A 57,671-nucleotide genomic window follows, 5' to 3' on the forward strand; every position below is an offset into this window, starting at 1 on the left:
GCGGCCCACCCCCCCCGCGGGGCCCGCCCCGCCGCCCCCGGCGGTGGGGGGCCGGGGGCCCGCCGGGCCGCGGCGGCGGGGTGATGCGGAGATGGGGGACGGCCGCCCCGGGCCCTTCTGGCCGGACCGGCCGGACGGGCCCGTCCGAGGTAGTCCGGCCGGGGGCTGCCCGTCCAGGACCGCCGACCGAAGGCGGATGACTCGGCGGAAACAGTGCGGCAACGACGACGCGGGGCGGCGGTCGGGACGGCCCCGGTCGCGCCAGGGATGAGGGCCGGCGGCACGCTCGGTGGACGGGCCGGGGTACGGCGCCGTGTGACCGGGGCGAGATGAGGGAGACCAGATGGCGATCGTGCTCGGACCGAACCAGTTCGGTAAGGCGGAGGTACGCCTCGTACGGATCGACCGTTCCCGTACGGTGCACCACATCACCGACCTGAACGTCTCGACCGCCCTCCGTGGCGATTTTGACGATGCGCACCTGCTCGGCGACAATTCCCACATCCTCACGACCGACGCTCAGAAGAACACGGTGTACGCGTTCGCCCGGGAGTACGGGACAGGGCAGATCGAGGATTTCGCCCTACGCCTGGGGCGGCATTTCGTCGGTTCCTTCCCCTGGATCCACGGGGCGCGCGTCGAGATCGAGCAGTTCGCCTGGGAACGCATTGTCGTGGACGGCTCCCCGCACGACCACGCATTCAGCCAGCCGGGCGGCGAGCGGCGGACCACGGTGGTCACCGTCGACGGACCGTCGGTCAGCGTCGTTTCCGGACTCGCCGGGCTGGTCATGCTGAAGTCCACCGGTTCGGAGTTCCACGGATTTCCGCGTGACCGGTACACCACACTCGCCGAGACAACAGACCGCGTTCTGGCCACCGAGGTAACCGCCCAGTGGCGTTATGTGACGACCGATCTGGACTTCGGGCCGCTTTTCGGCCGGGTCCGCGACGCGTTGGTGACCACCTTCGCCCAGGTGCACAGTCTCGCCCTGCAGCAGACCCTTCACCGGATGGGCGAGGCGGCCCTCACCGCCGTCGAGCAGGTGGCCGAGATTCGCATCTCGATGCCGAACAAGCACCATTTCCTGGTGGACCTGTCCCCGTTTGGTCTGGACAACCCGGACATCGTCTATCAGGTGCCGGACCGTCCGTACGGTCTGATCGAGGCCACCGTCCTGCGCGACGACGCCCCCACCGTCTCCGACCGGCCGCAGGCCCGGCCGGACACCACGTCCGCACCGTGACGCGGCGTCGTCGACAGCTGGGAACCCACGCCAGATCCATGCGACGCCGTGCGACGCCGGCGAGGCCCAGGGGGTCCTGGGTGGCCCTCGACGGCTTCTCGCGGATCGCGAGAGACGACCTAAAGGTCCGGGGGGTCCAGCGGACGCAGCGCGAGGCGGTCGCCGGGCACCAGTGCCAGCCGGCTGGCCGCGTCGCCGTCCCGGACGGCGATCGCCACCATCGCGGCGGCATCCACGTACACCAGCACCTCACCCGACGGGACGGACCCGAAGGTCGTCCCCACCGCGACCAGGCGTCCAGCCTCGGACAGGCGCTGACCGGAGGTGGACGGCGCGGGGCCGGTCCGCGGGGTACGTCCGGCCGGCAGCCGCCGCAGCAGCGCACGGGTGCCGGGAACGAGACCCGCCTCGGCGAGGCAGCCGCCCTCGGCGGCGAGCTGGACGTTGCCGAACCCGTCGACCAGCACGACCTCCGCGTCGAGCCCACCCGCCGGCCCCAGCCGCGCGTACGCGGGCGGGAGGCGCACCAGGATGGCGGGGTCACATGGTTCACCGAGGTCGGGCAGGGCGCGCCCGCCCAGCAGCGCGGCGGCGGCCGGCGCGAAGACGTCCCGGCCATGGAAGGTCGCGGGAACGTCGGGCGCCACCGGCAGCACCACCGCCGCGACGATTCCCCCGAGCCGGTCGGCCGCCGCGATCAGCAGCCCGTTGTCCGGCCCGACGAGCCACCCGTGCGCCGCCCGCAGCGCCAGTGCCCGGCGCGCCGTGCCCACCCCGGGGTCGACGACGGCGAGATGCACCGCCGCCGGTGGCAGTGCCGGCACCGTCTGCGCCAGCACGGTCGCGGCCCGCCGCACGTCCCCGGCCGGCACGAGATGGGTGATGTCGAGGATCCTCGCCGTCGGGACCGCCCGAAGGATCACACCGTGGCAGGCGGCCACGAATCCGTCGGCCAGCCCGTAGTCGGTGGTGAAACTGACAAGCCCACCGGCGGCGCCCCCGGCGCCGCCAGGGTCCCTGTCGGGACTGGCGTCGTCGCTCACACCGTGCCCTCGCTCACACCGTGCCCTCGCTCACACCGTGCCCTGGTGGACTCCCGCGTCGCCCGTCGTATCCGGCCCGGCGGCCCGGGAACCGTCCTCGGCCTGGCCCGTGGCCTGGGTGCCGCCGGTGGACGGGCCGGTATGGACCCAGCCGGCCTCGTCCACCCAGCCGTCGCTGTCGACGACCTGATGGGCGGACGCCTCGATCGCCGCCGGGGCCTCCTGCGCCGCCCGCACCGGATCGTAGGTCACCGGCGTGCCACGTTCGGGCGCCGGGCCGCCGTTGGCGACCACCACCGCGACCCAGGGCAGGATCACGGCGACTCCGACCAGCAGGTAACGCGGCCAGCCGTGGAACACCAGCACGGCGAGCAGGAAGCACACCACCCGAAAGCCCATCGACGCCAGATACCGCAGCTCACGACGGTGGATCTCCCACTGTCGTGACTGCCCGGCGGACGTGATGAGCACCGACCGCTCCTGCCTGAACCTCACCCGCGCACCTCGCCGCCTTCTCCCCGCCCGCCGTCGCCGCCGTCGGCTCCGCTGTCACCACCGCGCAGCTTGCACCACCGGCGCAGCTGGCACCGCTGTGACAGCACCCGACGGGACGCCCTGATGCAACCCGAGCTCGGACCCGGCGGTCACGTCCCGTCCCAATATCCTCTCTGTCGCCCGCACAGGAGAACCATGCCCAGGTGGAACACGCCACGCCCATCGGCGGGGGGCACCAAGCTGTGCCGGAACGTTCATGTGGCGGTCGGCTGTGCGTCCGCGGAACAGCGTCAGGCACTGTCACGGTGCTCGTGTGCGCGTAGCCGTGATCACCGAGTCGTTTCTCCCGCACGTCGACGGGGTGACGAACACGGTGTGCCGAGTCCTGGAACATCTGCGTGACCACGGGCATGAGGCGATGGTGATCGCACCGGCTCCAGCGCCGGCGAGGCGGCGCACCGCGGCCCGGTCGCACGCGGACGCGCCGGTGGTGTGGGCACCGTCGGCACCGTTGCCGGGCTACCCGGCGTTCCGGTTCGCGCTGCCGTGGCCGGCGATGCCGGCGGCGCTGCGCGAGTTCGAACCGGACGTCGTCCACGTCGCGGCGCCCGCGGGGCTGGGCGCGCAGGCGGTGCTCGCCGCGCGTCGGCTCGGGGTGCCCAGTGTCGCCGTCTACCAGACCGATATCGCGGCGTTCGCCGCCCGCTACGGGCTGCGTGCCGCCGAACGCACGATCTGGCACTGGCTCGCCACGGTGCACCGGCACGCGGCGCGCACCCTGGCGCCGTCCTGGGACGCGGTGGACGCGCTGCTGCGTCAGGGGGTGCAGCGGGTGGCCCGGTGGAGTCGAGGGGTGGATCTGGAGCGGTTCGACCCGGGGCACCGCGACGAGCGGCTGCGCGCGGAGCTCGCGCCGAACGGGGAGCTGCTCATCGGCTATGTCGGCCGGCTCGCCCGGGAGAAGCGGGTGGACCTGCTCGCCTCGGTCGCCGATCTGCCCGGTACCCGGCTGGTGGTCGTCGGCGAGGGGCCGTCCCGCCCGGCCCTGGAGCGGCAGCTGCCGCACGCGGCGTTTCTGGGATTTCGCAGCGGGAACGCGCTCTCGGCGGCGGTGGCGAGCCTGGACGTGTTCGTCCACACGGGCATGCACGAGACGTTCTGCCAGGCGGCGCAGGAGGCCAAGGCGTCCGGTGTGCCGGTGGTCGCGCCCGCGGCCGGCGGCCTGTTGGACGTCGTCGAGCACGGCCGCACCGGTCTGCACTACACCCCGGGGGACCCGGCGGCGCTGCGCGGCCAGGTGGCACTGCTCGCGGGTGATCCCGCGCGGCGCGCGGTGATGGCGCGGGCCGCCCAGGAGTCGGTGGCCGGCTGCGGGTGGGGCGCGATCGGGGACGAGCTGCTCGGTCACTACCGCGACGTCCTGGGCTGAACGGGCGACGCCGACGAGTGGACGGGCCAGGGGCGGCCGGGTCGGGAACCCGGACGGTTCCTCGGCGCGGACGACGGAGCACGTGGGCCGCAGCGGATGGACGGGACCCGTCCGGATCGGGCCGGGCGTGCGAGGAGAAAGAGGTGGTCGGCGTGCGGATAGTGCAGGCGGCGAACTTCGTCGCACCGGCATCCGGCGGTATCCGGACGACTCTGCGTCAGCTCGCGGCGGGTTACACCGCCGCCGGGCATGAGGTCATCCAGATCCTGCCCGGCGAGCGGGACAGCGTCGAGGAGCTCGCGCACGCGCGGGTGGTGCGCGTGCGGGCGCCCCGGCTGGGCTCGACCGGCTACCGGGTGATCAGTCAGCCCTGGCGGGTGGCGGCGCTGCTGGAGGCCGAGGCACCCGACCGGCTGGAGGTGCACGACCGGGCGACGCTGGCCGGGCTCGGCCGGTGGGCGCGGCGCAACGGGGTGCGCTCGCTGGTGGTCAGCCACGAGCGGCTCGACCGGCTGCTCGGCACCTGGACTCCCCGCTCGCTGCGCGGCATGCTGCCGACCACCGCGGCGGCGGACCGGGCGAACACCGCGCTGGCCGCGCACTTCGACGCGGTGGTGACGACGACGGCGTGGGCGGCCGCCGAGTTCGTCCGCATCCACGCGCCGAACCTGCGCCACATCCCGCTCGGCGTCGAACTGGACGCCTTCCACCCGGACCGTTGCGATCGGACGCTGCGCCGCGCGTTCGCCCGCGACCAGGAGGCGCTGCTGGTGGTCGCGAGCCGGCTCTCGCCGGAGAAGCGGGTCGATCTCGCCCTGGACGCGGTCGCCGAACTGGTCCGTCGGCGGGTTCCGGTGCGGCTGGTGATCGCCGGCGACGGATCGGCCCGCGCCCGCCTCGAACGCCACGCCGCGGGCCTGCCCGTGACGTTCCTCGGTTTCGTGGCCGACCGTTCCCGCCTGGCCGGCCTGCTGGCCAGCGCCGACGTGGCGCTGGCCCCCGGACCGGTGGAGACCTTCGGTCTGGCCGCCCTCGAGGCGCTGGCCAGCGGCACACCGATCGTGGCGCACCATGCCAGTGCCGTCGCCGAACTGGTGGCCCCCGGCGTCGGTCTGGTCGCCGCCGGCAGCGGCTTCACCTTCGCCGACGCCGTCCGCGACCTGCTCGCCGCCCCCGCCCCGCCGGCCCGCCGCAATGCCGCCCGTGCCCGCGCCGAGCAGTTCACCTGGGCCGCGACGATCGCCGGTTTCCTCGCCTGCCACGCCGGCACCCCCCACGCCACCGCTGCCGGTGCCGGTGCCGCTGCCGGTGCCGGTGCCGCACCGCCACCCCCGACGCCCGCGCCACCCGCACCGCCGCTGGCAGCCTGAGGGCCCAGCGGTGGACGTCAGGGTGGCCGCGGCACGGTTCGTCGCGCTGGGTGACAGCATCACCGTCGGCCTCGGGGACGGGGTGACCATGGGCCGCGAGCATCGCGGGACCGCGCCACCACGTGGTTTCGCCGCCCGGTTCGTCGACCTGCTCGGCCCGCCGGGCACGATCGACTACGCCAACCTGGCCACCACCGGTGCCACCGCCCGGGACGTGCGGCTGCGCCAGCTACCGGCCGCGCTCGAGTGCGCACCGCAGTTGGCGACCGTCGTCGCCGGCATGAACGACGTGCTCAAGCCCTCGTTCGACGCCCTGCGGCTACGCCAGGACCTGGTCTGGACGGTCAGCCGGCTGCGCGCCGAGGGTGCCACCGTGCTGACGGCGACGATGCCCGACCCGGGGCGGCTGCTGCGCCTGCCCGCGCCCCTGGCCCGGCTGCTCACCGAACGGGTCGGGCGGCTCAACGCCGCGGTGTGGGCCACCGCCCGTCACGATCCCGGGGTGCTCGTCGTCGACCTCGGCCATCATCCGGCGGTGCGCCGGCGGTCCACCTTCGACGTCGACCGGGTCCACCCCGGCCCCCACGGACATCAGCTCATCGCCGAGGCCTTCACCCACCGGCTCAGCCAGGCCACCGCGTCGCCGGCCGCGGGCCCGTTCACGGTCGGGAGGCCGCCTGCCGGGGTACCCCGCATCGAGGGGCACGGTGAAACGGGCCGATCCGCCCGCGCGCACGGCGCCGGTTCGCCCCTCGGCGTCGGCCTCGCCGGAGCACCGGAGGCGGCCCCGGCCGCTCCCGGCACGCTGCGGCACGGATTGTGGCTGGTGCAGGTCGGGATGCCGTGGCTGCTCGGGCGATGCCTGGCCGGCGGACGACGGCCATCGGACGACGCGCCGCACGCCGCGGGGGCACCCGGACATCCATCGGTGAAACCGGCCGGTAATGGGCTGATCGGGCCGTGGGAGGCACTCCGGCACGAAAATCTGGCGCTCAGCCACCCTCGGCGCGCCTGAGCGGCCCACGATTGCCTACCGTAGTGCGTGTGCTTCCCGCCCTGTCAGCCTCGCCCCGGTCCGGCGTCCTCACCGGTTGGGGTAACGCGTGGCTTGCTGGGCTGGTCGGACTGGACGATGTGATCACCCAGGTGCACTGCGCGTTCGGTGGTGAGGCGGCCCCGCACACCCTCGGCGACGAGCCGCTGGTGCTCGGCCTCGGTGCGCTGCGCGCGGCCGGTGCCGAGCGGCTCCGGCTCGTCCTGCCCGCGCCGGGCGACGCCAGCGGCCTGCCCGGCCCCCCCGAGGTCAACCGGGACGCGATCACCGCCGGTGAGGCCATCCTCGTCCTCGGGCCGAACCCGCCGCTGCTACTGGTGCCCGGCGTGGTCGTCCACGGGCCGGCGCTGGAGGGTCGGCTGGAGTCGGTGCACTGGCGGGTGCTGCGGGCCGCCCGGGTCCCCCCGGCGGGTGCGGGGCTGCGCGCCGCCGAACACGAACTGTCCGACGCGATCCGTTCGACGACGGCGGCGTTGCTGTCCCTGGACATCGCCAGCGCCCGCCCGGAGGTTCTCGCGCTGTTGCGTGACCGCGGCGAGGAGGAACCCGGCCCGGGTCTGGGCCCCGGCCATCCGCCGGCCGCCCACGCCCTGCTGGCCCGCGCGGAGCGGCTCTCCACCCTGCTCGATCTCGCCGCCCGCGACGACGGCGCCGCCGTCACCGCCAGCGAGATCGCCCGCCGCACGGCGGCGCTGCGTTCGCTGTCCGCCGCCGTGCGCCGCGCCTATGAGGCGGCCTACGACGCGTTCGACCCCGCCTACCCGCCCGCCCGACGTCCCCGCTGAGCGCCCACGCCCGCTCGGGCCGCGCGGTGACAGCCCGGCGGCGACGCTCGCAGCGTCAGTTCAGCCGGGGGCAGAAGTGGCCACCGGGGTCGTCGGGGCGGCCGCAGAGCACACACGGCGGACGGCCGGCGGCGACGATCGTGCGGGCCCGTTCGATGAAGGCGCGGGCCTGACGAATCGACAGACCCACCCGAAGCGAGTCGAGTTCGTCCTCGTTGTCGGGCAGCCGCGGCTCCCCGCCGGACAGCCCGGCGGCCTCCACGAACACACGCTGACCGTCCCAGGAGACGGTGAGCTGGCCGAGGTGGAAGTCCTCCTGGAACGGAGCGTCCAACGGGGCCAGGTCGATCTCGACGTCCGCGGCGGCGGGCAGGGAGATGCCCTGGGTCTGGCCGACCTGGCCGAGCAGCGTGTTCAGCCCCTCGGCGAGCGCCGTGACCTCGGTCTTCTCCAGGCCGACCGTGACGATCTGGCCGCGGCCGGCGGCCTGTAGGAAGAAGTTGCGGTCGCCGGGCTGCCCCACCGTTCCCACCACGAACCGCTCCGGGGATTCGAACACGAAACGCTGCATATCTCCGATCGCTCCGTTACCGTTGTCCCTGCCCTCGTCCGGTGCGCAGGGGCCGTGTGTCGTCGGCCGGCGTCGCCGGACTGGTTGCATCGTCACCGATCAGTATCGCCGGTTCCGGCCGCCCGCCAACCTGTTCACCCGCACTCGCTCCCGGTCGGGTACGCGACGCGGGCTGGCAGCATCCAGGCGGGCACACATCCGGCCAGGGGCCGAACGCGCTCAGTGAACGCTGTGGGGCGCGCGGATCCGCCCGCTCGGCCAGCAGTTCGCCCACCATCGCCACGAACCGTCGGTCGGTCCCCACCGTACTCGCCCTGGTCACGGCCAGACCATGGTCACGGGCCCGGCCGGTGGCGACCACATCCAGGTCGTGAATGACCTCCATGTGATCACTGACGAACCCGAGTGGCACCATCACCGCCCCCGCGGCGCCCTGCCCGGCGAGCTCGACCAGCCGATCACCGACGTCCGGCTCGAGCCAGGGCACCGAGGGCGGACCGCTGCGGCTGCAGTAGACGATCTCGAACGGATGGCGGACACCCGTGCGCCGCTCGACACCCGCGACGACGAGTTCGGCGACCGTGCGCAGCTGCCGCGGATAGGCATGGCCGTGCGGGCCGCTGGCACGAGCCTGCGACAACGGCAGCGAATGCGCGGTGAACAGCAAAGGCGCGTCGGCCCGGGCCGGCTCCGGCAGCTGCGCGATCGCCGCCACACTGTGGTCGACCATCGGCTCGACGAATCCCGGATGGTCGAAGAACAGCCGCAACGGCACCAGTTCCGGCACCGGCACATCCGCCGGCAGCGCCGCCAACGCCCCGGCGAGATCCTCACGGTACTGACGACATCCTGAAGAGGACGGGAACGCCGACGTCACGAAACACGCGACCCGCCGCACCCCGGCCGCGGCCAGTTCGGCGACGGTGTCCGTCAGGTACGGCGCCCAGTTTCGGTTTCCCCAGTGGACGGGCAGGTCCGGCAACTGCTCGCGCAGCGCCGCGACGAGCGCCCGGTTCTGGTCGTTGAGCGGACTACGGCCGCCGAACATCCGATACTGCTCGGCGACGACAGCCAGACGTGCCTCGGGGACGTTGCGCCCCGCCGTCACGTTCCGCAGGAACGGCCACACATCCGCCGGCCCCTCCGGCCCGCCGAAGGAGACCACCAGCAACGCGTCGAACTCACCGGCCGGCACCCGCCCGCCCGGACGCCCCGCGCCCAGCACCGGACAGCCAGCACCGACGGCGCTCCCGCGATCGGCGGTGGCCTCGCTCACCCGCGGGGTCATCGCGGCGCGCGATCGGCGATGTCGGCCAGGTAGGTGGGGAAGTACCGGCCTATCACGGACAGCTCGAACGACGGCAGAATCGACCCCGCCGGTTCGCGGGCGAGCAGATACTCGAACGAGACCCGCACCAACGCCAACAAGGCCGGTTCATCATCGGCCGCGGTACCGGTCGCGGCGAGCACCGCGTCATCAGCCCGCACCCGATAGGTGAAGGACAACCCGCTCACCCCGGGCGGGGTCTCCTCCGCGACCGTCACGTCGAAATCACGGCCGCCGCGCGGTTCCACCCGAATCACGCTCATCGGACCCACTTCCTCGTGGCTGCGCCGGGCCTGCACCCCCACGATATCGGCCCGGGCCGCGACGCACCCGTCCACAGATCCCGCGACGGCCCGGACGGGTGCCACACACCCGCCACCACGTCGACCAGCGGGCCCGCCACACCTCGCGACCCACCCCACGCGACCCACCCCACGCCACCCCGCGTCCCAACCCCACGCCTCATCCCCCGGGCCTGCCCCAGGCTCCGCCCTCCACACCGAGACCCGCCCCACGTTCCACCCCGGACCCCACCCACTCACCGGGCCCCGCTCCCACCCCGGACCCCGGGGAGCGGGCAGCCCCACCACAGACCCACTGATACACCTAGCGCTACCATCTTGGGACACAGAGTGTCGTCAATGGCCTGATGGATGCCCCGCGCTCCATCCAGCCCCTCCGCCCCGGGCCGCGGCCACACGCCGAGGGTTACTCGGCCACATGCCGAGGGATGTTCGGTCCACGGAGGCCTCAGTCCTTGAACAACCCTCGGCATGCCATGATCACGACCTCGCTCCGGAGGCGTCGGAGCGCTCGCCAAGCGGCCGCCGCCCACGCCCTGCCGCCTATATCACCTTGTATCGGCATATAACGGACGGCCGCGTAGCCATGACCCGACCTTGCCGAGGCCCGAGCGGCCAGCATCACCCGGACGCGGTCAGTGGCCCATGCTGAGGCCGCCGTCGACCGGGATGAGAGCGCCGTTGATGTAGGCGGCGGCCGGGGAGGCGAGGAAGGCGACCAGGGCGGCGACGTCCTGCGGGTCGCCCATGCGCTTACCGGGGACCGCGGCGGTCAGGGCTGCACGCTGGTCCTCGGTGAGGGCGTCGGTCATGTCGGTGCGGATGGGGCCGGGAGCGACGACGTTGGCGGTGATGTTGCGGGGGGCGAGCTCCCGGGCCAGTGAGCGGGCGAAGCCGATGAGGCCGGCCTTGGACGCCGCGTAGTTGGCCTGGCCCGGGCCACCGATCGACGCGACGACGGACGAGATGAAGATCAGACGCCCGCGACGCAGCCGCATCATCGGGCGGGTGGCTCGCTTGGCGACCCGGTAGGCGCCGACCAGGTTCGTGTCGATCACGTCGTGGAACGCGTCCTCGCTCATCGTGGCGAGCAGGGTGTCGCGCACGATGCCGGCGTTGGAGACCACGATCTCCACCGGGCCGAGCTCGGCCTCGATCTTGCCGAAGGCCTTGTCGACGCTGTCGGCATCGGCCACGTCCATGGTGACCCCGAGCATCCCCTCGGGGGCCGAGCCACCGCGGCTGGCCACGGCGACCCGTTCACCGGCGGCGGCGAGCGCGGCGGCGCAGGCGGCACCGATGCCGCGGTTACCACCTGTTACCAGAGCGACGCGACCTTCGTTTTCGACCATGACCGGTGATAGTAGCCGCCCGGGCGGCCTGGCCCGGACCGTCCACGCTCGCACCCGGGACGCGGCGCGGGCCGGCCGGCGACGCCGCATCCCACTGCGGATGCTGAAATGGTGCGTAACACCGCACGGTGGACGCGGCTGTCCGCATCCGGCGGGACACCCAGCGGCGAGACCAGTCCGGCGGGCAACCTCCGGCCCGCGTCGCACGTCCGGACATGGGGAGGGCTGCGCCGTGGGACGAAGGCCGAACATTCGCAGACCGGAACCTCGAGGATTCGAGTCGGCGCATGCCTACCCGGAGCTGATCCTGGCCACCGATGGCGACGGTCCGCCCGCCCAGGCCGCCCTGGGCGAACCCGACGACTCCACCACCGGGCCCGCCAGCACCACCCCGGCAGCCGACCGCCGCGCCCCGAACCCGGCCAGCACCGCCCCCGCGGTCGCCGGCCCGGAACCGGAACCCGCCGGCCCGGAACCGGGGCCTGCCAGTCTCGACCCGGAGCCCAGGGGTCCGGGATCGGGGACCGACCGTGAGAACGAGGACGAGATGGCGACATCGGCACTCACCCCACGTGACGTCTCCCAGCCCGCCAACGGTTCCCCGCTCCACCCCGGCGGCGGATCCTCCACTCCGGTCGAGCCGCCACCGCCCGCGCCCGTCCCCGGTCCGCCGGACGGCATCCTCGATCTGGCCGCCCTGGCCACGTTGGACGGGCGACTCCGCAGCCGGGCCGCCGCCCTCATCGAGGCCGGGGTGCGGGCGGGGCTTCGTTCACCGGGAGACGCCCGGCGGGACCGGGCCGCGGTGGCGTCGGCGTCCAGCGTGGCCACCGTGCTGTGGTTCGACGCGCTGCGCGCCGAGGACCGGGTGAGCGTCACCCCGCACACCGCGCCCCTGCTGCTGGCGGTGCACGAAGCACTCGGCGAGACGCAGCCACCGTCACCGGACGCGCTGGCCGTGGCACCGCCGGCCGCCACGGCGACCCGACCGTCGGCGACGGCCATGGGAGCGACGGCCACGGGGGCGCTGCCGTGGGAGACGCAGACAGCGGCGGTCGCTGGTCCGGGGCGTCCGCTGCGCCGGCTCGGCAACGGCAATGTCGGACCCAGCGGCACGGTCTGGGCGGCGCTGGCGCACCGCTTCGCCGGCAGCCGGTTCGACCACACCCCCGGCGGACGACAGATCTGCCTGATCGATTTCACCGAGCTGCGGGACCCGTCCGTCTGGGAGTCGATCACCGACGAGCGGGTCGCGCATCTGGGCGAGCTGTTCTGGGTCGTGCTGGTCTCCGGCACCGGAATCTCGGACGGCTGGCAGCCCGGCGCGACCGGTGCGGCCCGGGAGGCCGGCGGCGTCGGCGGGCCGGGTCGGGCGGCGCGCATGTTCGAGGCGGCCGGCTGGCAGGTGCTCACCGTCCGGCATGGTCGACGGCTCGGTGCGCTCTCCCGCGCGCCCGGCGGTCCCGCGCTGATGGCTCGGCTCGACCAGCTCACCCCGGCGCAGTATCAGGAGCTGCTGCACACCCGGGGTGCGGAGCTGCGCCGCCGGCTGGCCGGCCCGGGCGCCGCGGGCGTCGGCATCAGCCGACTGCTCGACACGCTGCCCGACGAGGAGATCCTCGCCTGCCTGCGTGATCTCGGTGGGCACGACATTCCGCTGCTCATCGACGCCTTCGACGAGGTCGCCGGCGACCGGCCCACCGTCCTGTTCGCCTACACCGACAACCGGCTCACCCCGGACGACGCACCCCCCACCAGCCCGGATGACCTCGACGACCCCGACCGCCCCGCGTCCCTGGACCGTCCCCCGTCCCTGGACCGTCCCCCGTCCCTGGACCGTCCCGACGATGTGGACCGCCCCGACGATGTGGTCACCGAGCTGGACCGGCCCGGCGACCAGGCCCGGCCCGACCACCCGGCCCACGCCGCCGACATCGAACCGGCCGCAGCCGTGGCGGGCGGGAGGAACCAGGAGGGACGGCCGGCGGCCGGGCCGCTGCTGGCGCCCGTGCCGTGGACGCCGGGGGCGCGCCGGCTGGCCCGTCATGTCGGCACCTACCTGGACCGCGCGCCGATCGCCCCCCACCCGGCCGCACCGGTGCCGGGGCACGCCGATCGGCGTGCCGACGGCGCGAGCTCCACCCAGGAGGCCCTCGGCCAGCTGCTGCGCGATCTGCCCGCGCTCGCCCCGCAGGCCGCGACGGCGGTGGTCACCATCAGCACCCGCGCCGCGGATCCGATCCTCGCCAGCTGGCTGGCCGCGGCCGGACGGCATGTGGCCGGCGGGCTGTCGGCGCCGGCGTTCGGCGGGGTGCTGGCGTCCCTGGGAGTGGCGTGGAGCCGGCAGGGACTTCCGCTGCTGCCGATCGGGGTCGCCGACGAACTGGCCGCGGGCCAGGTACTGCCGGGGTGGCTCGCGGCCGGCAGCGGGGACGCGCGCAGCATGCTCGCCGTCGCCGACACCGGTCTTGACCCGGCGTCCCGGGCGTTGGCCTTCGGCGGTGGCGACGGGGTGCCCGAGCGGGTGGCGGCGGTGTGGACGCCGGCGTTCGCCCAGGATCTCGCCTGGTGCCTGCTCGCGGGCCTGGGTCAGCTGGGCCGACCGGGTGGGGTGTCCAGCCTGCTGCGGCTGAGCGCACGTCCGATCGACCAGCGACTGGCCGCGCTGCCGGGCGACCCGGTCGCCCTGCGCCAGCGCCGCGCCCTGGCTCTCGCCGGCGGCTACCGGCTCTACGAGGGAGGCCCGGACGCGGTGCTCACCCTGGTCGGTGTCGGGGCGGTGCTGCCGGAGGTGCTGGGTGCGGCGGCCCGGCTGTGCGCGGGCCTGCGCCGCGAGGTGAGCGTCGTGTGCCTCACCTCGCCGAACGCGGTGTTCGCCGCGCTGCAGGCCCGGCGTGGACTCCAGGACGGCTCCGACGCGTTGCTGGGCGAGATCCTGCCGGCACGGCGACGCACCCCGCTGGTCACCGTCGTCGACGGCGATCCGCGCTCGCTGGCCTTCCTGGCCGGTGTGCACGGCGATCCGATCGCCACGCTCGGATCGGCCGCGCCGGCCCCGGGTACCGAACCGCCGGGGCCCGGGGACGCCCCCGTCCCCCTGGAGACGATCATCGGGGCAGCCCTGGACCTCCTGGACGAGACCAGCGGGCGCTGACGTCCGCTCTCAGACGCCGACCGCGTGGACTCCCCCGTCCACGTGGACGATCTCGCCGGTCGTCGCCGGGAACCAGTCGGAGAGCAGGGCGACGCAGGCCTGGGCGGCCGGGGTGGTGTCGTGGACGCTCCAGCCGAGGGGGGCACGGCCGTCCCAGACGTCCTCGAACTGGCTGAAACCGGGGATGGACTTGGCCGCCATGGTGCGCAGCGGGCCGGCCGCGACGAGGTTGACCCGCACGCCACGCGGCCCGAGGTCGCGGGCCAGGTAGCGGGCGGCGGAGGCCAGCCCCGCCTTGGCGACGCCCATCCAGTCGTAGGACGGCCAGGCGACCGAGGCGTCGAAGTCGAGGCCGACGACGGAGGCCCGCTCGCCGAACAGCGGCAGGGTCGCGCGGGTCAGCGAGGCCAACGACCAGGTGGACACCTGCAACGCGGTGCCGACCTCGGACCAGGCCGCCTCGACGAACGGTTTGCCGCCGAGGACCGACTCGGGGGCGAAACCGATCGCGTGCATCACGCCGTCCAGGCCGTCGACGTGCTCACGGAGCCGCTCGGCGAGGCTGCCGAGCTGCTCCTCGTCGGTGACGTCCAGTTCGACGACGGGAGCCTCGGTGGGCAGCCGGCGGGCGATGCGTCGGGTCAGGGACAGGCCCCGACCGAAGCCGGAGAGGACCACCCGGGCGCCCTGTTCCTGGGCGATGCGGGCGACGCTGAAGGCGATCGACGCCTCGGTGAGGACGCCGGTGACGAGAATGCGTTTACCTTCGAGAAGACCGCTCATGGGCCGCATCCTGTCAAACATCGCCGCGGTGGTGAGCGGTCCCCGCCGCGGAGCGTCGCCGCCGGGGCCAGGGGCGGCGGGCGAGGGCGGCTCAGGTACGCGCGAGCAGGCGTTTGCGGGCGGCGCGGGTGACCGGTTCGACGAACCGGGCGGCCAGCGGGCCGATGATCGCCATCAGCAGCACATAGCAGGCGGCCAGCGGGCCCAGTTTCGGTTCGATGCCGGCGGCGACGGCGAGGCCCGCGATGACGATCGAGAACTCACCGCGGGCGACCAGGGCCGCGCCGGCGCGGAAGCGGCCCATCGTGGCGATCCCGGCGCGTCGCGCCGCCCACCAGCCTGTGATCATCTTCGTGGTGACGCCGGCGACGGCCAGCAGCGAACCGGCCAGCAGCGCCGACGGGATCGACTCGGGGTCGGTCTGCATCCCGAAGAACACGAAGAACACCGCCGCGAACAGGTCCCGCAGCGGGCTGAGCACCTCCGCCGCGCCCTCGGCGATCGGGCCGGACAGCGCGATACCGACCAGGAACGCGCCCACCGCGGTGGAGACCTGCATCCTCTGCGCCAGTCCGGCGACCAGCAGGGCCAGGCCGAGCACTCGCAGCAGCAGGATCTCGTCGTTGCGGTCGGCCTTCGGGTCGAAGACCAGCCGGGTCACCTTGTCGCTGTGGCGCACCGCCAGGTACAGCACGGCGACCAGCAGGCCGAGCGCGATCGCGACGGTCAGCGAGCCGCGGGCGAACGTCTGATGGGCCAGCAGCGCGGTGAGCACCGGCAGGTAGACGGCCATCGCCAGGTCCTCGAGTACCAGGACCGACAGGACCACCGGCGTCTCCCGGTTGCCGAGTCGGCCCAGGTCGCCGAGGACCTTCGCGATGATCCCGGACGACGAGATCGCGGTGACGCCGCCCATCACGACCGCGGCGGTCGGCCCCCAGCCCAGGATGAACGCCGCGACGACGCCGGGCAGCGCGTTGAGGACCAGGTCCAGCACTCCGGCGGGAGCCGCCTGGCGCAGCCCGGAGATCAGCTCACTGGCGGTGTACTCGAGTCCGAGGGTGAGCAGCAGCAGCACGACGCCGATCTCGGCGCCGATCTGGATGAACTCCTCGCTCGCCCCGAGCGAGATGACCCCACCATGCCCGACGGTGAGCCCGCCGAGCAGGTAGAGGGGGATCGGTGAGATGCCGACCCGGATGGCCAGATGTCCCAGGACGCCCAGGGAGAACAGAACTGCCCCGAGCTCGATGAAGATCGTGGTTGTCGCGTGCACTCGCGGCGGCCGTCCGCCGTCAACCGGTTCGGAGCAACGTCGCGACGGACGCGGTGTTCTCCGGCGTCCCGACGACCACGACGATGTCCCCGGCCTCGAACTGGAAGTCCGGTCGCGGTGACGCCTGCACGATGTGGTCACGCACCACGGCGACGATGGACGCGCCGGTGCGGGTACGGGCCTGGGTGTCACCGAGCAGCCGGCCGGCGAACGGCGAACCCGGGGTGATGGTGATCTGTTCGCCGACCAGCCCGGCGAACACCTTGCTGATGTCGGCCAGTTTCTCGACGAAGCGCGGAGCCCCGAGCAGCTCGGACAGGATGTCGCTTTCCTCCGCGGTCAGTGTGACGCACTCGCCCACGGCGTCGCTGTCCTGCGCGTCGTAGAGAACGATGTCGCGGCGGCCATGATGATGATGGGAGACCACACCCACCCGCCGGCCGCCCCGAGTCTGGAAGTCGTGGCGCAGCCCGATACCAGGCAACGCCGTCTCCTCAATGTCCACAGCAACCCTCTCGCGCGTTCTCGCCCACTCCGCCGTGGGAGTTCTGGTGACTGGATGACCCGGCTGTGCCCCGACCGGTCGCGTTCCGAACCGGGGCGCGTGTGGCGTCCCGGTCGGGCACGGCCCCAGCCCGGCTGTGACCCTAGCCAACGACCGGAGCACGCACATAGTTCGCGCGGATCGTCCGGCGCTGTCCCCCATGTGGCATCGGAGGCTGCCCCCCTGACCCGACAGCGGTGCGGACGGCCCAGGTCAGCGCGGTGCGGTGCGACGAGATCAGTGCCACGATTGCGGGCCGTCCTGCGTTGGTAGGTCCAGGACGGGCCGTCCGGTCCGCCGTCCGACAGGGAGTCACCCGAGGTGTTTTCCGGAAGTGCCCGGCTGCTGCGCCGGATCGCCGTGACCGTGCTGGGTGTGGCCGTGCTCGGCGTGGGCATCGCGATGCTCGTGCTGCCCGGGCCGGGGTTCCTCGTGGTCGCGCTGGGGTTCTTCATCCTCAGCCTGGAGTACGAGTGGGCGCGCAGCCGCTTCGAGCAGGCACGCACCAAGGCCGCCGACCTCGCCGATCAGGCCGCCGGGCGGCCGCTGTACTCGGTGTTCACGATCCTGTTCGGCCTCGGGATGGTCGCCGCGGGCCTCTGGTGGGCCCTCGACGACGGCCTGCCCGCGTCCGGGCCGTGGACGGGCGGCAGCATCATCTTCAGCGGCCTGGTCGTGCTCGCCACGATGGTCGTCAGCCTGTGGCAGGCCCACCAGGCCCGCGAACACGGTCAGCCCACACCGGCCGAGCTCCTCGAACGCCGCGAGCACACCGGGCAACAGGAGCAGGACGGGCATCAGGAGCGGGCCGGTGGGGCGGCTACTGCCCCTGGGTCTCCTGGTTCACACCCCTGACACCGGGCTGGCGGTAGATGCAGGCGTAGAGGCTGGCCCGGTCCTCGGTGGTGGCCTCGCTGACGTTGTAGCGCAGCGGGTAGACGCGGCTGGTCGCGAGGTTGTTGCGGTCCGGCGGCTCCTGGCGGGCCTTGCCGACGGTGGGGCAGGCGGCGCGCACGGCGTCCTTCTGCGCCTTCGTCGCGTCGGTGTCGAAGTACACCACCGCCTCCTGCAACGGCGGCGGGCCACTCACCGACGCGTACACCCCGAACGCGATCAGGCCGATGGCGGCGAGGGCCACGCCCACCGCGGCCAGGCGACGCTGCGGGTCCCACACGTACTGCCAGGCACGCCCGACGGCGCTCGGCGACGATACGGCCACGATGTGATTCCTGTCACGCGGGGGAAAGAAATGTGGTCCGGATGACGACCGGACCACGCTGAAATCCAGACCCCCAACGTAGCCGCCCGGCGCTCTTCGTATGGTGAACGCCTTTGTGCAGCCACCCACACCGTCGATCATGCCCCACCGATCGCGCCCACATGAGCGAGGAACCGGCCGTGCCATCCCTGATCGAGGACTACGCGCTGATAGGCGACACCCATTCGGCCGCGCTGGTGTCGCGCAATGGTTCGATCGACTGGCTGTGCCTGCCACGGTTCGACTCGCCGGCCTGCTTCTCGGCGCTGCTGGGCGACCCTGACCACGGGCACTGGCAGATCGCGCCGGTCGAACCGGTGCTGGGGGTCAGCCGCCGCTACCGGGGCGACACCCTGGTGCTGGAGACCGACCTGACGACGGCGTCCGGCACGGTGCGCATCGTGGACGCGATGTTCCCGCACGCCGGCAGCCACACCGTGCTGCGTCTGGTGGAGTGCCTCGAGGGTTCGGTGCGGATGCGCTCGGAGACCCGGTTCCGCTTCGACTATGGCTCGATCGTGCCGTGGGTACGCCGGGTGGACGAGCACACGATCGCCGCGGTCGCCGGGCCCGACGCCATCACGCTGCGCACCACCGCCCCGATGGAGGGGCACGACATGGCCACCTACGCCGAGTTCGGCGTGGCCGCCGGTCAGTCGGTGCCGTTCTCGCTGACCTGGACCCCCTCGCATCAGGCCACCCCGCCGGCGCAGGACGTCCGCCGCATGATCACCCTCACCGAGGCGTGGTGGTCGGACTGGATGGCCGGCTGCACCTACGACGGCCAGTGGCAGCCCGCGGTGCGCCGCTCGCTGATCACGCTGAAGGCACTGACGTACGCGCCGACCGGTGGCATCGTCGCCGCCGTCACCACCTCGCTGCCCGAGCACATCGGCGGGGTGCGCAACTGGGACTACCGCTACTGCTGGCTGCGCGACGCCACGATCACCCTGCTCGCCCTGCTCGACGCCGGGTTCACCAGCGAGGCGACCGCGTGGCGGGAGTGGCTGCTGCGCGCGGTCGCCGGCGACCCGTCCCGGGTGCAGATCATGTACGGCGTCGCCGGTGAGCGCCGACTGCCCGAGTACGAGGTGCCGTGGCTGCCCGGCTACGAGCAGTCCTCGCCGGTGCGGGTCGGCAACGCCGCCGTCGACCAGTTCCAGCTCGACGTCTACGGCGAGGTCCTCGACGCGCTGCACGTCGCCCGGGTGGCCGTCGCCGGACGCCGTCCCGGCGTCAGCGGCCTGGTCAGCGTCGACGGTGCGCCGCTGTCGGGTCTCGGCGGCGCCCCCGCCCACGGCGACGACTCCTGGCCGTTGCAGACCAAGCTGATGGACTTCCTCGAGACCGGCTGGCGCAAGACCGACGAGGGCATCTGGGAGGTCCGCGGGCCGCGGCGGCACTTCGTGCACTCCAAGGTGATGGCCTGGGTCGCCGCCGACCGGGCGGTGCGGGGCATCGTCGAGTCGGGGCTGCCCGGCCCGGTCGAACGCTGGTCGGCGCTGCGCGACGAGATCCACACCGAGGTGTGCGCCCGCGGTTTCGACCACGACCGCGGCACGTTCACCCAGTTCTACGGCTCCCGGGAACTGGACGCGGCGCTGCTCTACATGCCGCTGGTCGGCTTCCTGCCGGCGACCGACCCGCGGGTGGTCGGCACGGTCGCCTCGATCGAACGCGAACTGATGGAGGACGGGTTCGTGCTGCGCTACCCGACCGCCGAGGACGGTGCCGTCGACGGTCTGCCCGCCGGCGAGGGCGCGTTCCTCGCCTGTACGTTCTGGCTCGCCGACAACTACGCGTTGTCGGGCCGTGTGGAGGAGGCGCAGGAGCTGTTCGAACGGCTGCTGTCGCTGCGCAACGACGTGGGTCTGCTCGCCGAGGAGTACGACCCGCGGCTGGGTCGGATGACCGGCAACTTCCCGCAGGCGTTCAGCCATGTGCCGCTGGTCAACACCGCGCGCACCCTCACCGACGCGCTGCGCGGTGTGCCGCGTTCGCGCACCGACCGGGCCGACCCGCCCGGCCACTTCTTCGGCTGACGGTCACGGTAGCGTCGGCGCGTCGGGTGTGGGTGAGGTGAGGGTGAGGGGACAGGCGTGACGCGGCGTATCGCGGTGATCGGTGGCGGCATTCTGGGGCTCGCGGTCGCCCGGCGACTCGGGCAGGTCGAGCCCGAGGCCACGGTGACCGTGTTCGAGAAGGAGCCGGATGTCGCCCGCCACCAGACCGGGCGCAACAGCGGTGTCGTGCACGCCGGGCTGTACTACGTCCCCGGTTCGCTGAAGGCGACGCTGTGCCGGCGTGGTGTCGGTCTGCTGCGGGAGTTCTGCGCGGCGCACGACGTCCGTTACTCCGAGTGCGGAAAGATCGTCGTCGCGGTGGACGACGGCGAACTCGAACGGCTCGCCGAGATCGAGCGGCGCGCGGCGGCCAACGGTGTGCCGGGCACCCGGATGCTGGACGCCGCCGGCCTGCGCGCGATCGAACCGCACGCCCGCGGCGTCGCCGCCCTGCACTCCCCCACCACCGCGATCGTCGACTACGTCGGGGTCGCGCGGGCGCTGCGCACCGAGATCGTCGCCGCGGGCGGGGCGGTGCGCACCGGCGCCGAGGTGGTCGGCGTCGACGAGCGGCCCGACGGCGTGCACCTGACCCTCACGGTGCGGGCCTCGGCCCGGTCCCGGCCCAACGGCACCCGGGCGACCGCCGCGCACGACAGCGGACGGGTGTCGCAGGCCACCGAGCGGATCGGCCCGTTCGACCTGCTTGTCACCTGCGCGGGCCTGCAGTCCGATCTGGTCGCGACGCTGACCGGCGAGGACCCGTCGCCGCAGATCGTCCCGTTTCGCGGCGACTACTGGCTGCTGCGCCCGCAGCGCCGCGACCTGGTCCGCGGCCTGATCTACCCGGTGCCGGACCCGCGCTACCCGTTCCTGGGCATCCACCTGACCAAGCGCATCGACGGTGAGGTCCTCGTCGGCCCGAACGCGGTGCTCGCCACCGCCCGCGAGGGCTACACCGTGGCCACGCTCAACGCCGCCGACCTGCGTCGCACCCTGGGCTGGCCCGGCTTCCACAAGATGGCCCGCACCCACTGGAAGACCGGGGCGAAGGAGGTCCTGCACACCGTCAGCAAGCGGGCGTTCGTCGCCGAGGCCCGCCGCTACGTCCCCGATCTGCGCAGCGACGACGTCGTGCGCGGCCCGGCCGGGGTGCGGGCCCAGGCGGTCGCCCGCGACGGCAGCCTCGTCGACGACTTCGTGCTCGCCCACACCGACCGGGTCGTCCATGTGCGCAACGCCCCGTCGCCCGGTGCCACCGCCTCCCTGGCGATCGCCGAACACATCGTCGCCAAGGTCGTCCCGGACCACGCCAGCTGACCGGCGGCACGCGGTGATCGGCGGCACGCGGTGATCGGCGGCACGCGGTGATCGGCGGCACGCGGTGACCGGCGGACAGGTCGTCCATCTGGATGCGGCCGGGGCGGCGCGGATGAGCCCGGCGAGCGTCGCCGCGCAGACGGCGTTTCTGGCCGAGGAGGGCCGGCTGGGGGCGTACACCGCGCAGGCCGCGGCCGGGGACGTCCTGCGGACCGCCCGGGCGACCCTCGCCGACCTGCTCGGTCCCGGCCCGCGGGCCGAGGATGTGGTGTTCGGGCACAGTGCCAGCGGCGCGTTCGCCACGCTGCTGCACGCCTGGCCGTTGCGCGCCGGCGCGCGGATCGGGGTGGTGCCCAGCGAGTACGGCTCCAACCAGCTGCTGCTGGCCTCGCTCGCCGCCCGGATCGGCGCCACCCTGCACGACCTGCCGGTGGACGCGGACGGCGTCATCGACCTCGACGCCCTCGACCGTGACGGCCTGCCCGCCGCCACCGCGGGCGGGCGCGGCGTCGGTGACGGCGGTGGTGGTGGTGGCGGGCTTGAGCATCTCGACCTGGTCGTCTTCCCGCAGGTACCCAGCCAGCGGGGAATCGTGCAGCCGGCCGCCGCGCTGGGCCGGCGGTGCGCCGCGGCCGGGGTGGGGCTCGTCGTCGACGTCGCCCAGTCCGCCGGTCAGCTCGACACCACCGGCATCGGCGCCGACGCGTATGTCGGGACGTCCCGTAAATGGCTGCGCGGCCCGCGGGGAGCCGGTTTCATCGCGCTGCGCCCGGGGTTGGCCGACCGGCTCGGTATCGGCGTGCCCAGCCTGTACAGCGCCGAGAGCGTGGCCGACACGGCACCACGTCCGCTGCCCGGCATCGCGCGGATCAGCGTCGGCGAGGCGTCGGTGACGGCCCACATCGGCCTCGCGGCGGCGCTCGCCGACCTCGTCGACGCCGGACCGCACCAGGTGTTCGCGCGGGTGGCGGCGCTGGCCGCGCAGGGTCGGCGGATTCTGGCCGGCGCCGGCGGCTTCCAGGTCCGTGAGCCGGCCGACACCGCCAGCGCCATCATCACGTTGCGGCCACCGCCGGGCCTGGACCCGTTCGCCGTGCGCGACCGGCTGTTGCGCGAACACGGCGTGCTCACCAGCGCCATTCCCACGGTCCGCGCGCGTGAGCTGCGGGGCCCACTGCTGCGTGCCAGCGCCCACAGCTACAACACCGCGAGCGACTTCGAGCGTCTGGCCGAGGCCCTGGCCGCCCTCGTCGCCTGAGTTCCCGCCGAACGCGCCGCGGGGCGGCCCGAGGTTCGATCCCGTTACGCAAACGCGTACCGACAGGTGACGTCCGGTAGGGATCTGCTGAAATAGTGGGCGTTGCACGGATGGGCCCCGACCGTCCGCGCAACGCGGGAGCGCCCCCACGTTCCCACCCTGCGGGCACAGACGCCCAAAGCTGCCGGTGGCGGGTCCGCCGTCCGGTCGCTCGGCCGGGATGATCGACTGGATCAGCATGAGCTCAGAGGACGGCACGCCAGTTGCTGACACCATCACCATTGCCGCGGTAGACGACCACCCGATCGTGCTGCACGGACTCGCCGATCTGCTCCAGGGTGTCGAGGGACTCGACCTCGTCGGCACGGCCCCGTCCATCAACGCCCTGCTGGACGGGCCGGGCGCGCGGGCCCAGGTCATCCTGCTCGACCTTGATCTGGGTGATGGCACCCGGCCTCCGGACAACATCCGCCGGCTGCTGACCGGCGAGCGTGCGGTCATCGTGTTCAGCGCCGCGGCCACCGCGGCGACCGTGCGCTCGGCGATGCACGCGGGTGCCTGCGGCTATGTCCCGAAGACCGATGACGTCCAGGGGCTGGCCACGGCGATCCGGGCCGCGGCCTCGGGCAGCGGATGGGTCTCCCCGCAGCTGGCGTTCCTGCTGCTCACCGACGACTCACCGGACCGCCCGACGCTGTCGCCCAAGGAGGCCGAGGCGCTGCGGCTGTACGCGACCGGTATGCCGCTCAAGACCGTCGCCCGCCGGATGGGGGTCTCCGCGGAGACCGCCAAGCAGTACATCGACCGGGTGCGCCAGAAGTACCGCCGCGTGGGCCGAGACGCCGGAACCAAGATCGACCTTCGCAAACGCGCCATCGAGGACGGCCACCTCGACCAGGACTGACCGCCGCCCCGGCCGGCCGTCGCCCGGCAGGGCGACAGAAAGTCGAATGGGCGCTGGCACCCCCATGCCAGCGCCCATCGGCTGACGCATACCGGATCCCCGTGCCCGGTACACGCCCGCGCGCCACCTCCCGCAGAACGGGAGGGCGCGTGTTGGGGTCAAAGGCTGAACGAACCCGGCGTGTCCCCCGACCGCGCCTGGCCGTTCCCCCCGTGCGCCCTTGACCTCGTTTATCGTGCCTGATGGTCATGGTTGCTGTCATGACCCCACATTCCCACTACCGGGCGTCCCCCTGATGGGGGTCTTCTCCGGTACGCGCGGGGCTTGACGATACCCGCGGCGGACACCAGCAGCCCACAGACCAGCACCAGCCATATCCCGGGCCCGACGGTGACACTCGCGTCCAACCCGGAGCCCTCGAACGGACCGGACCCGCCCAACCGGGTCAGGTCGATGATCGCCGTGACGGCCACCATCAGCCCCGCCACACTGGCCAGCAGCCGACCCCACTGCGCGCGGCGGCCGGTGAGCAGCAGCCCCGCGAGCACGGCGAGAATCCCGAGAACGACGGTCAGCCGCCCATGCTGGCCCGGATCGGTGCCCCGCAGCGAGAACTCGATGAACCCGTAGGCCCGCACCGTCGCCCAGCTCATCCCGGACGCGACGATCACCCCCAGACCGGCCCCCATCGCCACCGGACCAGCCAGCAGGCCCCGACGGCGCGCGGCCGGCCGGGTCTCGCCAAGCCGTTCGGTGGCCGCCGGCGCCGCGTCGGAGCCATCCTCCCCGGTGGTGGGCAGCTCCCAGGGGGCCGCGACCAGCGGAGTCGCCACGTTCTCCCAGTCGGGCCCTCGTGTCTCGGCCGCGCCGTCACGCGCCCAGACCGGATTGGCGGTCGCCGCGGCCCTGGCTCGCCATGCGCGTAGGTCCGCCGCCACCTGGGCGGCGCGATCCCCACCACCCTCGGGTGTATCGGCCACCGACGGTGGACGCCCGGGCTCGTCGATGTGCGCGGACGCCGTGGGGCGCTCCCAGGGGCTACGCGGCTGATCGGTCACCACCCACCACCGTCCGACGACGCCGACGGGGAGCCTCGCGACCACCCCTGACGGTAGTACCACGCCGCACCGACGATCACACCGGCACGGGCCGGCTCGTCACGAACGGACGGACCTCCCGCCGTCCGCCCCGGTCCGTCCCGGGGGATGAACCTGCAGCGCCGCGCTACCGGCCAGCGCCAGGACCCCCGACACCAGGGCGAGCGTGAGGCCGCTGTGCGGGGCGATGATGATCGCATCGGCCGAGATCGCCCGGAAGGACGCCAGCGTCGGCGGCCCGTACATCCGGTCCAGGCCGGTCAGCACCACGATCGCCACCGCGCTCAGCCGGACGAACACGATGTCGACCCGGCCAGCGCCGAACGGCCGGTAGGCCAGCCGGGAGAGCGCCACCGCGGCCAGTCCCACGGCCAGCATCAGCACGACCCGGCCGTCGCCCACCTCGACCCCGCTGAACTGGCGGACCTGCTCACCGTCGGACATCGAACTCCACGGCATCACGCTGCCGGCGCCCGCACCGATCGCCCCCACCAGCACCGCCAACGCCGCCACCGGCCGAACCCGCACCGGCGTCGACACCGCCGACGCGGGCTCCGCGGCGGTCGCCACCGGCTCGGGCGCCGTGGCCGGAACCGACTTCGCCGCCGGCTCGGGCACCGTCGCCGTCGCTGTCGCCGTCGAGCCGGCGGGCCGCGGCGCGCGCGCCCCGTCTCGGTCGCGAGCCCCGTCTCGGTCGCGAGCCGCGTCCTGGTCGCGAGCTGCCTCCCGGTGGTCCCGAGGCGAACTGGATGGTCGCCACCCCTCGGCGGGATCCGCGCCGCCGGCGGGCTGCGCGGTGTCCGAGCGAGGCTCGCGGGCGACCACCCGAGCCGCTTCCCGGGCCGGGCTCCGGGGATCGGCCACAGGCGAGGCCAGGGTGGTCTCCACTGACCGGACGGGCTCCGCGGATCGCAGCGCCGACGTCGAAGGGGCGTCCACGGCCGGCGCCGGCTCCCGGCGTAGCGCCACCTGCATGGTCGGCGGGTCCAACGACGGCTGTTCGGTCCGCCGGTGGCTGACCGTCTGCTGGTCGGCGACCTCGGGGCCGCTCGGGGCGCCCTGGGGGGCCTCCTCCGGGCGCGCGCCGAACCAGTCGACCTGTGACTGCTCGCCACCGGAGCGCTGCCCTGGCGACGCGGACCCGGCCAGCGCACTGGCCGGCGTGGTACCGGGCAACGAGACGTCATGATCGAACCAGACGGGCCGTGCCCGGCTCCGCTCGTCCACCCTGGTGTTGACGGCCCGCGTCCCCGTGGCGGCTGACGTCCCCGTGGCGGCTGACGTCCCCGTGGCAGCCGACGCCGACCCGGTATCCGGCCGCGCGGTACCGGGTGCGACAGGAGCATCCCGACCGGGAACCGCCCGCCCCCCCGGCGACGCCGGACTGGCCGACCTCCCCTGCGGCCCCGGCTGCACCGCCTCCCCGGGCTGCACCGCCTCCCCGGGCTGCACCGCCTCCCCGGGGTGCACCGACGACGCGGGGTGCACCGACGACGCGGGATGTCCCGACAACGCGAGGGGCGGTTCCGCGGAACCGGGTGTCCCCGGGACGGAGCGACCCGTCGGCGGCACCGGACTCGGTGAACCACCAGCCGACGCCGGCGTCACGGGCGAGACGGACCCGGCCAACGCCGACGCGAAGCCGGACGGTGTGGCCCGCGCGGCAGGCGCGCCTGACGAAGCGGATCTGCCCGCGGAGCCCGGCATCGCCGGTGCGGCCGGTGCGGCCGGGCGGTTGGCGGAAGCGGGTGGCGGCGCAGAGGCGGGGCTTCCAGGCGTGGCCCGCGCCGAGGGCGACACCGGTGAGGCCGCCTGCCCGGGGGCGGCCGCGGCCGGACGGATGCGCAGCGACGGGGTTCCGGAGCCCGCGGAGGCCGCACCACCAGCGGGCTGCGAGCGGATCGGCATACCGCGCTGTTCTATGGAGCGGGAGTCTCCCGCGCTCGCCCGCGGCGGTGTCGAGTTCGCGGCGGCCGAGGATGGCGCCGCTGATGGGGATGATGCTGACGCCGACGAGGGCGCTGGCGCCGAAGATGTTGCCGGTGCGGGGGGTGCTGCTGGCGGCGGGGATGCCGCGGACGGGATGGGTGCCGCGGACGATGCCGCTGACCGGACAGGTCCTACCGGTCCGGCAGGCGCCGCTGACCGAGCCGGCGGCGCTGCGCGGGACGATGCCGCTGCGGGAGGCGGTGCTGCCGCTGGACCCGCCGACGCCCGCTGGCGCGGATCGGCTGATCCCGGCGTTCCCCGGTGGGGCGTCCCGGCGGCGGCCGCCCCCGCGGCGCGTGCCGTCCCAGGCGTCCCGGTCGGTGCCGGTGTGGATGCCGCGGGCGTGGGCGACAACCTGGTCGGCGACGGCGGAGCGGGAGCAGGCGGTGGGGTCGAGCGTGGCGCCGCGACGCGGGGCGGTACGCCCCGGGACCGCGGCGGCTCGCCCGATCGTGGCTGAACCGGCTGGGAGCGGACCGGCTGGGAGCGGACCGGCTGTGGTTGGGCCGGCGGTGACCGGTCCGGCTGCCGTTGCGCCTGCCGTGGCTCGGCGGGTCGCGACTCGGGCGGTCCTGCCGGGGTCGGTCGCGCGTCCTGGCCGGAGCGGGGGCTGGGCGATCCGCCACCCCCGCTGCCACCCGCGGCCGGTGTCGACCGCTCGGTCGACTGCTGAGCGTCCGGTTCCGACCCCTGTGCCACCATCCGACCACTCCCTGATGTCCACCTGGCGTGTGGCGTCCCCTCCCAACGGGGGACGCCACCAATCCCCGCGGGGCACGATCCGCCGTGGGCGGAACACCGGCTCAGGCAGCGGATGCGACAGGTCACATCATGACAGCCGCCCGACGGGGGACGGAACGGGTGTATCGGGTCAGGGCACCCGTCAGATCACCTCACCGATCCGGTGCACGCGCATCGTGTTGGTCATCCCGGCCACGCCCGGCGGGGTGCCGGCGACGACGACGACGAGCTCACCCGGCCGGCAGCGGCCGATCTGGAGCAGCGCGGTGTCCACCTGACGGACCATCTCGTCGGTGTTCTCGGCGAACGGAACCACGAAGGTCTCCACTCCCCAGAACAGCGCCATCTGGTTGCGCACGGCGGGGATGGGGGTGAAGGCGAGGACCGGGACCTCGCTGCGGTAGCGGGCGAGCCGGCGGGCGGTGTCCCCCGACAGGGTGTGCGCGACGAGGTACCGCGCGCCGACGGCGTTGCCGACGGACGCGGCCGCCTGGGCGAGCGCCCCGCCGAGCGTGCGCGGCTCGGTGCGCAGCAGCGGGATGCGCCCCAGGTCCGCCTCGGCGGTCTCGATGATCCGCGCCATCGTGGCGACCGACTCGATCGGGTAGGCCCCGACGCTGGTCTCCGCGGACAGCATGATCGCGTCGGCGCCGTCGAGGACGGCGTTGGCGCAGTCACTGGCCTCGGCACGGGTCGGCCGCGGCGCGCTGACCATCGACTCGAGCACCTGGGTGGCGACGATGACGGGCTTGGCCCGCTCCCGCGCCTGGCTGACGGCCCGCTTCTGCACCAGCGGGACGTCCTCGAGGGGCAGTTCGACGCCGAGGTCACCACGGGCGATCATCAGGCCGTCGAAGGCCTCGATGATGCCGTCGAGGGCCTCGACGGCCTGCGGCTTCTCGATCTTGGCGTGGACGGGCAGGCGGATACCGACCTCGTCCATGATCGCATGGACGGACTTGATGTCGGCGGCGCTGCGCACGAACGACAGCGCGATCATGTCGACCCCGAGCTGGAGGGCGAACCGCAGGTCCTCGCCGTCCTTGTCGCTCATCGCGGGCACCGTCAGAGCGGCGCCGGGGATGTTCATCCCCTTGTGGTTGCTGACCGGGCCACCGATGATCACGATGGTGTGGACGTCGGTCTCGGTGACGCCCTCGATCTGCAGGACGAGCCGGCCGTCATCCACGAGGATGCGGTCACCGGCGGAGACGTCCGCCGGTAGGTCGGAGTAGGTCGTGCCGACCTGCTCGGCGTCGCCGGGCACGTCGCGCACGGTGATGGTGAACCGCTGACCGGGGGTGAGGGTGACCTTGCCGTCGGCGAAGGTGCCCAACCGGATCTTCGGGCCCTGGAGGTCGGCGAGGATGCCGACGTTGCGCCCGGCGGCCTCCGCCGCCTCGCGCACCCGGGCGTAGACCGCGGCGTGCTGTTCGTGCGTTCCGTGGGAGAAGTTCAGGCGGGCGATGTCCATTCCCGCGTCGATGAGGGCCCGGACGTTCTCCGGCGAGCTGGTTGCCGGGCCGAGGGTACAGACAATCTTGGCTCTACGAGGCACACACAAAGCCTAAGTAATGATCGTCGGTCATTGCGCGCGGGGGCCGTCGGAGGCGGCAGGTGGCGCACCAAGCAGTAGTCACATCAGGTCAATCAGGTACAGGCTGCGTGTGGCCGCCCAAGGGCGTACCGTCCGTATCGTCGCCCAAGCGACGCGTGTCCGGTGACGCACCATACAGGACACATCTTCGAGACGCCGTCGAGCACCCGGAGTCCGGCATGAATCGAAATCCCGCAATTCACCGCCAGCCCTCCGGCGACATCGACATCGCGCTCACCGAGCCCGACCCGGGCTCCGCGGGCGCGGCCACGACACTCAGCGCCGCCACCGGCCCCGGTACGCCCGGCAGCCCGGCCACGACCGGTGCCTCGGTCACCGCGGGCGCCCTCGCGGACGGTGTCGTGGCCAGCGGCCACGGCGGGGCGTAGCCGGACCACGGTCCGCTCACCAGGGGGTCTCACCGCGTCGCACGACCACGAAACACCGTGCGACGCGGATCGCCACCTTCGCACCACCCCACCTCGCCGGCGAGCATGGCTGGGGTCACATCCGGCCATGCCGGCCGGGGGTCCCCGGCGTCGCCTCCATGCTTCTCCCACGGCCCACGCGGAGACGCCGGTCACGCCGTGACCAGGTACGGGGCGGGCCCGACCCGGCGTCAACACCGGTCCGAGACCTTGCTCACGGCGCCCCGCGCAGCGACACGGCCGTGCCAGGTCGGCCCGGAAGCGCACCGTGCGGCCGCACGCCGTCCGGCGGGTTCGGGGGCGCCAAAGCCCTACACCACCGTGGTGGCGAACACGTTGCCCAGACCAGACCAGGCGAAGAAGATGCGGCCATACCCGGCCGACGAAACACCAATGTCACGTACCCACCCCGCTCGACGGTGAAAAATCCCCTCTTCTCACCTGGGAGACCCACCGCCGCGTCAGGAACACGTCCGGACAGGCGAAGTACGCGGTCATTGTGCGGGTGCATCCGCCCGTTCAGCACGACAACGCGTGGATGAACGTGCGTGAACGCCGACCGGACCACCAGGACACACTGGTATTACGGCCGAGGTCCGACGACCCGCGGGTCGTCGCTCAGCCGGCGGCGAGGTCGTCCGACGCGCTCAGCAGACGCTGCCAGGCCTGGAGTTCCGGGCCGAGGGATCGATTCACCGTGACCGACCCGCGGGGCCGCAGCAGCGCCTTGGTTTCGGCCGCGGTCTCAGGTGGGACGGCGAGCAGCGCCGCTTCGACGGCGGCCAGTTCCGCGTCGAGACGCGGCGCGGGCACCACTCGTTGGGCCAGCCCGATCCGCAGGGCCTCCGCGGCACCGAGAGGACGTCCGGTCAGACTCAGGTCGAGTGCCACGGCAGGGCCCGTCAGACGGGCGAGATCGGTCAGAGCTCCGGCGGCGGGAAGGAGCCCCCACCGGGTCGCCCATTCCAGGCGCAGGCCCGCCTGGGTGGTGAGGATTCGCAGGTCGCAGGATGCTGCCAGGGAAGCGCCCACATCCCCGGTCCAACCGGAGAGGGCGGCGACGCTGATCAGATCGGGAGCGCTCGCGAGCCGCTCCAACGCCCGTCGCCACCCGAGCAGACCGTCCAACCCGAGCTGATCGGCTGGCGGCTGATCGGACGTCGACTGTGTGGGCGTCGACTGGGTGGACGTCCGATGCCCGGGTGTGGGGGCTTCGGACGCCGCGGCGACGGCCGCGGCTGGTGCGTCGATCACTACGACGGCGATGCGGATGTCACCCGTCAACCGTCGTAAGGCCTCACTCAGAGTGAAGCCGGCAACTCCCAGCTGGTCGGGGTCGGCCCGGCCCTGGAGCCGGATCCGGATGGCCGGGCCGAGTACGTCGACCCGAAGCCCGGCCGCCGCCGGTGCGGCGGCGGCCGGCACCGTCATGGTCAGGGAGTTTTCTTCTTGGTGCCCCGGGTCGCACCGCCACGGCCCCGCAGGGTGGTACCGGACTCCGAAAGAATCCGGTGGACAAACCCGTACGAACGGCCAGAGGACTCGGCAAGCAGACGGATGCTCTGCCCTCCTTCGTACTTCTTCCGAAGCTCGGCAGCCAGCTTGTCACGCTCGGCGCCGGTGATCCGGGTTCCTTTCCTAAGCTCGGCCAACGTGGCCCCCTCCGTGCTCGATGATCTGCGAACCGATCTTCACTCAGCTCGAGCAAACGCGCCACTCGAAGCAGATGTGATCCATCACACGCGCCGCTTCGCAGCGTGACCGCCCCGAAGCACCGCTTCCTCCACTTGTTCCCCGCCGGCCATAGCTCAGGGCATACCCACCCATGCACGTGCCGGCACACCGCCGACGAGCACGGGACCATGCACGGGGACCAGTGTCCCCAATCCCCCGCGCCCGACCTAACAGCGGCAACGGCGCGTCGCACGAACATCGCCACGGGACTCGGAGCGATCTTCCAACGACGCGATTCCGCAGGTACAGCCAACAGTCGATCACTGTACCGAGCCGATCCGGAAACGGCGAACGGGCCAGATCAAACCGACTGATTCCTCACATCACCGCTCAGAGCACGCAACCATAGAGACATCCCGCAACGCCGACATCCACTCCCACTCACACCCCGGCGCAGCACTACACCCGACGGTGGGCTCCCACCGGGACGCGTCGTTGACGCATGGTTCATCCTCGTCTGCCACGTCGCACCCACTCCCCCACCTCCGGCTACCGATCCGCCTGCCCACCGATCAGACGTCGACCCCGGGCCAGTCCCGCCGCCGGACTCGTTACGGTGCAGATGTGGTCCGTGCGGCGGTGGCGACTCCTCGAAGGACAACCCAGGCATGCCCGATCACCACCGCTCTCGCCGCGGGCCCGGCGCCGCAGGTGCCCAGGGAAGCCTGGTGAGCCTCACCGAGGACACCAACGGATCACCCGGACATCCACCCGCCGAGCCAGCCAGCCGCGCGCCGGAGCAGCCGGCCTCCCCCGGCGACACCCCACCAGCCGCCCCACCGCCGGTGAGCCCACCGCCGGTGAGCCCACCGCCGGTGGCCTCGGCGGCTGGCATCGGGTCGTCCGAAGCGGGGTCGTCCGAAGCGGGGTCGTCCGAAGCGGGGTCGTCCCGGGCCAGGTCGACGATGCGGGCCGAATGGGCCGAGGCCGGGATCTGGCTGCTGCTGGTGGCCTTCGGCCTGGTCGGCACCGCCGTTCTCGCGCGTTCCCACGTCGCGCTGGGTCTGCGCGAGCCGCCGTGGCATGACGGCTGGCAGGCCCGGTTCGACGCGCTGATCGTGGTGCCCGTGACCGTCGCCGCGATCATCCTCGCGGTGGTGGGACGATGGGCGTCCGCCTCGTCGGGGACGGTGGCCGTGTTCCGGCTGCCCTGGCCGCTGGTGCTCGTGATGGGCTACGCCGGGTCACTGCTGTGGACCCTCGCACTCGCCTTGATCACTCCCGGTGGCGTCCGGGCTGGCCTGCGCGCACCGACGGACCTGGTCACGGCCGCGGCGGCGATCGGCCGCAACCCGCTCGACATGGTCGCCGCCTACACCGACCGTGTGCCCCCCGCGACCGCGGGCTCGGTGGACGTCCTGCCCGCCCATCCGCCGGGCCCGTTGCTGGCCGCCTGGGCTCTCGCCCGGCTCGGACTGTCCGGCGCCGTGCCCCTGGGTATCGCCTTCACCCTGGTCGGCGCGCTGACCGTCCCGGTGGTGTGCGTGGCGGTGCGCTCACTGTGCCACGAGACCGCGGCCCGCCGGCTGGTGCCGATCCTGGTGCTCGCCCCGTGGAGTGGCTGGATGACCGCCTCGCCCGACGCGGTGACGGCGCTGCTGGCGGCGCTCGCGGTCGCGGTCGGGGTGGTTGGTTGCGAACCGGGGCGCCGCGACCGCACCTGGTGGGCGCTGGCCAGCGGTGTGCTGCTCGGGCTCGCCGCGCTGTTCGGCTACGCGCCGGTCTGGCTCGGCGTGGCCGTCGCCGCCGCCTACTTCGTCCGGCGCCGTCCGCTGCTCAACGCGGTGACCGGGCTCGGCGCGCTGCTGCCCCTGTTCCTGTTCGCGGCCTGGGGCTTCTCCTGGCCGGACGGACTCGCCCTGGCCCGGGTCCCCCACCGTCCCCTGACGGCGACGCTGGCCTGGGTGTTCCTCGACCTCACCGTCGCCCTGCTGGGTGCCGGGCCGGTCGCTGTGCGCGCGGCGCGCCGGCTGCGGCACACTCCCGGCTGGCCGTTCCTGGTCGGAGCCGCGGCGACGGCCCTGTTCGCGGCGCTGGCCCGGCTGGCCGAAGGTGGGACCCAACGCACCTGGCTGCCGCTGTTCCCCTGGCTGCTGGTCGCCGCGGTCGCCCCTCATCCCCGACCCGCCGCCCCCGGCGACCGGGTGCGCGCCGGCACACTGCCCGTCATCCTGATCTCACTCGGCGCCGCTGGTGCGATCACTCTGCGCCTGTTCATGGCCGGCCCGTCCTGACCGACCGCTCGCTCAGACCGCGGGCGCGCCGGCCGCGCTCGCCCCGGTCCCGGCGACGGGCGGGACGACGGACCCGGACGCCTCGGCGTCCCGGGGCACATCGGGTTCGAGGAAGATGCGCAGCTGGGTCGGCACCGCGGCACGCAGGGCCGCCTCGGCGCCGTCGATGGTCGCGGCCACCTCGCGCATCGTCACCGACGGTGGCAGCCCGATCTTGGCGGCGACGAGGAGTTCGTCCGGGCCAAGGTGCAGGGTCCGCAGGTGGACGATGCCGCTGACCCCGGGCGCGGCGGCGAGCGTGGTGCGGATGGTCGAGACCGTGGCCGGGGTGGCCGCCTCACCGACCAGCATCCCGTAGGCCTCGATGGCGACCAGGATGGCGACGACGAGCAGCAGGATGCCGATGGCCAGGGTGCCCACGCCGTCCCAGATGGGGTCGTCGAGCAGCAGGGTGAGGCCCACACCGCCGAGGGCGAACAGCAGGCCCAGTTCGGCGGCCAGGTCCTCGAGCAGGACGATCGGCAGTTCGGGCGCCCGAGCCTCCCGGATGAACTGCCACCAGGAGCGGTCCCCGCGGGTGTGGTTGGACTCGCGGATGGCGGTGGCGAACGAGAAGCTCTCCATGCCGACGGCGAGCACGAGCACCACGATGGCGATCAGCCCGCTCTCCAGCTCGTGCGGATGCCGGACCTTCTCGATGCCCTCGTAGACGGAGAACAGGCCGCCGACGCTGAACAGCACGATCCCGACCAGGAACGCCGCGATGTAACGGGCCCGTCCGAAGCCGAAGGGATGCTCCTCGTCGGCCGGGCGGGCGGACTGGCGCTGGCCGAGCAGCAGCAGACCCTGGTTCCCGGAGTCTGCGAGCGAGTGGATGGACTCGGCGAGCATCGACGACGACTGGGTGAACAGGAACGCCACGAACTTCGTGACCGCGATGCCGAGGTTCGCGGCCAACGCCGCGAGAACCGCCTTCGTGCCGCCCTGCGTGCTCACAGACCGCTCTCCCGTGTCGTCCGACGAGGTGCTGTTCCCGGGATCATGCCAGGGTGATGAGTTCCATCAGATCCGGGGACCAGTTGTCCTCGACGCCGTCGGGAAGCATGAGCACCTTCTGCGGGTCAAGCGCTTCGACCGCACCCGGGTCGTGGCTGACGAGCACCACCGCTCCCTTGTACGTGGTGAGCGCGGCGAGCACCTCGTCGCGCGACGCCGGGTCGAGGTTGTTGGTGGGCTCGTCGAGCAGCAGCACGTTCGCCGAGCTGCAGACCAGCCCGGCGAGTGCGAGGCGGGTCTTCTCACCGCCCGAGAGCGTCTTCGCCCGCTGCTCCACCACGTCCCCGCTGAACAGGAACGCGCCGAGGATGCGGCGCAGCTCCACATCGGAGGTGTTCGGCGCCGCGGCCCGCATGTTGTCGATCACCGAACGGTCGGCGTCCAGCGTCTCGTGTTCCTGGGCGTAGTAGCCCAGCCGCAGGCCGTGGCCGGGCTCGACCTGCCCGGTGTCGGGCTGTTCCTGCCCGGCGAGCATCCGCAGCAGCGTCGTCTTGCCGGCGCCGTTGAGGCCGAGGATGACGACCCGCGACCCGCGGTCGATCGCGAGGTCGACGTCGGTGAACACCTCCAGCGACCCGTACGACTTCGACAGGCCACTGGCGGTCAGCGGGGTGCGCCCGCACGGCGCCGGATCGGGGAAACGCAGCTTCGCGACCCGGTCGGAGACGCGGATATCGGCGAGCCCGGCGGCGAGCCGCTCGGCCCGGCGGTCCATCTGGTGGGCGGCCCGGGCCTTGGTCGCCTTAGCCCGCATCTTGTCGGCCTGGACCTTGAGCGCGTCGATCTTCTTCTCGGCGTTGGCCCGCTCCCGCTTACGGCGCCGCTCATCCTGCTCACGCTGGGTGAGATAGGTCTTCCAGTTGACGTTGTAGACGTCGAGGGCAGCCCGGTTGGCGTCCAGGTGGAAGACCTTGTTGATGCACCGGTCGAGCAGGTCGACGTCGTGGCTGACCACGATCAGACCACCGACGTGGGCGCGCAGGTAGTCGCGCAGCCAGACGATCGAGTCGGCGTCGAGGTGGTTGGTCGGCTCGTCGAGCAGCAGGGTGGCATCGGCGTTGCCGGCCCCGGCGAACAGGATGCGGGCGAGTTCCACCCGTCGACGCTGCCCACCGGACAACGTCCCGAGCCGCTGGCTGAGAACCCGGTCGGCCAGCCCCAGCGACGAGCAGATCCGGGCCGCCTCGGCCTCCGCGGAGTAGCCGCCGAGCGTGCCGAACCGGTCCTCCAGGTTGCCGTAGCGGCGGATCGCCGCGTCCCGCTCCCGGCCGTCGACCAGCTCCGCCATCTCGACCTGCAGCTTCTCCATGTCGCGCAGGATCACGTCCAGCCCGCGGGCGGACAGCACCCGGTCACGGGCGGAGTCGGTCGGGTCGCCGGCACGTGGGTCCTGCGGCAGGTAACCAAGCTCACCGCGGACGTCCACGGAGCCCGCGAACGGGATGCCCTCGCGGGCCAGCACCTTCAGCAGTGTCGTCTTGCCGGCGCCGTTACGCCCGACCAGACCGATCCGGTCCCCACCCTGAACCCGGAAGGAGACGGGCTCGATCAGGGTGCGGGCTCCGGCACGCAGTTCGAGCTCGGACACGATGATCATCCAGGCCTCTTTCGGGCTTGCGAACTTTGGGCTGACGGGCCGGCGGTCGACGCGTCCGGCGACGCGTCCAGCGGCCCGTCCGGACCGCGCGCGTCCTCACGATGCCGCGACGCACATGGCCTCCAGCCTACGGGGCGGCGCCGTCCGGCATACGGGGCAGGGCGGCCGGGCCGACCACAGACGCCACCGCCCGGCCGGCCACCGGGCCTCCCGCATGGGCGACCACCGGGGCCATCGCGGCGCCCACACCGACGTCGAGGTAGCCGGAATCACTGTCCACCGGTGCGCGGACGCCGCCCACCGCGGGCATCCGCACGGCCAGTACCAGCGCGTGGATCGCGAGGAGCGTGAACAGCAGCAGACCGGCGCCGACGTAGCAGTTCCCGGCGACCAGCTGCCAGCCGTGATGGGTGAACTCGACGTCGCCGGTGCTGGGCACCCACCAGATCGGGGCGAGCGTGAACAGCGCGCCGCCGACGATGGCACCACATCGGCCCCAGGCCGGACGGTCGGGATGGCAGCCGAGATACAGGAGCACGGGTACCAGCCACACCCAGTGATGACTCCAGGAGATCGGGGACACGAGCAGACCGGTCAGCGCGCAGGTCAGGTCGGCGAGCAGGCGACGCCCACCGTGATGGAGCAGACCGCAGACCACCAGACCGATCAGCATCACGGCGCCGGCCAGTGGCAGGTACAGCGGCCGCGCCCGATCCGCTCCGGACATCAGTCGGGAAAGGAACCCGAGCAGGGACTGGTTTCCCACGAAGGGAACGCCGCCGACGTGGTCCACGTCCAGGACGGTGCTTCCCCAGTAGATCGACGAGGAGCGAAAACTGACGGCGAACCCGGCGGCGATGGTACCGAGGAAGGCCACGGCCGCCCACCCGGCGCTGCGCCATCGGCGGGTGACCAGCAGGTACGGCAGGAAGATCAGCGGCGTCAGTTTGACACCGGCCGCCACACCGATCAGGACTCCGCGCGGTAACCGGGAGCGGCGGCCAAAAAGATCGACGGCGATGAGCAGGGCCAGGACAATGTTGATCTGACCCAGTTCGACGTTCCTTCTGATCGGCTCCAGCAGCAGAGCGGCGCCGGCGATCGACCCGTACGCCACCAGCCGACCGCTGTTCACCGAACCACGAACGGCCGAACCACGAACGGCCGAACCACGAACGGCGCTGCAGGAGACAGCGCAGAACAGGTACAGCGCCACCGCCACAAGGACCGCCCAGGAACCCTGGGAGAGCCGCCAGGGCAGGATCGACACCGGAACGAACAGCACCGCGGCGAACGGCGTGTAGGTGAAAGGCAGATCCGACTTCGGGTCAACGGCGGAATAAAGGTCTCCACCATGCCGGATCGCACTACCGCCTATCCGGTACACCTGGATATCCGTCTGTCTACTGAGCATCGAGACGACGACGAAGGCGATAATCACCAGAACTCCCAGCAGTGCGAGGCCCGCCTGAAATCCAGCCGACCCGACCACCTTCGGGTTCATCCGCACACTCAGACTCCCCGGCAGAGAAGAAGCGGTCGGACGGCGAACCGCTCCGCATCGACCGCGGCACAACCCCTGGGATACCGTGGGAACCCGCGATCCACCCAAGAACGAATGATCATTGTTTTTCAGCATACTACGGACAGCTTCCTTGCTGGAAAGCATCCGTTCTGCGCCGCCCGCCACCGAGCGGACCTGTACTTTTCTGAAACGTTCGGCCGGACGTCGCTACGCCCGACGCAGGGCGTGGCCCACAGCACGGCAGGGTCCGCCTCCCGCCGCGAACGCCGGGCCACACCGGACCCGGCGGCGACCACCGCCGGCCCGGGCCACCCGACCGCGGTCTTCCGACGCCCGCGACGTCGGCCGAAACATCGCCCCAACGACCACGGAACGCGCCCCGGCCACACAGAAAGTCCACAGGAAGGGCACAGCCCGAGCATTTCCCTGGAGATTTCTTAAAGAAGATTCCAGGACCATCAACCTGCGCTCAGCATTCCCACAGGTTGCACCACGAGTATCGGCCCCATGACGCAGCCGCCGGATCCGACCGGCCTCACCGTGCCCTTCGGCGCCCCGTTGGCGGCCACCGGCGACGCACCGACGAAGGATCCATGGTGGGTACGGCCCGGGCTGGTCGGACTGCTCGGCGGCACGGCACTGCTTTACCTGTGGGACCTGAGTGCCTCGGGCTACGGCAACAGCTTCTACGCCGCCGCCGTCCAGGCCGCGACCAGAAGCTGGAAGGCCCTGCTGTTCGGGTCGCTGGACCAGGGCAACTTCATCACCGTCGACAAGCCGCCGGCGTCGCTGTGGCTGATGGGGCTGTCCGGGCGGATCTTCGGGTTCTCCAGCTGGAGCATGCTCGTTCCCGACGCCCTGTGCGGGGTGGGTGCGGTCGCCCTGATGTACGCGCTGACGCGCCGCTGGTTCGGCCCGGCGGCAGGGCTGCTCGCCGGTGCGGTCCTGGCCCTCACCCCGGTGGCCGCCCTGATGTTCCGCTATGACAATCCGGACGGCGTGCTGACGTTCGTGCTGGTCGTGGCCGCCTACTGTCTGGTGCGCGCGCTGGACCGGGCGTCGGTGTGGTGGCTGGTCGGGGCCGGCGCGGCGCTGGGCCTGGCGTTCCTGACGAAGATGCTGCAGGGTTTCGTCGTCCTGCCGGCGTTCGCGCTGGTCTACCTGGTCGCGGCGCCGACCGGGCTGTGGCGGCGAAGCTGGCAGACGCTGGTCGGGGGCGCGGCCGTGGTGGTCGCCGCCGGCTGGTGGGTGGCGACGGTGCAGCTGTGGCCGCAGGGTTCCCGTCCGTACGTCGGCGGATCGACCGACAACAGTGTGCTCAACCTCGCGTTCGGCTACAACGGCCTGGGCCGGGTCTTCGGCGGCAGCGGCAACCGCGGCGGCGGAGGGGGATTCACGGCAGGCAGAGGAGGAGGAGGCGGCGGCGGAGGCGGGTTCGGCGGCGACCGGCCGGGCTGGCTGCGACTGTTCGGCGACCAGATCGGCGGGCAGGTCAGCTGGCTGCTTCCGGGCTGCCTGGTGCTGCTGGTGGCCGGCCTGTGGCTGACCCGCCGCGCACCGCGCGTCGACCGTTCCCGCGCCGCCCTGGTGCTCTGGGGAGCCTGGACGGTCATCACCTCCGTCACCCTCAGCCTGGCCAGGGGGACGTTCCATCCGTACTACACGGCGTCGATCGCCCCCGGGATCGCGGGCCTTGCCGCCGCCGGCACCGCCGTGCTGTGGCGGGAATGGGTCGCCGTCCAGGCGCGGGCGGCCCGGGTCGCCCGGGGCGCACTGGCCGTGGCGGTCACGATCAGCGGGGTCTGGGCGTTCGTGCTGCTGGGCCGCACGTCGGACTGGTATCCGTGGCTGCGGGTGGTGGTGCTCGTCGCCGCGCTCGGCGCCGGACTGGCCGCTCTCACCCGCCGTGCCCTGACCGGACGCGGCGCGACCGTGCTCGTCGGCGCCGGGCTCCTGGCCGTGCTCGGCGGCCCGGCCGCCTACACCGCCGCCACCGTGACCACAGCCCAGAGCGGCGGTCAGCCCACGGCGGGCCCGTCCACCCGCGGCGGGGGACGCGGCACCTTCCGCCTCGCCGCCGGCCGCGGGACGGGCGGTTTCGCTGGACCGGGCGGAGGCGGTCTCGGCGGCGGGGCCCTCACGAGCGGCCAGCTCACCGCGCTGTTGCGGGGCAGCCGAGGTTACCGCTGGTCCGCCGCGGTCGCGGGATCGTCGACGGCGGCGGGGCTGGAGCTCGCCACGAACACGTCCGTGATGGCCATGGGCGGTTTCACCGGCCGCGACCCGGCCCCCACCCTGACCCGCTTCGAGCAGTACGTCCGTTCCGACCAGGTGCACTACTACCTCGCCGGCGGCCAGGGCGGCACCACCACCGGGCGTGGTGGATTCGGGCGCGGCGGCGGGTCGACGTCCGCGATTTCCAGCTGGGTGGAGCAGCACTTCACGCCGCTGACGGTCGGCGGTCAGACCCTCTACGACCTGACCAGACCGCTCCCCGCCACCTCACCGACCGCCCGGCGGTCCGCCGCGGCGGCCGCGGCCCCGGCAGGCCGCGAAAAGCTGACCCGGGTTCAGGCGAGACGGGTGACGTTGACGGTGACACCGAGGGAGGTGGAGGCGCCGCCTGAGTAGACGCCGCGCATGGGGGGGACGTCGTTGTAGTCGCGGCCGCGGGCGACGACGACATGCTGCTCACCGGCGGGCACGGCGTTGGTCGGGTCGAAGCCCCACCATTCGCCGATCCAGCCCTCCACCCAGGCGTGTGACTGGCCGGCCACCGTCTCGCCGACGGCGGCGGAGGCGGACGGGTGCTGGTAGCCGGAGACGTAACGGGCGGGCATCCCGGCGGCGCGCATCAGCACCAGGGCGAGGTGGGCGAAGTCCTGGCAGACGCCCTCGCCCTGGTGCCAGGCCTCGACCGCGGCGGTGTGCACACCGGTGGTGCCGGGACGGTAGGTGAGCCGTTCCCGGACCCAGTCGCCCACCGCGGGGATGAACTCGGACGGGCTGTGCCGGGCGGCGAGTTCCCGGGCGGCCTCGACGAGCGCCGGGTCGTCCCCGGTGGAGGCGGAGGGGCGCAGGTACTCGACGAACTCGTCGGCGACCGGATCGGAGGCGAGCTGGGCCCAGGTGGGCGTGTCCGTCGGACGGACCGGCGCGGTGGCGGTCTGCACGATGGACCGGCCGGTGACGACCAGTTCGGTGTGCGGGGTGTGCAGGTCGAACGCGGTGACCTGGGTGCCCCAGTAGTCCCAGTAACGGTAGGTGGTCGCCGCGGGTTCGGTGCGGACCGTGGCCTCGAGGGTGAGCTGGGCGTCGGCGGTCTGCGGGATGATCCGCACCTCGTTGTACGAGGACAGCACCGGACTCGCGTACCGGTAGCCGGTGGAGTGCTCGATCCGGATCTGCCAGCTCACCGGGCACCTCCCCGGGTGGATCGGCTCGGCCGGGTCGGGCTGACCGACCAGCGGGTGCTCACCGGGCCGCCGCGCCGGGTCGCGGGTACGGCCCGGCGCCGCCAGATCCCGGTGCCGGCGCCTCGCCGGGGTGGCCGGGCGATACGGGTCGGGCTGGCCGGCCGCGTCAGGCGGTTCGACCGCGACGGTCGGTTCACGCCGGCACCTCCATCGCCCACGAACGGGGCGCCTCACGGGCGAAGTAGCGGGCGGTCACCTCGGCGCTGACCGTCGAACAGGTGCTCTGCAACGAGGCAAGCAGATCAGGCATGTCGGCCACCAGGTCGTCGACGCTGTGGAACTCGAGTTCGGTGCGGGTCCGCCCGACCAGACGTCGGGCGGTGTCGTCGACGGTGGAACGCGGGCTGCCTCGGCCGCGTCCGCCGTCCAGTTCGGCGAGGATCTGCTCGGCCAGCGCCAGCGACCAGTAGACCGAGCGCGGGAAGAGCCGGTCGAGCAGCAGGAACTCTGCGACCCGGGAGGCGTCCACCGCCCGGCGGTAGGTCCGCAGGTAGGCCTCGTGGGCACCGCAGGAACGCAGCAGGCTGATCCAGCTCTGCGAATGCGGATGGTCACTGATGCTGGACGACAGCAGCCGCGAGGTCATGTCGACCCGTTCGAGGCTGCGGCCGAGCACCAGGAAGCGCCAGCCGTCGTCCCGGGCGAGGGTCGCGTCGACCAGACCGGCGAGCATCGCGGTGCGCTCCCGGACGTAGCGGAAGAACACGTGCGGGCCCATCCGGCGGGCCAGCTCCTCGGTGTGCGGCAGGTCGTTCCAGGTGACGTTGAGGCACTCCCAGACGTCGCTGGAGACGACCACCCGGGCGGCCCGGGCGTTCTCCCGGGCCGCGCAGAGCGCCCCGGTGATGCTGAACGGACGGTCGGGGTCGTAGGCGAGGGTCTCGGTGACCCGCCGCGAGTCCACCGACAGGGCGAAATCGGCCGGCTGACCCATCGCGGCGAGCAGTTCACGCCCGGCGGACGCCCCGTCCAGCCACGGATCCTCGAGCACCCGGTGCACGTGGACGTCGAGGATGCGCGCCGTCGACTCGGCCCGTTCGACATACCGGCCGATCCAGAACAGTGACTCGGCGATCCGGCTCAGCATGGCGCGTCCCCGCTCTCCTGAGCGACCAGGTTCCGCCGCACCGCCTGGTGCCGGTGTGACTGGTGCTGGTGTGCCTGGTTCTGTTGTGCCTGGTTCTGTTGTGCCTGGTTCTGTTGTTGCTGCTGTTGCTGGTCGGACGAGTCGACCGGGCCGAGGTCCGGGCCGGCCGCGGGGCGGACGTTGCCCACGGGGATGCGTCCGGGCGGGGCCTGCGGCACGCCACGGCCGGGTTCGCCGGCGAGCACCCAGGTGTCCTTCGACCCGCCGCCCTGACTGGAGTTGACCACCAGGCTGCCCCGGGGCAGCGCGACCCGGGTCAGGCCCCCGGGCAGCACCCACACCCGGTTGCCGTCGTTGACCGCGAACGGCCGCAGGTCGACGTGGCGGGGGCCGAGCCGCTCGTCCGCCAGCGTCGGGGACGTGGACAGCCGCACCACCCGCTGGGCGATCCAGCCACGCGGGTCCTCACTCACCCGTTCCCGCAGTGCCGCCAGCTCCTCGTCGCTGGCCTGCGGGCCGATGACGATGCCCTTGCCACCCGAGCCGTCCACCGGTTTGACCACGAGGGAGTCGAGATGATCCAACACGTGGGCGCGCTGGTCGGGGTCCTCCAGGCGGTAGGTGTCGACGTTGGCGAGGATCGGCTCCTCACCCAGGTAGTAGCGGATCAGCTCGGGGACGTAGGTGTACATCAGCTTGTCGTCGGCGACACCGTTGCCGAGCGCGTTGGCGATCGTGACGTGCCCGGCGCGGGCGGCGTTGACCAGCCCGGCGCAGCCCACCATCGACTCGGGCCGAAAGTGCACCGGGTCGAGCCAGTCGTCGTCGACACGCCGGTAGACGACGTGCACCGGCTGCTCACCCTCGGTCGTGCGCATCGTCACCTTGTTGTCGCGCACCGACAGATCACGGCCCTCGACGAGCTCGACCCCCATCTGCCGGGCCAGCAGCGCGTGCTCGAAGTACGCCGAGTTGTAGACACCCGGGGTGAGCACGACGACCGTCGGGTCGGCGACCTCCGGCGGCGCCGAGGCGCGCAGCGCGTGCAGCAGATGGGTGGCGTAGTCCGCCACCGGACGGACCCGGTGCGTGGCGAACAGCTCCGGGAACACCCGGGTCATCGCCCGCCGGTTCTCGACCACGTAGCTGACCCCGGACGGCACCCGGACGTTGTCCTCCAGCACCCGGAACCGGCCGGCCTCATCCCGGATCAGGTCGATACCGGACACATGCGCCCGCACCCCGTTCGGCGGGTCGATGCCGTGCGCCGCCCGGTGGTAGTGCGCGCTGGTCAGCACGAGGCGACGCGGCACGATGCCGTCCGCGAGCACCTCGGCCGAACCGTAGAGGTCGGCGAGGAACGCCTCCAGCGCGAGCACCCGCTGGGTGACTCCCCGCTCGATGACCGACCACTCGTCGTCCGCGATCAGCCGGGGCACCAGGTCCAGCGGGAACGGGCGTTCCTCACCGAACAGGTTGAAGGTGATCCCGGCGTCGCGAAACGCGCGGTCCAACGCGGCCTTGCGCGCGGCGAGGTCCGCGCTGGTCAACGGCTGCAACGCGTCGTACAGCGCGGCGTACACCTCCCGGGGGGTGTTCGATGTCTCGAACACCTCGTCCCAGGCCGCCGTGGCCGCCGCTTCCGCCGGATAACCCTCGAACAGGTCCGCCACGAAGCCGAGCGTAAAGTGCCCGTGTTACCTCCGCATGACGTCACGGCATGACGATCGGATGCTCACGGCCACCCCAAGGTGGCAGCGTCGACGCCCGAAGGTGGGATGCCGCCGCCCCCGAGGCGGGATACCAGCGGACCCAGGGGCGCGCGGGTGATCGCGGGTGCCGGGCGACTCGCGGCGGGAGCACCCCACCCGTCCGCCCCCGGCACGAGACGATGTACCCGTCCGGGTACCTCCGACCGCCCCGCCACCCTCCAGAACCGCCGCACGACCATCCACCCGCCGCGTGCACCGGAGCACGCGCGCTGACCGAAAGGCCGCACGATGTCGACGTTGCTGGTGACCGGAGCCGCTGGGTTCATCGGATCGAACTTCGTCCGCTACTGGCGTGAGCGGCACCCCGCGGACACGGTGATCGCGCTCGACGCGCTGACCTACGCCGGCTGCCGGGAGAACCTCGCCGACGTCGCCGATCGGATCACGTTCGTGCACGGCGACATCCGCGACGGTGGGCTCATCGAGGCCACCCTGCGCGAGCACTCCGTCGACATCATCGTCAACTTCGCCGCCGAGTCGCACAACAGCCTCGCGATCCTGCGCCCCGGTGACTTCTTCTCCACCAACGTGATGGGCACCCAGAGCCTGCTCGAGGCCGCCCGGACCGTCGGCGTCGCCCGCTTCCACCAGATCTCCACCTGCGAGGTCTACGGCGACATGGACCTCAACGACCCCGGCGCGTTCACCGAGAACTCCCCGTACCTGCCCCGCACCCCGTACAACGCGGCCAAGGCCGGCAGCGACCACGCCGTGCGCGCCTACGGCCTCACCTACGACCTGCCGGTCACCATCACGAACTGCTCGAACAACTACGGCCCGTACCAGTTCCCCGAGAAGGTCATCCCGCTGTTCGTCACCCGCGCGCTGCAGGGCGAGCAGCTCCCGCTCTACGCGTCGACCACGAACCGACGCGAGTGGCTGCACGTGATGGATCACTGCCGGGCGATCGACGCCGTGCTCGATCGCGGGCGGGTCGGCGAGACCTACCATGTCGGCTCCGGCGTCGAGGCCGACATCGAGACGATCGCCGACACGGTGCTCGCGGAGCTTGGCCTGCCCTCGTCGCTGAAGACGATCGTGCCCGACCGCCCGTCCCACGACCGCCGCTACCTGCTCGACTCCACCAAGCTGCGTTCCGAGCTCGGCTGGTCCCCGCTGATCGGTTTCAGCGAGGGCATGCGTTCCACCGTCGCCTGGTACAAGGAGAACGAGTCGTGGTGGCGCCCCCTGCTCGGCCGCTCCCCCGTCTCCGAGACCGCCTGGAAGAGCTGACCCTCGGACTCACGCGGGCCGCTGACCGCCCACCACGGAGGTGTAGAGGGCGGCGGTGCGCTCGGCCACGGCGGCCCAGCCGAACTCGGTGACGGCCCGGTCGCGGCCAGCTCGACCCATCGCCGTGGCTCTCGACGGGTCGGCGAGCACGGTGTTGATCGCGTCTGCGAGGGCCGGCGGGTCATCCGGCGGGACGAGCAGGCCCGTCACGCCGTCGTCGACGACCTCGGGGATGCCCCCGACCCGGGAGGCGACCACGGCGGTGCCACAGGCCATCGCCTCCAGGTTGACGATGCCCAGCGGCTCGTACACCGACGGGCAGACGAACACGGTGGCGTGCGAGAGCAGCTGGATGATCTCGGGCTTGGGCAGCATCCCGGACAGCCACACCACCCCGTCCCGGTCGGCCTGCAACCCGTCGACCAGCTTGGTCGTCTCCGCGAGCAGCTCGGGCGTGTCCGGCGCACCGGCGCACAGGACGAGCTGGGCCCGCCGGTCCAGCGCCGCGGCGGCGCGCAGCAGCACCGGCAGGCCCTTCTGCCGGGTGATCCGTCCCACGAAGATCACAATGGGGCGGTCGGGGTCGAGGCCGTACTTCTCGAGGACGTCGGTGGCCGGGTCGGGCTGGTACTCCTCGGTGTCGATGCCGTTGCGGATGACGTGCACCCGGGCGGGGTCGACACTCGGATAGGCCGTGAGAATGTCGGTACGCATCCCGGCGCTGACCGCGACGACGGCCGCCGCCCCCTCGATCGCCACCCGCTCACACCACGACGACAGCCGGTAGCCGCCGCCGAGCTGCTCGGCCTTCCACGGCCGCTGCGGCTCGAGCGAGTGCGACGTCATGACGTGCGGCACCCCACCGAGCAGGGCGGCGAGGTGGCCGCCGAGGTTCGCGTACCAGGTGTGCGAGTGGATGACGTCCGCCCCGGCCGCCGCGGCGGCCATCGACACGTCCATGGACACGGTGCGCAGCGCGTCGTTCACCCCGTCCAGCGCCGCCCACGGACGGTGCGCGGTGACGCCCACCGTCCCCGGCCCACCGGCGATCTCGACCACCGGGGCGTCCTGTGGTGCGGGGCCGCGTCCCTCCCGGTGCACGCTCAGGTCGACCAGCCGGGCGAGCTCCCGGGCGAGGTACTCGACGTGCACCCCCGCCCCGCCGTAGACGTCCGGGGGGAACTCGCGGGTGAGCAGCGCGACGCGCATGGACGGTCTGTCTCCTCGACGTGATGGCACAGCCCAGGCGGGCTGCGCGGATGGCACCGGTGGCGCGGGCGGTTCCGCGGAACCCGGCGAAGCGGTTCCGCGGAACACCAGCCACAACGATCACGACGTCCGATCATCCCGGACGACCGGACGGTCGGACGGTCGGACGGTCGGACGGTCGGACGGTCGGCCAGCCCGGTCAGTCGATCACGGTCAGGCCCTTGCCGACGACGGTGATGCCGCCCGGACTGACCGTGAAACCGCGGGCACGGTCGCGTTCCTTGTCGACACCGACCTGCGCGCCCGGCGAGACCTGCACGCTCTTGTCCAGGATCGCGTCGCGCACGACCGCGCCGCGGCCGACGACCGCGTTGTCGAGCAGCACCGCCCGGTCGATCTCCGACCAGGAGTTCACCCGCACCCCGGGCGAGAGCACCGAGGAACGCACCGTCCCACCGGAGACGATCACTCCGTTGCTGACGATGCTGTTCACCGCGCTGCCGGTGCGCAGCGGATCATCGTGGACGAACTTCGCCGGCGGCAGCGACGGCACACTGGTGAAGATCGGCCACTGCCGGTTGTACAGGTTGAACACCGGGTCGAGAGCGCACAGATCCATGTGCGCCTCGAAGTAGGAGTCCAGGGTGCCGACGTCACGCCAGTAGCCGTGGTCGCGTCCGGTGGTGCCGGGCACGTCGTTGGCGGCGAAGTCGTAGACGGCGGCGGTGCGCTGCGCGACGAGCATCGGGATGATGTCGCCGCCCATGTCGTGGCGGCTGTCCTCGTCGGCGGCGTCCTTGCGCAGCGCGTCGATGAGCACGTCGGTGGAGAAGACGTAGTTGCCCATGGACGCGAACACCTCGTCCGGGCTGTCGGGCAGACCCGGCGGGTCGGTGGGCTTCTCGAGGAACGCCTCGATGGTCCGTCCGTCCGGCCCGGTCTGGATGACCCCGAAGCCGCCGGCCTCGGCGCGCGGCACCCGCAGCCCGGCCACTGTCACCCCGGCGCCGGACGCCACGTGCTGGGCGACCATCTGCCGCGGGTCCATCCGGTACACGTGATCGGCGCCGAAGACGACCACGATGTCCGGATCGTCGTCGTAGACGAGGTTCAACGACTGGTGGATGGCGTCCGCGCTGCCGGCGAACCAGCGCGGCCCGAGCCGCTGCTGCGCGGGCACCGGGGTGATGTAGTTGCCCAGCAGGTTGCTCATCCGCCAGGTGGTGGTGATGTGCCGGTCGAGGCTGTGGCTCTTGTACTGGGTCAGCACGGCGATCCGCAGATAGCCGGCGTTCACCAGGTTGGACAGGACAAAGTCGATCAACCGGTACAACCCGCCGAAAGGAACAGCGGGTTTTGCCCGGTCGGCCGTGAGCGGCGACAGCCGCTTACCGGCTCCCCCGGCCAGTACCAGGCCGAGGACCCTGGGGCTCGGCACGGTCAGGCTCCCGTCTTGCGGCGCGATGGGACGACGACCCGCGGGATCTACCCCCCTGGCCGGCGGGAAACCTCCCTGAAACGAGCGGATTCCCCCGGGATGACCAGCTCACCGCCAGTCGCCACTTGCGACCCTACAAGTCCAGTTCGCCGGCTCCACCGGGGGTGCCACCCTCGCCCGACCGGGCTACGCCCCGCAGCCACCCGGCCGCAGCCACCACCACGGCCGCCCCGGCCGCCCGGGCCGCTCCGATGCCCGGGCCGCCCGGGCCGCCCGGGCATCGGAGCGGCCGGCTGTCGCTGCCCAACGGCAACACCCACCGACAAGGCGTCAACATCGTCCGGGTGCGGCGCATCGTGCCGGGGCTGGCCGGCCAGCATCCCAACAGGCCGGCGGATAGGGTAAATGCCCCGACCTGGAAGTAAACGGAGGAAACCGGTGGCAGCGTTATCGGACATCGAGCGCCTGATCGCGCTTGAGGACATCAAGCTCCTGAAGGCACAGCGCGACCGGTTTGTCGACACGAAGGACTGGGGCGCGCTGGAGACACTCCACGCTCCGGATCATCGTTCCGAGAACGGCGACTACCCACCGTGGACGACCGCCGCCGAAATGATCAAAAATGTGCGGGTCATCATGGAGCGGCTCAGGACCGCACACCACTCGCACACCCCGGAAATAACGTTCGACTCACCCGTAAGAGCACGGGGTATCTGGGCGATGACGGGTGTTTCCATGTGGGACCAGGGCGATGAGGAGCACTGGTTCGTGGCCTTCGGGCACTACTTCGAGACCTACGAGAAGCGGGACGGCCGCTGGCTTTTCACCAGCCGGAAGCTCACCTACCTCTTCAGCAGGACCTCGCCGGGTGGGATCTTCCCGCCGCCCGCACCGTCGCAGGCATAACCGTTCACAGGCCGGTTGCGGACCCCGTCCTCGAGCCCTTCCGGGCGCGGGTGACCGAGGCCGAGGTCGCGGACCTGCGCGAGCGGCTCGGTCGCACCCGCTGGCCCGACCAGCTACCCGGGACCGGCTGGGGCCTCGGCACCGACCGCGACTACCTGGTGGATCTGTGCGGCTACTGGCGGGACGCATACGACTGGACGGCCCTCGAACGACGCCTGAACGCCTTCCCCCAGTTCCGCACACACATTGACGGTCAGCGCCTGCATTTTCTGCATGTCCGCTCGCCGGTGCCGGAAGCCAGGCCGCTGCTGCTGGCCCATGGGTGGCCAGGCTCGATCGTGGAGTTCTGGGACGTGATCGGACCGCTGACCGATCCAGCTCGGCACGGGCTCGATCCGGGTGTGGCCTTTGACGTGGTGGTACCGTCGCTGCCCGGCTTCGCCTTCTCCGGCCCGACCACCGAATCCGGCTGGGACAGCCGGCGGATAGCCCAGGCCTTTCTCGAACTGATGACCAGGCTCGGTTACCCGCGCTTCTTCGCCCAGGGCGGCGACTGGGGCAGCACCATCGTCACGTTGATGGCCGATCTGGCTCCGCGGCGAACACGCGCGGTCCACGTCAACTTTCCCCGGCCCTGGTGCGAAGCCGCCTATCCGACGCTCTGCCACTGGACACAGATGCCCCGCGGCGGCCATTTCGCCGCCCTGGAACAACCCGACCTCCTCGTCGCCGACCTCCGCACGTTCTTCGGCAACCAGGAATTCTGACCCGGATCCGCCAGCGGCGGCCGAAGCCGAGGACCTGTGGATCATCTTCCACTCCGTGGGCTCACCCTGCGCCTCCCGTCCGAACCGCCGCGCGCCTCCCCCACCGGAGGGAGTGCAGTTCCGACGGCCGGGGGATCCGCTCACCGCATCGATGTCGTTTCCTGGTGCCATGACGACCAGGGAACGACGACCTCCCGGGGCATGCATTGACGTTCGGGATGTCAGCAAGCACTACGGATCGATCGCCGCGGTCAGCCGGCTCACCTTTGCGGTGGAACCGGGTCGGGTCACCGGTTTCCTCGGTCCCAACGGGGCGGGCAAGACGACCACCATGCGGATGATGCTCGGCCTCGACCGGCCGACCCGCGGTGAGATTCTGGTCATACGAAGACCCTGCTGTTCCCCGAAGCGATCCGGCACCTGGCCGGCAGGCGGGGGAACCGCACCGCCCGTGCGACGGTGCAGCGGGCCATGCTCACCGAACGGGAGTCGGATGTGCTCCGGCTGGTCTGTGCGGGAATGTCCAACAAGGAGATAGCCGGCCGCCTGTACCTCGGCGTCGAGACCATCAAAACCCATGTCGGCAGCGTGCTCGCAAAACTCGGCGCACGCGACCGCACCCAGGCGGTCATCATTGCCTACGAGGCCGGCATCGTCTGAGTCCCGGACCCTGGCGGCCTCCTACGTGTGGGTTTCGAAGGCGGTGACGAGGGCGGCGTAGCGGCCGCCGCGGGCCAGCAGTTCGTCGTGGGTGCCGATTTCGGCCACGCCGCCGGTGTCGACGACGGCGATCCGGTCCGCGCTGCGGACCGTCGACATCCGGTGGGCGATGACGAGAACGGCCCGGTCGGCCGTCGCCGCGACCACCGCGGCCTCGACGAGCCGCTCCGTACCGGGGTCGAGGCCGGACGTGGCCTCGTCGAGCACGACGACGTCCGCGTCGAGCAGGCACACCCGGGCGAGCGCGACGAGCTGCCGCTCGCCCGCGGACAGCAGCGATCCGCCCTCGCCGACCTCGGTGGCGAGGCCGCCGGGCAGGCGCTCGAGCCAGTCGCCGGCGCCGACCGAGGCCAGTGCCCCGGCCAGCTCGCCGTCGGTGGCGGCGGGGCGCACCGCCCGCAGGTTGTGGGCGAGCGTGCCGGTGGTGAGCTGGCCGTCCTGGGCGACCATCACGACCCGTGACCGCAGTGCCCGCCGCGTCACGTCCCGCAGGTCCACCTCGGCATAGCGGACCTGGCCGGCGGTGGGATCGAACAGTCGGGCCATCAGTTTGGCGAGCGTGGACTTGCCGGCGCCGGTCGGCCCGACCAGGGCCACCCGCTCGCCGGGGCTGATCGTCAGGTGCACCGCGTGCAGGACGTCGGGCTGGCCGTCGGCATACCGGAAGCCGACGTTCGCGGCGTCGAGCGAGCCGACCGCCGGCAGTTCCCGGGTGCCTTCGGGCAGGTCCACCGGCTCGTCGAGCAGGCCGTAGATCTTGCGCAACGCCGCGGCCGCCAGTTCCAGCGTCGTGACCAGGAAGCTCAGCGACTGCACCGGCTCGAAGGCGAGCAGCAGGTAGAGCACGAAGGCACTGAGGGTGCCCACGGTCACCGCGTCCCGGGTGGCGAGGGCGCCGCCGGCGGCCAGCACCGCCGCGATGCTGCCGACGGTCGCGAACTCCATCGCGGTGAGGTAACAGGACTGGATCCGTACCGCGGTGATGTTGGCGCCAAGCTGGCGGCGGCTGCGTCCCTGCAACGACGCGATCGTGCTGGCTTCCTGGCGATACGCCCGGACCACCCGCAGCCCGGCAAGCCGTTCGGTCAGTTCGGTCACCGTGTCCGCGACGCGGTCGCGCACCCGGGCGAACGCCGAGCGGGAGGCGCGGCGAAACCACACCGTCGCCGCGAACAGGGCCGCCGCCGGCAGCGCGCAGACCAGCGCAAGCTGCCAGGACAGCGCGAAGAGGATCGCGACCAGGAACACCAGGGTGAGCACCGCCTGCGTGAACGGCACGACGCCGAGCTGGACGGCGTCCTGCAGCGCGTCGACGTCGGCGGTCAGCCGGGACACCAGCACCCCGGCCGGGGTCCGGTCAAAGTAGCGAACCGACATCGCCATCACATGATCGACGGTGCGGCTGCGCAGCTCACGCACGAACCACTCGCCGATCCGTCCCACCAGCTCGGCCTGCAGCCGGGACAGCACCAGACCGGTCACCGCCAGACTCAGGTAGAGGATGCCGGCGCGAGTGATCACCCCGGTGTCGGGCCGGTCTCCCACCAGGCCTTCGTCGATGGCGTGACGCAGTATCCACGGGCCGGCAAGCGCCGTCGCCGTGGTCGTGGCGAGCAGCACCACCGCCAGCGCGACCATCGGCCAGCGTGGCCGCAACAGCAGCAGCGTCCGTACCAGCAGCCCACCGGGGCTCCGCCGGGACGTCACGGCGTCACCAGGGCGTCACGGCGAGCCGGGGCTTCGGGGTCGGGCCCGTCGGGGCCTGCCGGGCCGTCGGGACTGACCGGGCCATCGGGCTGGGTCGCCAGCACCTGCCGGTAGTAGGGCGAACTCGCGAGGAGTTCCTGATGGGTGCCGGTGGCCGCGACCCGGCCGCCTTCGAGCAGGACAACCTGGTCGGCGAGGGCGATGACGGCGGGACGATGGGCGATCAGGATCGTCGTGCGCCCCCGGATGACGGTCGCCAGCGATGCGACGATCTCGGCCTCCTTGGCCGGGTCCACCGCGCTGGTCGGTGAGTCCAGCAGCAGCACCGGCGGGTCCGTGACCAGTGCGCGGGCCAGCGACAACCGCTGTCGTTGGCCGCCGGACAGGCCAAGGCCCCGTTCACCGACCGGCGCGTCACAGCCGCCCGGCCGGCCCGCCACCACGTCCTGCGCACCGGCGAGCCGGACCGCCGCCCGCAGCTGATCATCGTCGGCCGTCGGCGCGCCAAACCGAAGATTGTCGCGGATCGTGCCGCTGAACAGGAACGCGTCCTCGAACCCCAGACCCAGCTGGGCGCGCAGTTCGGGGAGCGACCAGTCCCGGACGTCACGGCCGCCGACGTGGATCCGACCGGCGTCGACGTCGTAGAAACGGGGCACCAGCGCGGCGAGCGTGGTCTTGCCGCTGCCGGTCGCACCGACCACGGCGACGCAGGCCCCGGCCGGCACCACCAGGTCAAGCTCACGAAGGACGTGCCGCTCCGGCGCGTAGCCGAACGTCACCCCCTCGAACCGCACCTCAAGCCCCCCACCAGACCCGGCGGGCGGCGCCGCGCTGGCCGTGGTGGCCGGGCTGCCAGCGCTGGCCGTGGGCTCGATCGCTGTCGGTTCCGGTTGCTCGTCGAGGACCGCGGCAATCAGTCTGGCCGACACCGCCGATCGCTTCAGCTGGGACGCGGTCATGCCGGCGATCCGTAGCGGACCGACAATGATCAGGCCGAAGTAGCTGAACTGGACGAGTTCGCCGACCGTCAGAGCCCCGTGGGCGACGCGGAGCCCACCGATCCACAGCACGCCGACCAGGCCGAACGCCGGCAGCAGCTCGACGAGCGGCAGGTAGGTCGCCCGGACCGAACTGAGCCGCAGCGCCGCCCGCTGCACCTGGCCGGCCTGGTCGCGGACGCGGCGCCGCTCGTCATCCTCGGTGCCGAGGCCCTTCGTGGTGCGCACCCCGGCGATCGACTCCTCCACGATGCCGGCCAGCACCCCGAGCTCGGACTGCAGCGCCAGGGCCCGCGGTCCCAACTGCCGGGTGAACCGAACCGCGACCGCGAACACCGCCACGGCTGGCGCCAGGGCGACCACCGCCAGCACCGGGTCGATCCAGGCCAGCAGGATCGCCGTCCCGACCAGCATCGCCACGTTGGAGACCATGATCGGAATATTGATCAGGGGCTGCTGGACCTGCTGCAGGTCGGTCGTGATCCGGGCGAGCAGCACACCACTGGGATACCGGTCGTGGTACGCCGCCGGCAGCCGCACCATCCGCGCCAGTAGCCGGTCCCGCAGGTCGGCCTCCACCACGAAGGCAAGGGACTGCCCGAAGTAGCGGCGCAGCCCGGCGAACCCGGCGCCGACCACCGCCAGCCCGGTGAAAAGCGCGACCCCGAGCCACAGCTGGCCGGAGTCGCCGCCGAGTACCCCGGCGTCGATGGTCCGTGCGACGAGCAGCGGCGCGGCGAGTTTCGTCCCCGTCCAGAGCAGGCCGGCACTGATCCCGGCGGCCAGCAGCCGCCGTTGGCGACCTACCGCCGCCGTGACCAGTGCGAGTCCCGGTCCGCCCCTCACCGCCTGACGTCGTCGGACGGACCGGGGCCACCGATCACGGCCCGGTCCCCGACGCCGGCCAGGCCCACGATGAGGGTGATCGTCACGCGGAACCGCCGGGGGCCGCGGCCAGCGCCGCCGACACCGGGGCGATCGCGTCGCGCCGGGCCGCCTCGCCACGGTCGCGGCGGGCCACCTCCTCGCGCACCAGCGGAATCAGGTGGCGACCGTAGTCGATCGCGTCGTCATACGGGTCGTAGCCGCGGATCAGCAGCGTCGTGACGCCGATGTCGACGTAGTCGAGCAGCGCCGCGGCCACCGTCTCCGGTGTGCCGACCAGCGCCGTGGAGTTCCCGCCGCCGCCGATCGCGGCGGCCAGCGGCGTCCACAGCGCCCGGTCGTGCAGCTCACCCTTGGCCGCGGCGGCCAGCAGCCGCTGCGAGCCGACGTTCTTCGGCGCGTTGCGGTCGTTGCCGAAGCCGCGGAACTCCTTGAAGTAGGCGGCGGCCTTGCCGACGTTCTCCTTGGTGGACGCCAGGATCCGGTGTGCCCGCTCCCAGGCGAGTTCCTCGGTGGGCCCGAGGATCGGCCGGAACGACACGCTGATCCGCGGCGGGGTGGTCCGCCCGGCCGCGGCCGCGGCGGCGTTCACCGCCGCGATCTGCTGGGCGGTCTCGGCGAGCGGCTCGCCCCAGAGTGCGAAGACGTCGGCGTGCCGGCCGCCGACGCGGTAGGCCGCCTCCGACGATCCGCCGAAGTAGATGGGCAGGTGCGGCTGCTGCACCGGCAGCACGCCGGACAGGTGATCGTCGAGCTGGTAGTACCGGCCGTGGTGGGAGAACGGCTCGGTGGCGGTCCACGTCCGGCGGACCACCTCCAGGTACTCGTCGGTGCGGTCGTAGCGCTCGTCCTTGTCGAGGTAGTCGCCGTCGCGGCGCTGCTCGACGTCGCTGCCCCCGGTGATGATGTGGATCGCCACCCGGCCGGCGGTGAAATGGTCGAGCGTGGAGAAGTAGCGGGCCGCGACGGTGGGGAACACCACCCCGGGCCGGTGCGCGACCAGATAGCCGAGCCGCTCGGTGTGGGCAGCCGCGTAGGCGGCGACCTGGATGTTGTCGACCGAGCCGCTGCTGTACCCGATGAGCACCCGGTCGAAGTCGGCGTCCTCGTGGGCGCGGGCGAACCGACGGGTGAAATCACGGTCCACGACGGGACCGGGAGTGAACGTGCTCGCCTCGGAACCGGGGCGGGTGGCGATCAGACCGACGAACTCAACCGGCATGGTGGGGTCTCCTTCCGGACGGGGACAGGTGGTGGTGGCACGGGGACCCGGCGCACGGCGCCGCCGTGTCGACCAAGTCGATCGGCAAGATGAACTTCACGCCGCGAGGCGCCCAGGGTGAATCCGCTACGACGCCCTCTGGCGCGCGGACCCACCCCGGTTCTCGCGGGACGGCGTGGTGTTCTCCGTGAGCGGTGGCCCACCCCGAGGCGGACCTGGATCGTGGGCGCCTGGTCTTCGGGGCCTGGATCCGTGGGCGCTCAGACCGTCGGCGGCCTGCCGTGACAGAGCGCGCTCGACACCCGTCGCAGACTGATGTGGCGCCGCTGAGCTGCACGCAGGCCCAAGGTCATGTCCCGCAGACTGACCGAACCGGACGAACCTGTCAACAAAAGACCAACCAGTGACTACATCGCCACATAAAGCCAGCGTAGAGCCCGTACCCCTACGTAACAGCTGGTCGTCTGCCCGCCACCACAGTCCGCCTCCTCGACCACATGGAGCCCCCCGCGTGACGTAACTGGCGGCGTACGGTCGGCCCGAGGTAACCCGAATCAGGGAAAGCCACCACATGACGAAGAACGCCGAGGGGCGTTTCACGGTCTTTCCTGTGCATCCGGGTCACGACATTCCGATCGGGACACCGCGTCGGATCAGCGGAAGTTACGAACAGGCCGGACAGTGAAAAACTGGACACGATGAGTCAGGGAACCTGCCGGCCGACCAGGGTTGCCATGGGAACGTCATCCGGAGCTTACGTGTCGTGAACACCCGCTGGTGACTATCAACCGATGGCGTGTCTTGAGTTCCGGCTGCTCGGCCGCGTCGAGGTGTATCGGGACGGAGCACCGGTGGATGTCGGCGGCCCGAAACACCGGGCTGTTCTTGCCTCGCTGCTGCTGCGCGCCGGCCGGGTGGTGTCGGTCGACCAGCTCATCGACGATCTGTGGCCGCAACAGCCGCCGACCCGGGCGGCCGCCACGGTGCAGGTCTTCGTCTCCCAGCTGCGCCGGGCGCTGGAACCGCAACGGTGCCGCGGGACGGCGGCGACCGTCCTGGTCACGGCGTCTCCCGGCTACCTGCTCGACATCGACCCCCACACGGTGGACGCGCATGCCTTCGCCGATCTGGTCGCTGACGGCCGGGCGGCGCTCGAGGCCGCGGACCCCGAGCGGGCGGCCCGGCTGCTGCTGCGCGCCGAAGGGATGCTGCGCGGCCCGGCGCTGGCCGATGTACCGTCCACGCCGTTCGCCGGGGCGGCGGCGGCCCGGCTGACCGAGCTGCACCTGGGTGCGGTCGAGGACCGCATCGACGCCGAACTCGCCCTGGGCCGGCACGTGGCCCTGGTCGCCGAGCTGGAACAGCAGGTCCGCCGGCATCCGCTGCGCGAACGGCTGTTGGCCCAGCTGATGCTCGGGCTGTACCGGTGCGGGCGGCAGGCGGATGCGCTGGCCGCCTACCGCGAGGCCCGCCGGGTGCTGCTCGACGAGCTGGGGCTGGAACCCGGCGTCCGGCTGCGGCAGCTGGAAGCGGCGGTCCTGCGCCACGACCCCACCCTGGCCTGGTCACCGGCGGTGGCCGCGCCGACCTCGGCACCCGAGGGCACGGTGGCGGATCAGGGACCAGCGTCCGTGGATCGGCCCGGCCGGGTCCTGGTGGTCGACGACACGGCCATCAACCGCACGATCCTGGCGGCGGCGGTGACCCGGCTCGGTCACGAGGTGGAGACGGCCGACGACGGCCACCGGGCCCTCGAGCTGCTGCGGGCCGCCCCGGACGGCCCGCGGGGGTTCGACCTCGTCCTGCTGGACCTGCTGATGCCGGTGCTGGACGGCTACGCGACGCTGACCGCGATCAAGGCGGACCCGACCCTGGCCGCCATCCCGGTCATCATGGTGTCGGCGGTGCCGGAGCTGGAGAGCGTGGTGCGCTGCATCGAGCTGGGCGCCGTCGACTACCTCCCGAAGCCGTACAGCGCAACGATGCTCCGGGCCCGCCTCGGCGCGTCCCTGCAGGCCAGGCGGTCGGCCGCGGCGCGGGAGAAGGCCCTGCAGGCCGAGATCGCCACGCTGCGCGCCGAGGTGTCCCGTGCGCGGATCGGCACCGGACCCGATCACCTGTGAGGCTGTCCGCGAACCGGCGACCGATGTCGCTGCGCGGGCTGGTGCGGGGTGGCGTCGGTCTCGGTGTGCTCGTGCTGGCCGCGCTGCTGCTGGTCAGCCTGAAGGCCGAGAGCAGCACGCGGCAGACGGCGGCGGCCGAGGCGCGGCGGTCGCAGTCGCTGCGGCTGGCCTACGAACTGCGCCAGACCTCGGACGACCTGACCCGGATGGCGCGCACCTACGTGGTCACCGGGCAGGCCCGCTACCGCGTCTGGTTCCAGGAGATCCTCGCGATCCGGGACGGCACGGCGCCGCGTCCGGCGAACTACGACAACATCTACTGGGACGTCGTCACCGACACCGGCCGGCGGCCCACACCGTCCGGTCGCCCGGTCGCCTTCGCCACGCTGGCCGCGCGGGCCGGGTTCACCGGCCAGGAGCTGGGCCTGCTGACCACGGCCAAGGCCCGTTCGGACGCCCTGGCCACCGTCGAGCAGCAGGCGTTCGCCCGGGTCGCCGCCGGCGGCGCGGGCAACCGGCAGCGGGCGACGACCATGCTCTTCGACGCCTCCTACCTGCGGGCCAAGGACGAGATCATGGCGCCGATCGGGCAG

At 72.5% G+C, this 57,671-nt stretch carries 47 protein-coding genes and 2 pseudogenes (1 of these 49 running past the window's edge); 23 read left to right on the forward strand and 26 right to left on the reverse strand.

Annotated elements, in window-relative coordinates; genetic code table 11:
• The first annotated feature begins 343 nt into the window (after positions 1-343).
• Positions 344-1,246, forward strand: a complete 903-nt coding sequence (gene pucL / locus MXD61_RS22615; RefSeq protein WP_248815445.1) for a factor-independent urate hydroxylase — start codon at positions 344-346, stop codon at positions 1,244-1,246.
• 119 nt (positions 1,247-1,365) lie between these two features.
• Here the strand turns inward: pucL and MXD61_RS22620 are convergent, their stop codons facing one another.
• Positions 1,366-2,202 (reverse strand): SAM-dependent chlorinase/fluorinase, encoded by an 837-nt coding sequence (locus MXD61_RS22620; protein WP_248815542.1) that lies wholly within the window; start codon positions 2,200-2,202, stop codon positions 1,366-1,368.
• Positions 2,203-2,319: 117 nt separating this feature from the next.
• Positions 2,320-2,784: a DUF3099 domain-containing protein gene (locus tag MXD61_RS22625; RefSeq protein WP_248815446.1), complete on the reverse strand. Its 465-nt coding sequence runs from the start codon at positions 2,782-2,784 to the stop codon at positions 2,320-2,322.
• Positions 2,785-3,097: 313 nt separating this feature from the next.
• Between MXD61_RS22625 and MXD61_RS22630 the strand changes: the two genes are divergently transcribed.
• The 4 genes from MXD61_RS22630 to MXD61_RS22645 all read left to right on the forward strand — a co-directional run bounded on the left by MXD61_RS22630 (position 3,098) and on the right by MXD61_RS22645 (position 7,422).
• Positions 3,098-4,213: a glycosyltransferase family 1 protein gene (locus MXD61_RS22630; protein ID WP_248815447.1), complete on the forward strand. Its 1,116-nt coding sequence runs from the start codon at positions 3,098-3,100 to the stop codon at positions 4,211-4,213.
• 152 nt (positions 4,214-4,365) lie between these two features.
• Positions 4,366-5,583: a glycosyltransferase gene (locus MXD61_RS22635; protein ID WP_248815448.1), complete on the forward strand. Its 1,218-nt coding sequence runs from the start codon at positions 4,366-4,368 to the stop codon at positions 5,581-5,583.
• Positions 5,584-5,593: 10 nt separating this feature from the next.
• Positions 5,594-6,598 carry an SGNH/GDSL hydrolase family protein gene (locus MXD61_RS22640; RefSeq protein WP_248815449.1) on the forward strand — a complete coding sequence of 335 codons (1,005 nt, stop codon included), beginning with the start codon at positions 5,594-5,596 and terminating at the stop codon, positions 6,596-6,598.
• A 29-nt stretch (positions 6,599-6,627) separates the two neighbouring features.
• Entirely contained in the window at positions 6,628-7,422 is a 795-nt protein-coding gene (locus tag MXD61_RS22645; protein WP_248815543.1) for a hypothetical protein, read from the forward strand.
• A gap of 55 nt (positions 7,423-7,477) precedes the next feature.
• On the opposite strand, the gene MXD61_RS22650 is transcribed toward MXD61_RS22645, so the two are convergent.
• From MXD61_RS22650 to fabG, 4 genes are all read right to left on the reverse strand, one after another.
• Positions 7,478-7,993 carry a DUF3090 domain-containing protein gene (locus tag MXD61_RS22650; RefSeq protein WP_248815450.1) on the reverse strand — a complete coding sequence of 172 codons (516 nt, stop codon included), beginning with the start codon at positions 7,991-7,993 and terminating at the stop codon, positions 7,478-7,480.
• 16 nt (positions 7,994-8,009) lie between these two features.
• A complete protein-coding gene (locus tag MXD61_RS22655; RefSeq protein WP_251080448.1) occupies positions 8,010-9,215 on the reverse strand; it encodes a ferrochelatase in 1,206 nt (401 codons plus the stop codon).
• Between the two features lie 62 nt (positions 9,216-9,277).
• On the reverse strand, positions 9,278-9,583 hold the full coding sequence (locus MXD61_RS22660) for a hypothetical protein (protein WP_248815451.1): 306 nt from the start codon (positions 9,581-9,583) through the stop codon (positions 9,278-9,280).
• 674 nt (positions 9,584-10,257) lie between these two features.
• Positions 10,258-10,974, reverse strand: coding sequence for a 3-oxoacyl-ACP reductase FabG (gene fabG / locus MXD61_RS22665; protein WP_163550112.1), 717 nt, complete (start codon positions 10,972-10,974; stop codon positions 10,258-10,260).
• A 232-nt stretch (positions 10,975-11,206) separates the two neighbouring features.
• Between fabG and MXD61_RS22670 the strand changes: the two genes are divergently transcribed.
• Positions 11,207-14,128, forward strand: coding sequence for a pyruvate dehydrogenase (locus MXD61_RS22670; RefSeq protein ID WP_248815452.1), 2,922 nt, complete (start codon positions 11,207-11,209; stop codon positions 14,126-14,128).
• A 9-nt stretch (positions 14,129-14,137) separates the two neighbouring features.
• Here the strand turns inward: MXD61_RS22670 and fabI are convergent, their stop codons facing one another.
• The 3 genes from fabI to MXD61_RS22685 all read right to left on the reverse strand — a co-directional run bounded on the left by fabI (position 14,138) and on the right by MXD61_RS22685 (position 16,692).
• A complete protein-coding gene (gene fabI, locus MXD61_RS22675) occupies positions 14,138-14,911 on the reverse strand; it encodes an enoyl-ACP reductase FabI (protein ID WP_163550110.1) in 774 nt (257 codons plus the stop codon).
• A 91-nt stretch (positions 14,912-15,002) separates the two neighbouring features.
• Positions 15,003-16,187 (reverse strand): cation:proton antiporter, encoded by a 1,185-nt coding sequence (locus tag MXD61_RS22680; RefSeq protein WP_248815453.1) that lies wholly within the window; start codon positions 16,185-16,187, stop codon positions 15,003-15,005.
• Positions 16,188-16,206: 19 nt separating this feature from the next.
• A complete protein-coding gene (locus MXD61_RS22685) occupies positions 16,207-16,692 on the reverse strand; it encodes a cation:proton antiporter regulatory subunit (RefSeq protein WP_248815454.1) in 486 nt (161 codons plus the stop codon).
• 360 nt (positions 16,693-17,052) lie between these two features.
• Between MXD61_RS22685 and MXD61_RS22690 the strand changes: the two genes are divergently transcribed.
• Positions 17,053-17,586 (forward strand): PGPGW domain-containing protein, encoded by a 534-nt coding sequence (locus MXD61_RS22690; protein WP_248815455.1) that lies wholly within the window; start codon positions 17,053-17,055, stop codon positions 17,584-17,586.
• Here MXD61_RS22690 and MXD61_RS22695 read toward each other — a convergent pair.
• Positions 17,552-17,950, reverse strand: coding sequence for a hypothetical protein (locus MXD61_RS22695; protein WP_248815456.1), 399 nt, complete (start codon positions 17,948-17,950; stop codon positions 17,552-17,554). The two genes, MXD61_RS22690 and MXD61_RS22695, sit on opposite strands and share 35 nt — an antisense overlap.
• Before the next feature lie 179 nt (positions 17,951-18,129).
• Here MXD61_RS22695 and MXD61_RS22700 point away from each other — a divergent pair, with 179 nt between their 5' ends.
• The 4 genes from MXD61_RS22700 to MXD61_RS22715 all read left to right on the forward strand — a co-directional run bounded on the left by MXD61_RS22700 (position 18,130) and on the right by MXD61_RS22715 (position 23,534).
• Positions 18,130-20,031, forward strand: coding sequence for a glycoside hydrolase family 15 protein (locus MXD61_RS22700; protein WP_163549316.1), 1,902 nt, complete (start codon positions 18,130-18,132; stop codon positions 20,029-20,031).
• A gap of 57 nt (positions 20,032-20,088) precedes the next feature.
• The gene (gene lhgO, locus MXD61_RS22705) at positions 20,089-21,372 is read left to right on the forward strand and encodes an L-2-hydroxyglutarate oxidase (RefSeq protein ID WP_248815457.1); all 1,284 of its coding nucleotides are present in this window, start codon (positions 20,089-20,091) and stop codon (positions 21,370-21,372) included.
• Positions 21,373-21,436: 64 nt separating this feature from the next.
• The gene (locus MXD61_RS22710; protein ID WP_248815458.1) at positions 21,437-22,630 is read left to right on the forward strand and encodes an aminotransferase class V-fold PLP-dependent enzyme; all 1,194 of its coding nucleotides are present in this window, start codon (positions 21,437-21,439) and stop codon (positions 22,628-22,630) included.
• A 238-nt stretch (positions 22,631-22,868) separates the two neighbouring features.
• The gene (locus tag MXD61_RS22715; RefSeq protein WP_163549311.1) at positions 22,869-23,534 is read left to right on the forward strand and encodes a response regulator transcription factor; all 666 of its coding nucleotides are present in this window, start codon (positions 22,869-22,871) and stop codon (positions 23,532-23,534) included.
• Positions 23,535-23,764: 230 nt separating this feature from the next.
• On the opposite strand, the gene MXD61_RS22720 is transcribed toward MXD61_RS22715, so the two are convergent.
• Positions 23,765-24,592: a hypothetical protein gene (locus MXD61_RS22720; protein ID WP_248815459.1), complete on the reverse strand. Its 828-nt coding sequence runs from the start codon at positions 24,590-24,592 to the stop codon at positions 23,765-23,767.
• Between the two features lie 99 nt (positions 24,593-24,691).
• Positions 24,692-25,858, reverse strand: a complete 1,167-nt coding sequence (locus MXD61_RS22725) for a hypothetical protein (protein WP_248815460.1) — start codon at positions 25,856-25,858, stop codon at positions 24,692-24,694.
• 43 nt (positions 25,859-25,901) lie between these two features.
• Here MXD61_RS22725 and MXD61_RS22730 point away from each other — a divergent pair, with 43 nt between their 5' ends.
• On the forward strand, positions 25,902-27,080 hold the full coding sequence (locus tag MXD61_RS22730) for a hypothetical protein (protein ID WP_248815461.1): 1,179 nt from the start codon (positions 25,902-25,904) through the stop codon (positions 27,078-27,080).
• A gap of 423 nt (positions 27,081-27,503) precedes the next feature.
• Here MXD61_RS22730 and pyk read toward each other — a convergent pair whose 3' ends face one another.
• Positions 27,504-28,919 (reverse strand): pyruvate kinase, encoded by a 1,416-nt coding sequence (pyk, locus tag MXD61_RS22735; RefSeq protein WP_163549307.1) that lies wholly within the window; start codon positions 28,917-28,919, stop codon positions 27,504-27,506.
• Between the two features lie 218 nt (positions 28,920-29,137).
• Between pyk and MXD61_RS22740 the strand changes: the two genes are divergently transcribed.
• Entirely contained in the window at positions 29,138-29,347 is a 210-nt protein-coding gene (locus MXD61_RS22740) for a hypothetical protein (RefSeq protein WP_248815462.1), read from the forward strand.
• 657 nt (positions 29,348-30,004) lie between these two features.
• On the opposite strand, the gene MXD61_RS22745 is transcribed toward MXD61_RS22740, so the two are convergent.
• Positions 30,005-30,817 carry an enoyl-CoA hydratase/isomerase family protein gene (locus MXD61_RS22745; RefSeq protein ID WP_248815463.1) on the reverse strand — a complete coding sequence of 271 codons (813 nt, stop codon included), beginning with the start codon at positions 30,815-30,817 and terminating at the stop codon, positions 30,005-30,007.
• 2 nt (positions 30,818-30,819) lie between these two features.
• Positions 30,820-31,038: a helix-turn-helix domain-containing protein gene (locus MXD61_RS22750; RefSeq protein WP_248815464.1), complete on the reverse strand. Its 219-nt coding sequence runs from the start codon at positions 31,036-31,038 to the stop codon at positions 30,820-30,822.
• Between the two features lie 750 nt (positions 31,039-31,788).
• Between MXD61_RS22750 and MXD61_RS22755 the strand changes: the two genes are divergently transcribed.
• Entirely contained in the window at positions 31,789-33,354 is a 1,566-nt protein-coding gene (locus tag MXD61_RS22755; protein WP_248815465.1) for a DUF4175 domain-containing protein, read from the forward strand.
• Between the two features lie 12 nt (positions 33,355-33,366).
• Here the strand turns inward: MXD61_RS22755 and MXD61_RS22760 are convergent, their stop codons facing one another.
• From MXD61_RS22760 to MXD61_RS22770, 3 genes are all read right to left on the reverse strand, one after another.
• Positions 33,367-34,350, reverse strand: a complete 984-nt coding sequence (locus MXD61_RS22760) for a cation diffusion facilitator family transporter (RefSeq protein WP_248815466.1) — start codon at positions 34,348-34,350, stop codon at positions 33,367-33,369.
• 43 nt (positions 34,351-34,393) lie between these two features.
• Positions 34,394-36,007 carry an ABC-F family ATP-binding cassette domain-containing protein gene (locus MXD61_RS22765; protein ID WP_248815467.1) on the reverse strand — a complete coding sequence of 538 codons (1,614 nt, stop codon included), beginning with the start codon at positions 36,005-36,007 and terminating at the stop codon, positions 34,394-34,396.
• Between the two features lie 127 nt (positions 36,008-36,134).
• Positions 36,135-37,511, reverse strand: coding sequence for a glycosyltransferase 87 family protein (locus tag MXD61_RS22770; RefSeq protein ID WP_248815545.1), 1,377 nt, complete (start codon positions 37,509-37,511; stop codon positions 36,135-36,137).
• Positions 37,512-38,039: 528 nt separating this feature from the next.
• Here MXD61_RS22770 and MXD61_RS22775 point away from each other — a divergent pair.
• Positions 38,040-40,163 carry a glycosyltransferase family 39 protein gene (locus MXD61_RS22775; RefSeq protein ID WP_248815468.1) on the forward strand — a complete coding sequence of 708 codons (2,124 nt, stop codon included), beginning with the start codon at positions 38,040-38,042 and terminating at the stop codon, positions 40,161-40,163.
• Here the strand turns inward: MXD61_RS22775 and MXD61_RS22780 are convergent.
• From MXD61_RS22780 to MXD61_RS22790, 3 genes are all read right to left on the reverse strand, one after another.
• Entirely contained in the window at positions 40,103-40,948 is an 846-nt protein-coding gene (locus MXD61_RS22780; RefSeq protein ID WP_163549535.1) for a transglutaminase family protein, read from the reverse strand. The genes MXD61_RS22775 and MXD61_RS22780 overlap by 61 nt on opposite strands.
• A 193-nt stretch (positions 40,949-41,141) precedes the next feature.
• Positions 41,142-42,095 (reverse strand): alpha-E domain-containing protein, encoded by a 954-nt coding sequence (locus MXD61_RS22785; protein WP_248815469.1) that lies wholly within the window; start codon positions 42,093-42,095, stop codon positions 41,142-41,144.
• Positions 42,089-43,768, reverse strand: coding sequence for a circularly permuted type 2 ATP-grasp protein (locus MXD61_RS22790; RefSeq protein ID WP_248815470.1), 1,680 nt, complete (start codon positions 43,766-43,768; stop codon positions 42,089-42,091). Before MXD61_RS22790 ends, MXD61_RS22785 begins: the two co-directional genes overlap by 7 nt.
• A 327-nt stretch (positions 43,769-44,095) precedes the next feature.
• Between MXD61_RS22790 and rfbB the strand changes: the two genes are divergently transcribed.
• Entirely contained in the window at positions 44,096-45,100 is a 1,005-nt protein-coding gene (rfbB, locus tag MXD61_RS22795) for a dTDP-glucose 4,6-dehydratase (RefSeq protein ID WP_163549532.1), read from the forward strand.
• 9 nt (positions 45,101-45,109) lie between these two features.
• Here the strand turns inward: rfbB and glgA are convergent, their stop codons facing one another.
• Together glgA and glgC are read right to left on the reverse strand one after the other, a co-directional pair.
• The gene (gene glgA / locus MXD61_RS22800; RefSeq protein WP_248815471.1) at positions 45,110-46,309 is read right to left on the reverse strand and encodes a glycogen synthase; all 1,200 of its coding nucleotides are present in this window, start codon (positions 46,307-46,309) and stop codon (positions 45,110-45,112) included.
• Between the two features lie 199 nt (positions 46,310-46,508).
• The gene (glgC, locus tag MXD61_RS22805) at positions 46,509-47,747 is read right to left on the reverse strand and encodes a glucose-1-phosphate adenylyltransferase (protein WP_163549530.1); all 1,239 of its coding nucleotides are present in this window, start codon (positions 47,745-47,747) and stop codon (positions 46,509-46,511) included.
• Positions 47,748-48,185: 438 nt separating this feature from the next.
• On the opposite strand from glgC, the gene MXD61_RS22810 reads away from it, so the two are divergent.
• From MXD61_RS22810 to MXD61_RS22825, 4 genes and pseudogenes are all read left to right on the forward strand, one after another.
• Positions 48,186-48,653, forward strand: coding sequence for a nuclear transport factor 2 family protein (locus MXD61_RS22810; RefSeq protein WP_248815472.1), 468 nt, complete (start codon positions 48,186-48,188; stop codon positions 48,651-48,653).
• Positions 48,650-49,420: an epoxide hydrolase gene (locus MXD61_RS22815; protein ID WP_308222827.1), complete on the forward strand. Its 771-nt coding sequence runs from the start codon at positions 48,650-48,652 to the stop codon at positions 49,418-49,420. The genes MXD61_RS22810 and MXD61_RS22815 overlap by 4 nt, the downstream gene beginning before the upstream one ends.
• Before the next feature lie 169 nt (positions 49,421-49,589).
• Positions 49,590-49,814: pseudogene (locus MXD61_RS22820) on the forward strand (ATP-binding cassette domain-containing protein); the annotation flags it as partial.
• Positions 49,808-50,080, forward strand: a pseudogene (locus MXD61_RS22825) (response regulator transcription factor); the annotation flags it as partial. The pseudogenes MXD61_RS22820 and MXD61_RS22825, both read left to right, overlap by 7 nt.
• Positions 50,081-50,101: 21 nt before the next feature.
• On the opposite strand, the gene MXD61_RS22830 reads toward MXD61_RS22825, so the two are convergent.
• The 3 genes from MXD61_RS22830 to MXD61_RS22840 form a co-directional block, all read right to left on the reverse strand.
• The gene (locus tag MXD61_RS22830) at positions 50,102-51,847 is read right to left on the reverse strand and encodes an ABC transporter ATP-binding protein (protein ID WP_248815474.1); all 1,746 of its coding nucleotides are present in this window, start codon (positions 51,845-51,847) and stop codon (positions 50,102-50,104) included.
• The gene (locus MXD61_RS22835) at positions 51,844-53,694 is read right to left on the reverse strand and encodes an ABC transporter ATP-binding protein (RefSeq protein ID WP_248815475.1); all 1,851 of its coding nucleotides are present in this window, start codon (positions 53,692-53,694) and stop codon (positions 51,844-51,846) included. Before MXD61_RS22835 ends, MXD61_RS22830 begins: the two co-directional genes overlap by 4 nt.
• An 82-nt stretch (positions 53,695-53,776) precedes the next feature.
• Positions 53,777-54,955, reverse strand: a complete 1,179-nt coding sequence (locus MXD61_RS22840; RefSeq protein WP_248815476.1) for an LLM class flavin-dependent oxidoreductase — start codon at positions 54,953-54,955, stop codon at positions 53,777-53,779.
• Positions 54,956-55,526: 571 nt separating this feature from the next.
• Between MXD61_RS22840 and MXD61_RS22845 the strand changes: the two genes are divergently transcribed.
• The 3 genes from MXD61_RS22845 to MXD61_RS22855 all read left to right on the forward strand — a co-directional run.
• The gene (locus tag MXD61_RS22845; protein ID WP_248815477.1) at positions 55,527-55,640 is read left to right on the forward strand and encodes a type II toxin-antitoxin system HicA family toxin; all 114 of its coding nucleotides are present in this window, start codon (positions 55,527-55,529) and stop codon (positions 55,638-55,640) included.
• Positions 55,641-55,746: 106 nt separating this feature from the next.
• Positions 55,747-57,078 (forward strand): BTAD domain-containing putative transcriptional regulator, encoded by a 1,332-nt coding sequence (locus MXD61_RS22850; protein WP_248815478.1) that lies wholly within the window; start codon positions 55,747-55,749, stop codon positions 57,076-57,078.
• Positions 57,079-57,101: 23 nt separating this feature from the next.
• Positions 57,102-57,671: the start of an ATP-binding protein gene (locus MXD61_RS22855; protein WP_248815479.1), read on the forward strand. The gene runs 2,313 nt beyond the window's last position; the window shows 570 of its 2,883 coding nt (coding positions 1-570); its start codon is at positions 57,102-57,104; the stop codon falls past the right edge of the window.

Source organism: Frankia sp. AgPm24 (genome assembly GCF_023243055.1).
Taxonomy (GTDB): Bacteria; Actinomycetota; Actinomycetes; order Frankiales; family Frankiaceae; genus Frankia; species Frankia umida.

Coding starts and splice junctions, on each gene's coding strand:
- pucL (WP_248815445.1), top strand. CDS start 344: ATGGCGATCGTGCTCGGACCGAACCAGTTCGGTAAGGCGGAGGTACGC.
- MXD61_RS22650 (WP_248815450.1), bottom strand. CDS start 7,993: ATGCAGCGTTTCGTGTTCGAATCCCCGGAGCGGTTCGTGGTGGGAACG.
- MXD61_RS22660 (WP_248815451.1), bottom strand. CDS start 9,583: ATGAGCGTGATTCGGGTGGAACCGCGCGGCGGCCGTGATTTCGACGTG.
- fabG (WP_163550112.1), bottom strand. CDS start 10,974: ATGGTCGAAAACGAAGGTCGCGTCGCTCTGGTAACAGGTGGTAACCGC.
- fabI (WP_163550110.1), bottom strand. CDS start 14,911: ATGAGCGGTCTTCTCGAAGGTAAACGCATTCTCGTCACCGGCGTCCTC.
- MXD61_RS22715 (WP_163549311.1), top strand. CDS start 22,869: ATGAGCTCAGAGGACGGCACGCCAGTTGCTGACACCATCACCATTGCC.
- MXD61_RS22740 (WP_248815462.1), top strand. CDS start 29,138: ATGAATCGAAATCCCGCAATTCACCGCCAGCCCTCCGGCGACATCGAC.
- MXD61_RS22745 (WP_248815463.1), bottom strand. CDS start 30,817: ATGACGGTGCCGGCCGCCGCCGCACCGGCGGCGGCCGGGCTTCGGGTC.
- MXD61_RS22765 (WP_248815467.1), bottom strand. CDS start 36,007: ATGATCATCGTGTCCGAGCTCGAACTGCGTGCCGGAGCCCGCACCCTG.
- MXD61_RS22770 (WP_248815545.1), bottom strand. CDS start 37,511: ATGAACCCGAAGGTGGTCGGGTCGGCTGGATTTCAGGCGGGCCTCGCA.
- MXD61_RS22775 (WP_248815468.1), top strand. CDS start 38,040: ATGACGCAGCCGCCGGATCCGACCGGCCTCACCGTGCCCTTCGGCGCC.
- MXD61_RS22785 (WP_248815469.1), bottom strand. CDS start 42,095: ATGCTGAGCCGGATCGCCGAGTCACTGTTCTGGATCGGCCGGTATGTC.
- rfbB (WP_163549532.1), top strand. CDS start 44,096: ATGTCGACGTTGCTGGTGACCGGAGCCGCTGGGTTCATCGGATCGAAC.
- glgA (WP_248815471.1), bottom strand. CDS start 46,309: ATGCGCGTCGCGCTGCTCACCCGCGAGTTCCCCCCGGACGTCTACGGC.
- MXD61_RS22840 (WP_248815476.1), bottom strand. CDS start 54,955: ATGCCGGTTGAGTTCGTCGGTCTGATCGCCACCCGCCCCGGTTCCGAG.
- MXD61_RS22845 (WP_248815477.1), top strand. CDS start 55,527: ATGACGAAGAACGCCGAGGGGCGTTTCACGGTCTTTCCTGTGCATCCG.
- MXD61_RS22850 (WP_248815478.1), top strand. CDS start 55,747: ATGGCGTGTCTTGAGTTCCGGCTGCTCGGCCGCGTCGAGGTGTATCGG.